Annotated in this window: 52 protein-coding genes (2 of these 52 cut by a window edge); 24 read left to right on the top strand and 28 right to left on the bottom strand. The window is 59.7% G+C overall.

Annotated features, from left to right (window positions below; translation table 11 throughout):
* A protein-coding gene (locus QO002_RS25070) for a phospholipase D family protein (protein WP_307234976.1) crosses the window boundary here: on the bottom strand, window positions 1-1,100 show its 5' portion. 346 nt of this gene lie to the left of the window's left edge; only the first 1,100 of its 1,446 coding nucleotides appear in the window; its start codon is at window positions 1,098-1,100; its stop codon lies off the left edge, out of view.
* Window positions 1,101-1,939: 839 nt separating this feature from the next.
* Here QO002_RS25070 and ppk2 point away from each other — a divergent pair.
* On the top strand, window positions 1,940-2,764 hold the full coding sequence (gene ppk2, locus QO002_RS25065; protein ID WP_307234974.1) for a polyphosphate kinase 2: 825 nt from the start codon (window positions 1,940-1,942) through the stop codon (window positions 2,762-2,764).
* Window positions 2,765-3,259: 495 nt separating this feature from the next.
* Complete coding sequence (locus tag QO002_RS25060; protein ID WP_307234972.1) at window positions 3,260-3,466, top strand: hypothetical protein; 207 nt, start codon at window positions 3,260-3,262, stop codon at window positions 3,464-3,466.
* Between the two features lie 134 nt (window positions 3,467-3,600).
* On the opposite strand, the gene QO002_RS25055 is transcribed toward QO002_RS25060, so the two are convergent.
* Window positions 3,601-4,101: a ribonuclease H family protein gene (locus tag QO002_RS25055; protein ID WP_307234970.1), complete on the bottom strand. Its 501-nt coding sequence runs from the start codon at window positions 4,099-4,101 to the stop codon at window positions 3,601-3,603.
* A gap of 168 nt (window positions 4,102-4,269) precedes the next feature.
* On the opposite strand from QO002_RS25055, the gene QO002_RS25050 reads away from it, so the two are divergent.
* A complete protein-coding gene (locus QO002_RS25050; RefSeq protein WP_307234968.1) occupies window positions 4,270-5,175 on the top strand; it encodes a S1C family serine protease in 906 nt (301 codons plus the stop codon).
* A 233-nt stretch (window positions 5,176-5,408) separates the two neighbouring features.
* Here the strand turns inward: QO002_RS25050 and QO002_RS25045 are convergent, their stop codons facing one another.
* On the bottom strand, window positions 5,409-6,008 hold the full coding sequence (locus tag QO002_RS25045; RefSeq protein WP_307234966.1) for a helix-turn-helix domain-containing protein: 600 nt from the start codon (window positions 6,006-6,008) through the stop codon (window positions 5,409-5,411).
* A gap of 291 nt (window positions 6,009-6,299) precedes the next feature.
* Here QO002_RS25045 and QO002_RS25040 point away from each other — a divergent pair, with 291 nt between their 5' ends.
* From QO002_RS25040 to QO002_RS25015, 6 genes are all read left to right on the top strand, one after another.
* Window positions 6,300-6,653 (top strand): EutQ-related cupin domain-containing protein, encoded by a 354-nt coding sequence (locus QO002_RS25040; protein ID WP_307234964.1) that lies wholly within the window; start codon window positions 6,300-6,302, stop codon window positions 6,651-6,653.
* 38 nt (window positions 6,654-6,691) lie between these two features.
* Window positions 6,692-8,650, top strand: a complete 1,959-nt coding sequence (locus QO002_RS25035) for an oxidoreductase (protein ID WP_307234962.1) — start codon at window positions 6,692-6,694, stop codon at window positions 8,648-8,650.
* Window positions 8,651-8,771: 121 nt separating this feature from the next.
* Entirely contained in the window at window positions 8,772-9,911 is a 1,140-nt protein-coding gene (locus QO002_RS25030; protein WP_307234960.1) for an ABC transporter substrate-binding protein, read from the top strand.
* Between the two features lie 72 nt (window positions 9,912-9,983).
* A complete protein-coding gene (locus QO002_RS25025) occupies window positions 9,984-11,018 on the top strand; it encodes an ABC transporter ATP-binding protein (protein ID WP_307235089.1) in 1,035 nt (344 codons plus the stop codon).
* Entirely contained in the window at window positions 11,015-11,911 is an 897-nt protein-coding gene (locus QO002_RS25020; protein ID WP_307234958.1) for an ABC transporter permease, read from the top strand. Before QO002_RS25025 ends, QO002_RS25020 begins: the two co-directional genes overlap by 4 nt.
* Window positions 11,904-12,773, top strand: coding sequence for an ABC transporter permease (locus tag QO002_RS25015; RefSeq protein ID WP_307234956.1), 870 nt, complete (start codon window positions 11,904-11,906; stop codon window positions 12,771-12,773). The genes QO002_RS25020 and QO002_RS25015 overlap by 8 nt, the downstream gene beginning before the upstream one ends.
* Before the next feature lie 92 nt (window positions 12,774-12,865).
* On the opposite strand, the gene QO002_RS25010 is transcribed toward QO002_RS25015, so the two are convergent.
* The 5 genes from QO002_RS25010 to QO002_RS24990 are packed head-to-tail and all read right to left on the bottom strand — an operon-like array spanning window position 12,866 to window position 17,757.
* A complete protein-coding gene (locus tag QO002_RS25010; protein ID WP_307234954.1) occupies window positions 12,866-14,326 on the bottom strand; it encodes an aldo/keto reductase in 1,461 nt (486 codons plus the stop codon).
* Between the two features lie 5 nt (window positions 14,327-14,331).
* Window positions 14,332-15,303, bottom strand: a complete 972-nt coding sequence (locus QO002_RS25005; RefSeq protein WP_307234952.1) for a branched-chain amino acid ABC transporter permease — start codon at window positions 15,301-15,303, stop codon at window positions 14,332-14,334.
* Window positions 15,300-16,211 carry a branched-chain amino acid ABC transporter permease gene (locus QO002_RS25000; protein ID WP_307234950.1) on the bottom strand — a complete coding sequence of 304 codons (912 nt, stop codon included), beginning with the start codon at window positions 16,209-16,211 and terminating at the stop codon, window positions 15,300-15,302. Before QO002_RS25000 ends, QO002_RS25005 begins: the two co-directional genes overlap by 4 nt.
* The gene (locus QO002_RS24995) at window positions 16,208-16,951 is read right to left on the bottom strand and encodes an ABC transporter ATP-binding protein (protein ID WP_307234948.1); all 744 of its coding nucleotides are present in this window, start codon (window positions 16,949-16,951) and stop codon (window positions 16,208-16,210) included. The genes QO002_RS25000 and QO002_RS24995 overlap by 4 nt, the downstream gene beginning before the upstream one ends.
* Window positions 16,948-17,757, bottom strand: coding sequence for an ABC transporter ATP-binding protein (locus tag QO002_RS24990; RefSeq protein WP_307234946.1), 810 nt, complete (start codon window positions 17,755-17,757; stop codon window positions 16,948-16,950). Before QO002_RS24990 ends, QO002_RS24995 begins: the two co-directional genes overlap by 4 nt.
* A gap of 100 nt (window positions 17,758-17,857) precedes the next feature.
* On the opposite strand from QO002_RS24990, the gene QO002_RS24985 reads away from it, so the two are divergent.
* Genes QO002_RS24985 through QO002_RS24970 form a run of 4 tightly spaced genes read left to right on the top strand, consistent with a single transcriptional unit; the run spans window position 17,858 to window position 21,275 of the window.
* Window positions 17,858-18,613: a GntR family transcriptional regulator gene (locus QO002_RS24985; RefSeq protein ID WP_307234943.1), complete on the top strand. Its 756-nt coding sequence runs from the start codon at window positions 17,858-17,860 to the stop codon at window positions 18,611-18,613.
* Entirely contained in the window at window positions 18,606-18,956 is a 351-nt protein-coding gene (locus QO002_RS24980) for a TIGR04076 family protein (protein WP_307234941.1), read from the top strand. The genes QO002_RS24985 and QO002_RS24980 overlap by 8 nt, the downstream gene beginning before the upstream one ends.
* A 10-nt stretch (window positions 18,957-18,966) precedes the next feature.
* On the top strand, window positions 18,967-20,013 hold the full coding sequence (locus tag QO002_RS24975; protein WP_307234939.1) for an aldo/keto reductase: 1,047 nt from the start codon (window positions 18,967-18,969) through the stop codon (window positions 20,011-20,013).
* A 29-nt stretch (window positions 20,014-20,042) separates the two neighbouring features.
* Window positions 20,043-21,275, top strand: coding sequence for an ABC transporter substrate-binding protein (locus QO002_RS24970; RefSeq protein WP_307235087.1), 1,233 nt, complete (start codon window positions 20,043-20,045; stop codon window positions 21,273-21,275).
* A gap of 204 nt (window positions 21,276-21,479) precedes the next feature.
* Here QO002_RS24970 and QO002_RS24965 read toward each other — a convergent pair whose 3' ends face one another.
* Both QO002_RS24965 and QO002_RS24960 read right to left on the bottom strand, forming a co-directional pair.
* Window positions 21,480-21,992 (bottom strand): hypothetical protein, encoded by a 513-nt coding sequence (locus QO002_RS24965; RefSeq protein ID WP_307234937.1) that lies wholly within the window; start codon window positions 21,990-21,992, stop codon window positions 21,480-21,482.
* A 170-nt stretch (window positions 21,993-22,162) separates the two neighbouring features.
* The gene (locus QO002_RS24960) at window positions 22,163-23,950 is read right to left on the bottom strand and encodes a trimethylamine N-oxide permease (RefSeq protein WP_307234936.1); all 1,788 of its coding nucleotides are present in this window, start codon (window positions 23,948-23,950) and stop codon (window positions 22,163-22,165) included.
* A gap of 327 nt (window positions 23,951-24,277) precedes the next feature.
* Between QO002_RS24960 and QO002_RS24955 the strand changes: the two genes are divergently transcribed.
* A complete protein-coding gene (locus tag QO002_RS24955; RefSeq protein WP_503128902.1) occupies window positions 24,278-26,614 on the top strand; it encodes a trimethylamine N-oxide demethylase in 2,337 nt (778 codons plus the stop codon).
* A gap of 24 nt (window positions 26,615-26,638) precedes the next feature.
* On the opposite strand, the gene QO002_RS24950 is transcribed toward QO002_RS24955, so the two are convergent.
* The 12 genes from QO002_RS24950 to QO002_RS24895 form a co-directional block, all read right to left on the bottom strand.
* Window positions 26,639-27,238, bottom strand: coding sequence for a methyl-accepting chemotaxis protein (locus QO002_RS24950; protein ID WP_307234932.1), 600 nt, complete (start codon window positions 27,236-27,238; stop codon window positions 26,639-26,641).
* A 129-nt stretch (window positions 27,239-27,367) separates the two neighbouring features.
* The gene (locus QO002_RS24945; RefSeq protein WP_307234929.1) at window positions 27,368-28,705 is read right to left on the bottom strand and encodes a trimethylamine monooxygenase; all 1,338 of its coding nucleotides are present in this window, start codon (window positions 28,703-28,705) and stop codon (window positions 27,368-27,370) included.
* Window positions 28,706-28,783: 78 nt separating this feature from the next.
* Window positions 28,784-29,824, bottom strand: coding sequence for a heme-dependent oxidative N-demethylase family protein (locus QO002_RS24940; RefSeq protein ID WP_307234927.1), 1,041 nt, complete (start codon window positions 29,822-29,824; stop codon window positions 28,784-28,786).
* 18 nt (window positions 29,825-29,842) lie between these two features.
* On the bottom strand, window positions 29,843-30,808 hold the full coding sequence (locus QO002_RS24935) for a PDR/VanB family oxidoreductase (protein WP_307234925.1): 966 nt from the start codon (window positions 30,806-30,808) through the stop codon (window positions 29,843-29,845).
* Window positions 30,805-31,410 carry a dimethylamine monooxygenase subunit DmmA family protein gene (locus tag QO002_RS24930; protein WP_307234923.1) on the bottom strand — a complete coding sequence of 202 codons (606 nt, stop codon included), beginning with the start codon at window positions 31,408-31,410 and terminating at the stop codon, window positions 30,805-30,807. Before QO002_RS24930 ends, QO002_RS24935 begins: the two co-directional genes overlap by 4 nt.
* Window positions 31,411-31,414: 4 nt before the next feature.
* Window positions 31,415-32,548 (bottom strand): aminomethyl transferase family protein, encoded by a 1,134-nt coding sequence (locus QO002_RS24925; RefSeq protein WP_307234921.1) that lies wholly within the window; start codon window positions 32,546-32,548, stop codon window positions 31,415-31,417.
* Window positions 32,549-32,676: 128 nt separating this feature from the next.
* Window positions 32,677-33,561 (bottom strand): formyltetrahydrofolate deformylase, encoded by an 885-nt coding sequence (gene purU / locus QO002_RS24920; protein WP_307234919.1) that lies wholly within the window; start codon window positions 33,559-33,561, stop codon window positions 32,677-32,679.
* 56 nt (window positions 33,562-33,617) lie between these two features.
* Window positions 33,618-34,925: a type III glutamate--ammonia ligase gene (gene glnT, locus QO002_RS24915; RefSeq protein ID WP_307234917.1), complete on the bottom strand. Its 1,308-nt coding sequence runs from the start codon at window positions 34,923-34,925 to the stop codon at window positions 33,618-33,620.
* A gap of 90 nt (window positions 34,926-35,015) precedes the next feature.
* On the bottom strand, window positions 35,016-36,344 hold the full coding sequence (locus tag QO002_RS24910; RefSeq protein WP_307234915.1) for an FMN-binding glutamate synthase family protein: 1,329 nt from the start codon (window positions 36,342-36,344) through the stop codon (window positions 35,016-35,018).
* Window positions 36,345-36,359: 15 nt separating this feature from the next.
* Window positions 36,360-37,046 (bottom strand): GltB/FmdC/FwdC-like GXGXG domain-containing protein, encoded by a 687-nt coding sequence (locus tag QO002_RS24905; protein WP_307234913.1) that lies wholly within the window; start codon window positions 37,044-37,046, stop codon window positions 36,360-36,362.
* Between the two features lie 38 nt (window positions 37,047-37,084).
* Window positions 37,085-37,990: a class II glutamine amidotransferase gene (locus tag QO002_RS24900; RefSeq protein WP_307234911.1), complete on the bottom strand. Its 906-nt coding sequence runs from the start codon at window positions 37,988-37,990 to the stop codon at window positions 37,085-37,087.
* Window positions 37,991-38,094: 104 nt separating this feature from the next.
* On the bottom strand, window positions 38,095-39,072 hold the full coding sequence (locus QO002_RS24895; RefSeq protein WP_307234909.1) for a GlxA family transcriptional regulator: 978 nt from the start codon (window positions 39,070-39,072) through the stop codon (window positions 38,095-38,097).
* Window positions 39,073-39,162: 90 nt separating this feature from the next.
* On the opposite strand from QO002_RS24895, the gene QO002_RS24890 reads away from it, so the two are divergent.
* The 4 genes from QO002_RS24890 to QO002_RS24875 are packed head-to-tail and all read left to right on the top strand — an operon-like array spanning window position 39,163 to window position 44,214.
* Complete coding sequence (locus QO002_RS24890; RefSeq protein ID WP_307234907.1) at window positions 39,163-40,413, top strand: sarcosine oxidase subunit beta family protein; 1,251 nt, start codon at window positions 39,163-39,165, stop codon at window positions 40,411-40,413.
* 9 nt (window positions 40,414-40,422) lie between these two features.
* The gene (locus QO002_RS24885; RefSeq protein WP_307234905.1) at window positions 40,423-40,695 is read left to right on the top strand and encodes a sarcosine oxidase subunit delta; all 273 of its coding nucleotides are present in this window, start codon (window positions 40,423-40,425) and stop codon (window positions 40,693-40,695) included.
* Window positions 40,692-43,649, top strand: coding sequence for a sarcosine oxidase subunit alpha (locus QO002_RS24880; RefSeq protein ID WP_307234902.1), 2,958 nt, complete (start codon window positions 40,692-40,694; stop codon window positions 43,647-43,649). Before QO002_RS24885 ends, QO002_RS24880 begins: the two co-directional genes overlap by 4 nt.
* Entirely contained in the window at window positions 43,642-44,214 is a 573-nt protein-coding gene (locus QO002_RS24875; protein WP_307234900.1) for a sarcosine oxidase subunit gamma family protein, read from the top strand. The genes QO002_RS24880 and QO002_RS24875 overlap by 8 nt, the downstream gene beginning before the upstream one ends.
* A 26-nt stretch (window positions 44,215-44,240) precedes the next feature.
* On the opposite strand, the gene QO002_RS24870 is transcribed toward QO002_RS24875, so the two are convergent.
* Complete coding sequence (locus QO002_RS24870) at window positions 44,241-44,909, bottom strand: helix-turn-helix domain-containing protein (RefSeq protein WP_307234898.1); 669 nt, start codon at window positions 44,907-44,909, stop codon at window positions 44,241-44,243.
* Between the two features lie 11 nt (window positions 44,910-44,920).
* Here QO002_RS24870 and QO002_RS30960 point away from each other — a divergent pair, with 11 nt between their 5' ends.
* Entirely contained in the window at window positions 44,921-45,331 is a 411-nt protein-coding gene (locus QO002_RS30960) for a GntR family transcriptional regulator (RefSeq protein WP_370878578.1), read from the top strand.
* A gap of 143 nt (window positions 45,332-45,474) precedes the next feature.
* Here the strand turns inward: QO002_RS30960 and QO002_RS24860 are convergent, their stop codons facing one another.
* Together QO002_RS24860 and QO002_RS24855 are read right to left on the bottom strand one after the other, a co-directional pair.
* Window positions 45,475-46,161 (bottom strand): glycosyltransferase family protein, encoded by a 687-nt coding sequence (locus QO002_RS24860; RefSeq protein WP_307234895.1) that lies wholly within the window; start codon window positions 46,159-46,161, stop codon window positions 45,475-45,477.
* Between the two features lie 460 nt (window positions 46,162-46,621).
* Window positions 46,622-48,670 (bottom strand): acyltransferase family protein, encoded by a 2,049-nt coding sequence (locus QO002_RS24855; RefSeq protein WP_307234893.1) that lies wholly within the window; start codon window positions 48,668-48,670, stop codon window positions 46,622-46,624.
* 165 nt (window positions 48,671-48,835) lie between these two features.
* Here QO002_RS24855 and QO002_RS24850 point away from each other — a divergent pair, with 165 nt between their 5' ends.
* Complete coding sequence (locus QO002_RS24850; RefSeq protein ID WP_307234891.1) at window positions 48,836-49,549, top strand: hypothetical protein; 714 nt, start codon at window positions 48,836-48,838, stop codon at window positions 49,547-49,549.
* A 53-nt stretch (window positions 49,550-49,602) separates the two neighbouring features.
* Here the strand turns inward: QO002_RS24850 and QO002_RS24845 are convergent, their stop codons facing one another.
* Together QO002_RS24845 and QO002_RS24840 are read right to left on the bottom strand one after the other, a co-directional pair.
* A complete protein-coding gene (locus QO002_RS24845; RefSeq protein WP_307235085.1) occupies window positions 49,603-50,331 on the bottom strand; it encodes a membrane-anchored protein in 729 nt (242 codons plus the stop codon).
* A 48-nt stretch (window positions 50,332-50,379) separates the two neighbouring features.
* Window positions 50,380-51,222: a 3-deoxy-manno-octulosonate cytidylyltransferase gene (locus QO002_RS24840; protein WP_307234889.1), complete on the bottom strand. Its 843-nt coding sequence runs from the start codon at window positions 51,220-51,222 to the stop codon at window positions 50,380-50,382.
* Between the two features lie 183 nt (window positions 51,223-51,405).
* On the opposite strand from QO002_RS24840, the gene QO002_RS24835 reads away from it, so the two are divergent.
* From QO002_RS24835 to QO002_RS24825, 3 genes are all read left to right on the top strand, one after another.
* A complete protein-coding gene (locus QO002_RS24835; RefSeq protein WP_307234887.1) occupies window positions 51,406-52,320 on the top strand; it encodes a glycosyltransferase family 92 protein in 915 nt (304 codons plus the stop codon).
* Window positions 52,321-52,366: 46 nt separating this feature from the next.
* Complete coding sequence (locus QO002_RS24830) at window positions 52,367-53,341, top strand: mitochondrial fission ELM1 family protein (RefSeq protein ID WP_307235082.1); 975 nt, start codon at window positions 52,367-52,369, stop codon at window positions 53,339-53,341.
* A 480-nt stretch (window positions 53,342-53,821) separates the two neighbouring features.
* Window positions 53,822-55,624: an ABC transporter ATP-binding protein gene (locus QO002_RS24825; RefSeq protein ID WP_307234885.1), complete on the top strand. Its 1,803-nt coding sequence runs from the start codon at window positions 53,822-53,824 to the stop codon at window positions 55,622-55,624.
* Between the two features lie 222 nt (window positions 55,625-55,846).
* Here QO002_RS24825 and QO002_RS24820 read toward each other — a convergent pair whose 3' ends face one another.
* Complete coding sequence (locus QO002_RS24820; RefSeq protein WP_307234883.1) at window positions 55,847-57,322, bottom strand: amidohydrolase family protein; 1,476 nt, start codon at window positions 57,320-57,322, stop codon at window positions 55,847-55,849.
* A gap of 169 nt (window positions 57,323-57,491) precedes the next feature.
* Between QO002_RS24820 and QO002_RS24815 the strand changes: the two genes are divergently transcribed.
* Window positions 57,492-57,671 carry the beginning of an ABC transporter substrate-binding protein gene (locus tag QO002_RS24815; RefSeq protein WP_307234881.1) on the top strand. It continues 1,386 nt past the right edge of the window, so the window shows 180 of its 1,566 coding nt (coding positions 1-180); it begins with the start codon at window positions 57,492-57,494; its stop codon lies beyond the right edge, outside the window.

The following is a 57,671-nucleotide window of genomic DNA, read 5'->3' as shown; positions in this document are numbered from 1 at the left end:
CGGAGCGACCAGCCCGGCCGGAAAGCGTCGGTGTCGGCGCGCAGCTCGTAGAGTTCCATGCCGTTCTCAAGCAGGCGCTTGCGGGTCTTGGCATAGCATGAATGCGCGGCGAGTTGGTTGTTCGACGCGAGCGAATTGGTCAGCACGCGCACCCGGACATTGCGCTCGTGCAGCGCCTTTACGATCGCGCGCGCTCGGGCTGGCAAGACGAAATAGGGCGCCTCGGCAAGCAGTTCTTCCTTAAGCCCGTCGACCCGTCCGCGAATGAAGTTGACCACGTCGTCCGCTGCCTTGCCGCGGGCGATCGCTTCCGGGTCGTCGGCGATGATCCGTCCAGGCGCCCACACGAGACTGTCGCACAGCTCGGCGCTTTGGGCCGCCAGCTCATCGAGATCCTGGTCGATCGGGTAGGGGTAGTCTGCGGCGGCGATCTCCTGGCGCAGGCGGGTCAGGATGGCATCGAGATCGGCGGTGCCGGAGGCGCGTGCGACGATGGTGGCGATCGGCACGGTCGAGGCGCTGTTCCAGTAACGGTCGAATACCGCTGACAGATCATCGACAACAGGCCCAACCGCCAGCACATCCAGATCACGAAAATTGGCGACAGTGTTCACGCCATAGTAGTCATCGCCGATATTGCGGCCGCCAACGATCGCGGCCGAATTGTCCGCCACCACCAGCTTATTGTGCATGCGGCGGTTGACCCGGCGGAAGTCGACAAGGAAGTCGAGCCTGGACCACCTCCGGTTCCTCGTCGGGTTGAACAGGCGAATCTCGACGTTGGGGTGGGCGTCGAGGGCAGCTTTGACCTGATCGCTGGCTTTGTAATAGGGATCGTCGACAAGGAGCCGCACTTTGACTCCGCGATCGGCTGCCCGCATCACCCGATCGACGATGATCCGGCCGGTCGTATCGCCGTCCCAGACATAGTACTGCATGTCGAGACTTCGCTCGGCCAGGTCGGCCAGCGCCAAACGGGTGATGAAGGCCTCGCGCGCCTCGCTCAAGAGGCTGAAGCCGGAGAGGCCAGGATGCGCTGCAGCAGCCGGGCCGAAGAACTGGCCCAGCCGAGTTAACGCGGTGTGCTCGAACCCCGTCATGCCGAACATCTCTGGTTAGCGGCGGCGGCGCCTCGTCCTCTTAGAAAAGTTTTCATAATCTCCGCCTTCATCGTCGCGTTATCGGCTTTGCAGGCGAGAAACTGGTTGAAGAAACCGGTTTTCGCTCGGATCCATTCGACCACCTTGCGGCGCATACGTTGACCGATTTCGGAATCGACACGTTTGCGGCCGGCTCATCGTCCCCCCTACGCTCAAGTTTGAGCGCTTGGGAAAAGGCGCCAAAGGACAGTGAGCGTCACATGATTTCCCCTTCATTTCGGGGAAACTCTAGCACGGGTCGCATGCGATGTCGTCACCGCTCAATGTAGGCGATCGAGGGAGGGGCTGCGCACGAAAATGATAGAGATTCGGGTCTGGCAATCCCCGGTCGGCGATAATGACGGGCCTCTGCGGCGAGATCAATGCCGCTGACGGATAGCGGCTCGGCGAGGATTTCCCAGTTGCCGATTTTACGCATAGCGTTCGGAGGGCAATGCGGAAGGAACGCTGACCCGCAGGATGAGTAATCTGCACGCGACCGTTCAATCCCAATCCAAAGCAGTTCTCGAATTGGCTCCGCGGATAGCGTTGCGCAAGTTTGAGTCGGGCACAGGATATCCACGATGAGCCGGTCTATACCGTGGTCAACAGGTGATCACGCGCCACTTGCTCGTGGCGGTATTGTTGGATCTGAGTTTGCCGGCAAACTATTTTCAGAACGTGATGGACACCACGCGTATCGCAATGGACTATATGCTGTGTCGAGAAGTCCGGGGGATACGAATTCGATGGTCTATCGTGTGTCAGGGACAATCGACCCCAACTTGGAGGGCTAAGGGATGAGCAAGAAACGGGACCAAGACAGCGCCACATTAGAAGCGCGCGAGGACAGGAAAAAGAACAAAAGCTACGAGAAGAAGATGGACGAACTCCAGATTGAGCTCGCTCATCTGCAGGCATGGGTCAAGGCATCCGGCGCGCGCGTGGTCATTATCTTCGAAGGGCGGGATGCTGCCGGCAAGGGCGGCGTGATCAAGAGGCTCACGGAGCGAGTAAGCCCGCGCGTGTTCCGCGTCGCCGCCCTGCCAGCGCCAAGCGACCGAGAAAAGTCCCAGATATTCATACAACGCTACATCGCCCACCTGCCGGCGGCCGGCGAGATCGTGATTTTCGATCGCAGTTGGTACAACCGCGCTGGTGTCGATCGGGTTATGGGCTTCACGAGTGAGAAAAAGGTCCGCCGTTTCCTGGAAATCGCGCCACGCTTCGAAGCAACGATCATCGAAAGCGGGATCATCTTGCTCAAGTATTTTCTGACCGTCAGCGAGGATGAGCAGGAGCGCCGCTTCCGTCGCCGGATCAACGATCCGTTAAGGCAGTGGAAGCTCAGCCCGATGGATGTGGAATCCTATGGCAAATGGTGGGATTATACGCGGGCCTATGATGAAATGCTGCGGGCAACGGACAGCCTGCACGCACCGTGGTGGATCGTCCCGTCAGATGACAAAAAACGGGCGCGGATCAACTGCATCTCGCATATCCTGAAATCGATCCCCTATGAGGAGATCAAGTTCGAAGAGCCCGACCTCGGGAAGCGTCAGAAGCGGCCGGATGACTACGTAGAGGATCACAGCGAGCGCAATATCGTGCCTGACATAATGTGAATGCTTGGACTGACGGGTTGACGATCGTCGGCACTTTCGAGTCGCTGTATAAGAAGGTTGCAGGTGACGCTTCGCCGGATGGCCAACATTGGCGACGGTGGGGGCGCCTTATCTTGTCGATAGGCTCGGGCGGAGCAAGAAAGAGTGGCTTTGACGGAGAAGACACCGTGTCATCTCCGTCAAAACCGAGATCAAGATCCACGTCATGTGTCATCATGCATCAGCACTCGAAAACGCGCGCCTGTTGAGAGACGAGGGTCTGGCAGCTGGCGCCTTTTGAGAAATTTCGTGCGCGGCCTGGGATACCGCAAGCGCCGCGCGAGGCACGCAGCTATTTTAATCTGGTTTAATCTTGGGCCTTCGCGCGGGCATAGAAAATAGGGTCCCACGTAGCCAATAGTTGGTTACCTCTTGATTTTGGACTCTTCTTGCGCTGTGTAGCTCGACTCCCATGAGAATGAGCATAGTCTAATATTGAAAATACAGGAGGGAGTGATGCATATCGTTTCGTCGCGCTTCCCGGCTGCACATCCAGATCGCGATCTTCAATGTCAGGAGGCGATCGGAGACGCCGTACGGGAAGTCATCAAGATGGCCAACATGCGGGGCTACGGCACTGTCGAGGTACTGGATGCCATGGACAAGGTGATTAAACAATTGCGTCAGGCAAATGGAGAGGATCCGTCTCCCCTACTTCGTTGAACGCGGTCTTGCGCCTCGCCCAGTGAGAAGGTTGCGCATCGTATCGTTTGTCGAGTGGAAGAGATGGCCGCTCATGGTCCAGGTGGGGTGAAACCAAACAAGGTCGCCTGTCTGCAGAATAGTTGATGACACGGTCACCTCGTCGCGGCTTTCGACCGTGCGGCTAACATGCTGCCGCAATCTGCAAGTTCGTCCGCCTTTTCATTGCCGGGAATTCCTACATGGCCCTTGCACCATGCAACCGATACCTTTGGATTTTGTAGGAGCTGAAAATCAAGTTCCTGCCAGAGCTTGACAAAGGGAACAGTTCGACCGCGCTTATTCTTGTTTGCAACGATCTTTTTCCAGCCGTTGTTTTTCCATATATGCCGCCATTGATTGCTGCCTGTAACCGCGTAGACGGAATCGGACCAGACCACGGCATCTTCTGCGCGCGCGTGAGTGTTGATCCATGAGACTGCCTTAAGCACGGCGGACACCTCCATCTCGTTGTTTGCGGAATTCGCGCCTCCGCCGAAAACTGAAGCGATCTCTTCACCATCGCGATATGCGGCGAACGCCCACCCGCCATATCCCGAATTCGGTTCGAAAGAACCGTCCGCAAAGACGTGAAGACCGTCATGTGTTGGCATCATTCGGCTATGCAACCGATGCACCTGACTTGCGCACGCATTTCTCCCATATAGGTCAATATCACTCAGCAGTGCTGGGCGCATCGGGTAGGGCGACCAGATCGTGCACTTGCGACAGCTCGCCTCCGTGCATACCTCTATACTTTAGGAGCCTGCGTCAGGAATGATAACATGGATAAAGCCAGAATTTTGAGGTCAGTCGTGGGGGTGCGTACGGCCATTCCCGATGGTGCATTCACAGCTCCGGCTCTCGGCACTCTTCGAGAAGGTAGCGGCATCGTGATCCGCGAGGACGGGCTCGTGCTGACGATTGGGTATCTGATAACAGAGGCTGAGGAAGTGTGGCTGACGGCCACAGGCGGGCGGGTCGTGCCGGGGCATGCTCTCGCATATGACCAGGAAACGGGGTTCGGCCTCATCCAGGCGCTTGGTCCGCTGGATTGCCCGGCACTGGTTCTTGGTGACAGTGCGAAGGTAAAGCTTGGTGATCCGGTTCTTGCTGCTGACGGCCATGGACAAACCACCGAGGCGATGATCGTCGCCAAGCAGGAATTCGCGGGATATTGGGAATACCTTCTCGATGAAGCACTCTTTACCGCGCCTGCGCATCCGTCGTGGGGCGGAGCAGCCTTCGTCGATCAGAACGGCATGCTCCTGGGCGTCGGTTCTCTGAAACTTGAGATGAGCCGAGGGGCGGATACGTCCGACATCAATATGGTGGTCCCCATCAACCTGCTGCGCCCAATCCTCGACGATTTGCTCACCCGTGGAAAAGTGGACAAGCCCCCGCGCCCTTGGCTGGGAGCGATTACCGCAGAAAGCAATGGCGACGTCGTTGTGGTGAGTGTGGCGCCTGACGGCCCTGCAGCGAAGGCAGGAATGAAGGGCGGGGACATCATTTCGGAAGTTCGTGACGAAGAGATTTCCGGGCTGGCCGATTTCTATCGGCATGTCTGGAAAAGCGGAGCGGCCGGTGCGGAGATACCATTACGAGTACTGCGCGAGGGCCGCGAGACCTGGCTCCGGGTCAAATCCGCCGATCGAGACAGCTTCCTGAAGAGGCCGCAGCTTCAGTAGAGCAAGGTATTCGCGCAGAGGATGTCTGGTTCGGATTGAACCAGACATCCTCTAGATTCTTTTGTTTTCGTTTGTCTTTTCGGGAAAATCGCTTCCCACTTTTCCCTGACAAACTCTAGGGCACAGCCTCTGCGTGGTACGGTTATCCGGCGCGGCGACAAGTATGAGCTGTTTCCGGATTCAGGATATTCGAAAACTATCGGAGGTCCACTGTTGCGGCGCCGGGCGTTTCGTTAAAAGCTCGGAGGACTTATCGCCCACATCACGATTGCTTCTCGCGCGCCGGAGTTGCGATACCGGTGCGGCTCGCCGGAGGAGTATGAGCAACTGTCTCCCTCATGGAGATGGAAATGGCGCTCGCCGACCCACATTTCGAGTTCGCCCGAGATGACGAAACCCACGCCGTCGGCTGCGTTTGCGTAGCTTTCGGCGCTTTCGGTGCCCGGTGGCAGGCGCGTGTAGATCATCTCCACCTGAAGGCTCATCTTCGGCGTAACCAGTTCGTCGATGATGCCGTGCTCGTACTGGATCTTCAGGCGATTGCCGCTGCGCACCACGTAGCCGTGTTCCTCCTGCGCAACCGGCGAGGCGCCGGCAAAGAACCATTGCACGGTGACACCAAGGCCTCGGGCGATCTTCACAAGGGCCGGGATCGACGGATATGCAAGGTTGCGCTCGATCTGGCTGATGTAGCCCGTTGAGAGTTCGCAAGTCTCCGCCAGTTGAGAAAGCGTCATCCCGCGCCGCTTGCGCAGGCCACGAATGCGCTCACCAAGGACTGGATCCTCGACCGCGCTGCCCGCTTCAGTTTCAAGATTGCCCTCAGACGCCATGCTTGCTCCTGGTTGGATGGGCCGCGTGGCGGCGAACACCCCGATTGGGCCAAATGTGCTTGTCGCTCTTGTTGCCGATCCGCGCCCGTGCCGCAAGATGCGAACATCCACTTGGGTGAACCATGCCCGACGCCAATCGCCATATTCTTCCGCGCCGGGTTGATGCCTCCTGATTTATACCTGATTGTCATTTATGGCGGAATATTTTGTCCATAGTAAAAAAATATGTAATTTTTTTACTATGGACAAAATATGAGATTTGCAGTTTGCTGATTGGAAGAGGAGAGGCAAATGGTTGAGGTTGTCCATTTCAAGCGGTCGGAACGGGTCTTCGAGCCCTATGGGGATGATCCCCGACGCGCGACCATTTCGCGGCTGGTCGGTCCGGAGCTGAGCACGACCATGGGTGCCGGTATCGCTCGCTTCGACGCCTGTTCCATCGCCTGGACCGTTCTCTACGACGAGCTGATTGTCACGCTCGAAGGCAGGTTCCGGCTGCGCGTCGGCGAAGAGGTGTTCGACACCGTGCCGGGCGATGTCCTCTGGGTGCCGAAGGGCACTGAACTTGCCTACGAAGGCGAGGGAGCGACCGTGTTCTATGCGCTCGATCCCGTCGATTGGCGCACCCGCACGATCAAGGCCTGATCTATTCGAACGTTAGACCAGAGGCGCTTTCAACTTCCATGACGACTTCCGCATTTCCGCACCTGTTTCAACCCCTGCAGATTCGTGGTGCGCGGCTCAAGAACCGCATCATGTCCACTGGCCACGATACGACCTTGCCGACGGATGGCCTGGTCAACGAGGCTTTGCTTGCCTACCACGAAGCCCGTGCGCGGGGTGGTGCCGGGCTGATCATCAGCCAGGTTGCGGGTGTCCACGAGACGGCGCGTTATACCTCGCACATGCTGATGGCGACGGAAGACGATTGCATCGAAGGCTACCGCAAGCTGGCGGATATCTGTCATGCGCATGACTGTCGGATCTTCTCGCAGCTCTTCCATCCCGGTCGCGAGATCATGGAAGGCGGCGATGGTCTGCTGACGGTGGCCTATGCCCCTTCGGTGTCGCCAAACGAACGTTTTCGCGTCATGCCGCGCCAGCTGGACAAGCGCATGATTGACGAGATCGTTGCCGGTTACGGCGAGGCGGCGCGACGGATGCACCGAGCCGGGCTGGATGGCGTGGAATTCGTTGCCAGCCACGGTTACCTTCCCGCGCAGTTCTTCAACCCGCGCGTCAACCGCCGCACCGACGAATACGGCGGCTCTCTGGAAAACCGGCTTCGCTTCGCTGTCGAAGCGCTTGAGGCGATGCGGGCGGCAACCTCGGACGATTTCGTCATCGGCATGCGCATCAGCAGCGGCGAGCGCGACGAGCATGGTCTCGCCGTGGACGAGGCGCTGGAAAGCTGTCGTCGGCTGGAACCCTTGCTGGACTACGTCAACGTCACGGCCGGCACGTCCGCGTCGCTCGGTGGTGCCGTGCATATCGTCCCGCCGATGGCCTATCGCAACGCCTATCTCGCCAGCGACGCGGCGCGGTTCCGCAAGGCGCTCGGTATCCCGGTCTTCGTGGCAGGCCGTATCAACCAGCCACAGGAGGCTGAAGCGGTGCTGGCCGAGGGTTCGGTCGATGTCTGCGGGATGACCCGCGCGCTGATCTGCGATCCCGAAATGCCCGCGAAAGCCGAGCAAGGCCGGACCGACGATATCCGCGCCTGTATTGCCTGCAACCAGGCCTGTATCGGCCATTTTCATCGCGGCGTGCCGATCTCATGCATCCAGCATCCCGAGACTGGCCGCGAATTGAAATTCGGTAAGCTCAACCCGGCAGCCCGCCCGAAGAAGGTCATGGTGGTCGGGGGTGGGCCGGCGGGCATGAAGGCTGCGGCGATCGCTGCCGCGCGCGGCCATCAGGTCACGCTCTATGAAGCCTCCGCCCAGCTTGGCGGGCAGGCGCTGCTCGCCCAGCAACTCCCCCGTCGTGCCGAGTTCGGTGGCATCGTCACCAATCTCTCCCGAGAGCTTGAGCTGGCGCAGGTGCGTGTCGTGAAGAATACCAGGGTGGATCAGGCGCTGGTTGCCGCGGAAAAGCCTGATGCCGTGATCCTGGCGACGGGCGCCAAACCCTATCTGCCGGAACTCACTGACGACGGCAGCGTACAGGTCGTCAATGCCTGGCAGGTTCTGAAGAACCAGGTGAAGACCGGCAGTCGCGTGGTCGTTGCCGACTGGCGCTGTGACTGGATCGGTCCGGGCATTGCCGAACGGCTGGTCAATGAGGGCTGCAGCGTCGATCTCGCCGTCAACGGCACGCATCCCGGCGAACTGCTGCCGCTCTATGTCCGCGATAATATTGCCGGCGAGCTGCACAAGATCGGCGTCCGCGTCACGCCCTATACCCGGCTCTACGGCTGCGATGGCGGCACGGTCTACATGCAGCACACCGTAAGCGAGCAGCCCGTGTTGTTTGAAAACATTGACACGCTGGTGCTCTGTCTCGGGCACGAGCCGGTGGACGAGTTGAGCACGATAATGGCAGGCAGCGTGCCGGAATTGCATGTCATCGGCGACAGCATGGCGCCCCGGACCGCGGAGGAGGCGGTCTACGAAGGATTGAAGGTCGGAGCAGCGCTGTAAGCCGACAGGAACGACCATTGCTCAGATACCGCAATGAGGAAATTCGAGAAAATACATGGGTGAACGAGGCCGGACCGGCAGAACGTCGGCAGCCTCTCTTGAACAAACTGGAGGGAATTTTATGGCATTCGACGACTTCCAAAACGGCATCAACCGCCGCGATGCAATGAAGCTGGCGCTCGGGGCGGCCGCGGTCATCGGTGCGCCGGCCATCCTCGGACGTGCCGGCATCGCCTCGGCCCAGACATCCTTTGCCGGCGAAGAGCTGATCGCGGTGTCCTGGTCGGGCAATCACGAACTCAGCTTCCGCGATACGGTGGTCAAATCGTTCAACGAAAAATACGGCACCAAGGTCGAGACCGTCGGTGGCTGGGACCAGATGATTGCGCAGATCGTCGCCGCACCCGCCGACAATCCGCCCTTCGACATCACCATTGCCGACGAATACACGACCACGACCGGCATGGCGCAGAACGTCTTCACCAAGATAGATCGATCGAAGTTTCCCGGAAATGCCAACATCTATCCCTGGTTCGACGAGAATCGCGGCGCAGCTAAGGACTACGGCGTACCATTCGGTACGGGTTCGCTTTGGATGCTGACGGCCAAGTCGAGTGGGCTCAAGCCCAACAGCTGGAAGGGTTTCTGGGACGAGAAGGCCATAGGCAAGACGACCCTCGACGCCTCCGCATTCTACTGGGATCTCTGCATTCCCGCATTGCTCTCGCAGGCCAAGCCCGGCATTGACGAAGTGTTCGGCACGCCGGCCGAAGCCGAGCTTCTGTTCAAGGAACTCGACAAGCTCAAGGTCGCCAAGTGGTACAAGGACGGCGCGGAGCTGACCAATCTCATGACGCAAGAAGAGGCGACGGTGGCGATGATGTATTCCGCCGACGCCTTTGGTTTCATCAAGGAATACGGCGACGATTTCGAGGCTGCGATCCCTGACGAAGGCACGGCTTCCTACACCAACTGGTTCATGAAGGTTCGCGGTACCAAGCATTCCGAACTGAGCGACCTGTTCATGAGCTACCTGCTCGAGAAGGAAACGCAGCAGAGCTTCCTCAATGCCTCGACGGATTTCATGTCGCTCCGGGGCCTTGAACCGCCGCCGCACTGGCAGAGCTATCCGCGCGACGAGCAGGCGCTGCGCAATACCTACAAGCTCTTCGGCATCGATGGCTGGGACAAGTTTGGCCCCAACTGGGATGCCTATAGCGTCCGCATGAAGGAAACTATCACCAGGACGACCGAGGGCTGATCCTGCCCTCTCGCGAAGCGCCCGCGGCGGCGCTTCGCGCTTTTCGATGCGGAGTTGATTGTCTTGGCAAGCATGAATGCACTGGAACTTGATGGCATCCGGCGCGCCTTTGGTGGCGTCGTGGCCGTCGATGATGTTTCCATTGATGTAAGGCGTGGCGAGTTCGTCACCCTCCTTGGGCCTTCGGGTTCGGGAAAAACCTCCACGCTCAGGCTGATCGGCGGTTTCGAGCAGCCCGATGCCGGTGCGATCCGCATCAATGGCAGCCGGGTTGATCACCTGCCGGCCTATCAGCGGGACACGACGACGATCTTTCAGACGGGTGCGCTTTTTCCGCACAAGACCGTGGCCGAAAACGTTGCCTACGGCCTGCGCATGCGGGGTGTCTCAAAGGCCGATATCTCTTCGCGCGTTAGGCAAGCGCTCGATGTGGTCCGCCTTTCCGGCTACGAGGAACGCTATCCGGCGCAATTGTCCGGCGGACAGAAACAGCGTGTCGCGCTCGCCCGCTCGATGGTGGTCCGTCCGGCTATCCTGCTGTTCGACGAGCCGCTGTCGGCGCTGGACCTGTCGCTTCGGCTGCAATTGCGGGCCGAAATCAAAAGACTGCATGACGAGATCGGCTTCAGCGCGATTTACGTTACCCACGACCAGGGCGAGGCAATGGCGATGTCGAGCCGGGTTGCCGTGATGCGCAGCGGTCGTATCGAGCAAATCGACCGTCCGGAAAAGGTGTTCGGCGAGCCCTCCAGCGAATTCGTCTACACCTTCATCGGCGAGAGTTGCTGCCTTCGGGCGCAGGTTTCGGCGGGCACTGCCGCCGACAGCGATGGCACGCCGCTTGACCTGCGCCTTTCAACGCCCCTCAGCGAAGGTTCATGGCGCCTCTATGTCAGGCCGAGCCGCTTGTATCTTGGCCGCACCGACATGCAGAACGGCCTCAGGGCGCGGCTCGACTTCACAGAGTTCCTTGGCGACGTTCATCGTTACCATTTCAAGGCCGGCAAGCTGGAGCTGTTTGCCGATCATCCCGGTGCGATCGCGCATCGACCGGGCGATTTCGTCGACATCGGCTGGCAGACTGTAGACATGATGGTCTATCAATGAGCGCCGCAGCCGATAACATCGCCATGCGGCGAAAACCGAACTGGCGCGTGCGGTTGACACCGTGGCTTTTGATGTCGCCGGCTCTGCTGATCGCCATCGCCTTCTTCGGCCTGCCGATCGCCTTCATGGGACGGATGAGCTTCAACGAGCATATCGACCAGCGTTTCTTTGTGCCGGGGTTCACTCTGGACAACTACGCGGCCATGCTGACCGACCCGACCTTCAGCGCCGCGCTCTGGACGACGATGCGGCTGGCGCTGATCTCATCTATCGTCACCGTCATTATCGGCTATGTCTTCGCCATGCTGGTCTGGCTGAAACCGAAACGCTGGCGGCTGGCCTTTATCGCACTCGCGCTTTGCCCGCTGCTGATTTCGGAGATCTCGATCATCTTCGGCTGGTGGATGTTTTTCCCGAAGAACGGCCTGCTGAGCTACGCACTCGTCTCTTCTGGCCTGATCACGGACAAGATCAGCCTGATGTACACCGAGTTCGCCGCGTTTGTCGGCCTCACCTATGTCACCTTGCCATTCTGCTTCTTCATCCTGCTGTCAATCTTCGACGGGGTCGACAAAAAGGTTCTTGAGGCGAGCGCCGATCTGGGCGCGGCGCCTGTGCGAACCTTCTACGAAGTGCTGTTGCCGTTGACCAAGGGCGGTATCGCAGCCTCCTTCGCCCAATCCTTCATCTGGGCGGTCGGCACCTATGCGACGCCGTCTGCACTCGGTCCCGACACGCTCTGGACCATCGGCTACTTGATCCAGGAACAGATGCTGGGCAAGCACAACTGGCCTCGCGCTGCCGCATTCTCGATGGTGCTGACGCTGGGGGTAGCCGTGGTCATGATGATCATCCGCCTGCTGTCGTCGAAACGGACGGTGCTCAATGGCTGACACCTCGATTGTTCCGACCCGAGATATCCACGTTGCTCCGATCGCACGAGCGAGGATGGATGCCGTCGTGTTGCGCATCCTGACGCTCACCTTCACCCTTTTCATCATCGCCTATATCGCGATCCCGGTGGTCGTGACGCTGGTCATGTCCTTCAACGATGCTGCGGTGATCCGGTTTCCGATCAAGGCATGGTCGCTCCGTTGGTACGCGGATTTCTTCAACAGTCCCCAATGGGTCGATGCACTGAAGAGCAGCGTCATAATCGCGCTCGGCACCACGCTCATCTCGACCGTATCCGGCGTACTCGCCGCGTGGGCCTTCGAACGCTTCACCTTCGCCTTCAAGCCGCTCGTCTACCTGCTGATCATGCTGCCGCTCTTCATGCCGGGCGTCGTGCTCGGGCTCGGCGTCGCGATGGCCTTCGGAGACGTATCGATGTTCGGTGTCGATATCTATGGCTCACGTATGCTGGTCATCCTTGCGCATTCGCTCTGGGCGATGCCGCTGGTCTTCATGCTGATGGAAGCCACGTTCCGCACCGTTGACCATCGCATTGTCGAAGCGTCGTATGATCTGGGAGGGCGGCCCTTTCAGACGTTCTTCGAAATCGTCCTGCCGTCCGTCTCGACCGGCATCATCTCCTCGGCGCTGTTTGCCTTCGTGATCTCGCTCAACGAATTCGTCATGGCTCTGTTCCTGACGACGCGCGACACGCAAACGTTGCCGGTATTGATGTGGCTAAGCCTTCGCTCGGCCGGCACGCCCAGACTTGCGGTGGCCTCGGTTATCCTCGCCGCGGCCCTCTTCGTGAGCCTCTCGCTGATCATTGTGTGGTACACAAGGCAGTTGAGAAAGACTTGATTCCGTAAGCGCGGATATAGTGTAACTGACGCGGGCCTGAGAACGTCGCCACACCTGTTGGTGTTCTGGGGTTGCGGCAGCGATGTTCCCGCTCAATCGCAGAGTGCTTCCGCCTCGATCTCGACCTCGTAGTCCCCAATCAGGTTTCCGGCCTCGATCAGCGTATTGGCCGGCAGCACGGACGAGAAGGCGCGGCCGTGGGCGCGTGAAACAGGCTCCCACCGGTTGGCGTCGCGCAGATAGATGCGAGTGCGGATAACATCTTCCATGCTGCCGCCGAGCGCGGAGATGGACGCGGCAATCTTGTCGAGGATGTAGGTTGCCTGTGCCCCGGCATCACTGGGAGCGACGCAACGGTCCGTGCCATGGGTCGCGGTGGTGCCGGAAACGAGGATGCGGTTGCCGATCCTGACCGCACGGCTGTAACCGGCGATGGGCTCCCAGATGCTGCCGGATGAAACGCGTGAACGGCCCGGTCTGCCGGGCACAGCGACAGCGGTATAGATCGACGGAATTGCGTCCAGATGGTGGCTGAGATCACCTGAGGCCGTCAGGAAAGGCGGCTTGCGGTATTCGTCGCCGCAATCGCCCGGAATGGGTTGTGTCGCTGAAAAGGCGGCGTCGAGCGCCGCGTGGTCATCGCTATCAAGGGTGAAGGAAAACACCTTGAGATTGTCGTTGCGATGTTCGTTTTCGCCGATGCGCGCACCAACGATGGTTGCGGCAACGGAGGGGTGCTCGAGAACCCAGCGGCTGGCGACGTTCGAGATCGAGACCTGATGCTTTGCCGCAATGTTGCCGGCCGCACGCAGAATGTCCTGAAACGCCTCCCAGCCGCCCGCGGTATCGATGAAGCGCTTGTATTTCGAGCGGCTCCAATCGGCGATTTCAGCGGGCTCCGGTTGGCCGAGCCATTTTTCCGAGAGAAAGCCACCACAGAGCGTGCCATAGGCCAGCAGCTTGACGCCACTTTTGGCACAAAGATCCGACAAGCCTCCGGCTGCCCGGCGATCGACCAGCGAGAACGAAACCTGATTGGTGGTGATTTCGATGCCATCTGCCAGCGCCAGTGCCAGATGCCCGGCGTCGAAATTGGTAAGCCCGAGCGCACCAATCAGGCCTTCCTCGCGCAGGCGCTGCATCTGGTGCAGGGCGTCGAGCCAGCCGGGATGCTCGAAGCTCCACCAATGGAACTGAAGCAGATCGACCTTGTTCACGCCAAGCCGTTTAAGACGTTCCTCGACGCCGCGACGTACCACATCCGTGGTCATCGGACCGGGCTCGGGGCACCATTTGGTGAAGGCGACCGGTCGATTGCCGCCTTCATAACGCGCCAGCAACCGGCCGGTGATCAGCTCGGCCGAGCCGTAGTGATCGGCCATGTCGAATGTATCGAAGCCGTCGCGGGCATAGGCCTGCAGCGCATCGGCGCCCTTTTCGGGATCGATGGTCGTGCCGCCCTTCTCGATGTCTGCGACTTGCCACAGGCCGCAGACAATCCGGCTGATCGAGAGGTCTTCTGTGAGCGCGATGCGATCCGGAACTTGCGACATGGTTTTTATTCCTTGGATTTCTGTGTGCGCTTGCGCGTGAGCGATGCCAGCGCATTCGAAGCGCCGAGAATGCCGCGGGGGCGCAGGAGGAGGATCAGGCACAGGCCGACCCCGATCATAACAATCTGCAGGGATGCAGCGCGTGCCTGCTGCTCCGGCGGCACGAAAGCAGAGACGGCGGCGGCCGACAGCGCCCAGAGGCCCCAGACGAGCACTGCGCCGAGGATCGCACCGCGATTGTTGCCGGACCCACCGACGATCAGCATGGCCCAGACCTGGAAGGTCAGGATCGGCAGATAGTTATCAGGTGCGATGAAGCCGATGAAATGGCCTTGCGCGGCACCGGCAAGCCCCATGACAGCGCCGCCAATGGTAAAGGCTTGCAGCCGGAAACGGATCGGTCGCTTGCCGAGCGCCTGCGCCGCCGTCTCGTCCTCGCGGATCGCCCGGAGCACGCGGCCCCACGGGCTTTTGGCCAGATGCTGGAGCGCGAGGTAAAGTGCCAGCACGACGGCGGACATCAGCGCGAGATTGGAAAGGCCGAAGGCGAGCGGGTCACCCGCCAGACTGCCGAACGGCCGCGGAATGAAGCCGATGCCGAAGGCGCCGCCTGTCAGCGGTTGCAGGTTAAGCACGCAAAGCTGCACCGTGACAGCAACGCCGAACGTGGCGATGGCGAGATAGTCTGATCGAAGCCGTATGGTGAGTGCGCCAACCAGCCAGGCGGCGATGCCCGCGGCAAGCGCGCCTCCGATCCAACCCACGGCAATCGGCAGGCCGAAGCCGCCGACCCTGTCGATAGCGTCGGGTGTCGTCAGTAAGGCCGAGACGTATGCGCCGATCGCGACGAACGCGGCGATGCCGACGTTGAAAAGGCCAGTCTGGCCCCATTGCACGTTAAGGCCGAGGCACATGATGGCATAGGTCAGCGCCATCGTCAGGAAGAAGGCGGCGTAGGCGATCAAGTCCAGGCTCATGCCGCCCTCCCGAACAGGCCGCGCGGGCGCAGAAGCAGAACCGCAACGAGGATGACGAAGGAGACGGCGGCGCGCCATTCCGCACCGACCAGTTGCACGGCGGCTGCCTCGGACAGGCCGACGATCAGCCCGGCGATCATTGCACCAGGCACGCTGCCGATGCCGCCGAGGATCGCTGCGGCAAACAGCGGCAGCAACAGGTCGTGGCCGAGATAGGGGCGGATCTGCACAAGGAGCCCGGTCATGACGCCGGCGATACAGGCGAGTGCCGCACCAACGAACCAGACGACGCGGATCACCCGGCGTACATCGACACCGGCAATGCCCGCAAGCGCCGGATTTTCGCTGACGGCCCGCATCGAGCGACCGATGTCGGTGCGGGTCATCAGCAGGTGAATGGCGATGACGGCGACCAGCGCGACGCCGAGCGACAGAAGCTGATCCGGCGTCGCGCGCAGGCCGCCGCCGATCTGAACTGCGATCTGCAGCGCCTTGGTGTAGTAAGCCGGCTTCGAGGTGAAGATGAATTCGAGCAGGCTGCGCAGCGCCAGTGAAGCGCCGAAGCTCGCCATCACCAGAATGATCACGGCGCTACCACGCGCCCGCAACCGGCCGAACAGCACGGCGTCCACGGCGAGCGCGAGCATGCCCGTCAGAATGATCGCGACAATCGCTGCGAGCGGCAAGGACCAGCCGAAGGAGAACGGGCCGATGGGCTTCGTCAGCGTGGTTGAAAGCAGGCCGAGACCACCGCTCACCGCAAGCGCCAGATAAGCGCCCCAGGAGAGCAGTTCGCCATGGGCGAAATTGGCAAAGCGCAGGATCGAATAGGTCAATGTTACGCCGATGGCACCGAGGCCAATCATCGCGCCGGCAATCAGGCCATCCATCAGAAATTGCAGGTTCATGGCTGCTCTGCCTTTTGCGGCTGTGATGCGCCGAGATAGAGCTTGGCGATGATGGGATCACCTAGCAGCGATGACGCTTCGCCCTCGTGGCGGATCTTGCCCTCGACCAGAATGACGGCGCGGCTGGCAATCGCCAGCGCCGCCTTCACGTTCTGCTCGACCAGAATGACCGTGACGCCGCCGGCATTGATCTTCTTCAGCATCGCAAAGACCTCCGCCACGATTTTCGGCGATAGACCGGCGGAAGGTTCATCGAGAATGAGCACTGGTGGATCGACAATCAGCGCGCGCGCGACCGCCAGCATCTGGCGCTGTCCGCCAGAGAGCGCGCCGGCCAGCCGCGAAGGCTTTGTCGCGAGATCGGGAAAACGCCGGTAGAGCGCTGCGATCTTTTCCGCGCGCTGGGGTTTCGGCAGCACGGCGGCAGCAAGCTGAAGGTTTTCGTGGATGGTGAGCGTCGCGAAGATGTTTTCCGTCTGCGGCACGAAGGCGAGGCCTTCGCCGATCTTGCGGTGGGCGGCAACGCGGGTGATCTCGCGGCTGCCGAGCGAGATGCTACCGGAATGCACGGGCACGACACCGGCGATCGCCTTGACCAGCGTTGATTTGCCGGCGCCGTTCGGCCCCAGAAGCACCAATAGCTCCCCCGGCGCGACAGAGAGATCGACACCGCGCACGATCGGCAGGTCGGGCTCGTATCCGGCGACCAACGCCTTGGTCTGAAGAGCGGGAACCGTCATGCCACGGCCCCGAGATAGGCCTCGATCACAGCGGCATTGGAGGCGACATCCGCAGGCGTGCCTTCGGCCAGCGGCTTGCCGAGAGCCATAGCGACGACGCGTGAGCAGAGCCGCGAGACCATGTCCATGTTGTGCTCGATCAGCAGGATCGACTTGCCCTCGGCGTTGAGCGAGAGAACGCGCTCAATGATGATCTCCAGCAGCGCAGGATTGACGCCGGCTGCCGGCTCATCGAGCAGGATCGCCTGCGGATCGGCCATCAGGATGCGCGCCAGTTCCAAGAGCTTGCGCTGGCCGCCGGAAAGCACCCTGGCGGGTTGGGCTTCAAGGCCGGATAGCGTTACGAATTCCAGGAGCGTGCGCGCCTTGTCGATCGCCAGCTTTTCCTGCCGCCGGACATGGCCGGGGCGCAGGAAGTTTGCGAGCAGGGTTTCCCCATCCTGCGCCTGCGCGCCAGCCAAAACGTTTTCGAGCACGGTCATGTCGAGAAAGGGTTTGGGGATCTGGAAAGTCCGCCCGACGCCGCGGCCGATGCGCCGTTCCGGGCTCTCCTGCGAAACGTCCAGGCCACCAATCCAGATTTCGCCCGATGTCGGCTTGAGACTGCCGGCGATCAAATTGAACAGCGTCGTCTTGCCCGCTCCGTTCGGCCCGATCAACCCGAGCATCTCTCCAGCCGCGAGCCTGAGCGACATGCCGGCAACGGCAGTGTTGCCGTCAAACGTCTTCACCAGATCGCGCGCATCGATGACCGCTCTGGCAGCGGGCGCAGCGTTCGATGTGGCTTCGGGCACGGGAGAGGGCATGGCTGAAAGAAGTCTCTTGATTTGATCGATGATGTTTGATCAAACTTTACTGCATGGAGAAATGCAACCCAAAAAAGCGGTGTGGGGCGGAGCAGGTGAGATGTCTGTCCAGATGAGGAAAGCCTTCGAGACCGGCCCTGATCGTGACGACGCCCTGTCGCCGGTCGGCCGCGAGACCCTGCAGGATCGCGTCTATGCACAGCTGCGCAATTCGCTGATCAATGGCATGTTCGATGCCGGCGACGTTCTGCGCATCGTCGATCTCGCCGATCGGCTGCAAACCAGCACCATGCCGGTGCGCGAGGCGCTGGGACGGCTTGTCTCCGAGCAGGCGCTGGAATCCCTGCCTAACCGGTCGGTACGCGTGCCGCTGATTACTCGCGATCGTCTCGACGATCTCGCCCGCGCCCGCATCCTGATCGAGGGACAAATGGTGGCGCTGGCGTTGCCGAACCTCACGGCCGCCGACTTTGCGGTGCTGAAGCAGATCAATGTCGATTGCGATCTGGCGTTCGACCAGCATGGCAAGGACATCGGCCATGTCACCTCGGCGCTGAACCAGCGCTTTCATTTCCACATTTATCACGCCGCGCGCTCGCAGGTGCTGATCCCGATCGTCGAGAGCCTGTGGCTGCAGTCGGGCGCGATCATTCGCAAGGCGGCGCATATCCATGACGAGCAGGGAGGACTGGCGGCGACAAATCACCATTGGGCGCTGATTGACGCCCTGGAGCGACGCGATGCGGAAGGCGCGATGCAGTCGCTGTCCAACGATATCAGCCGGTCTTTCGATCTCATCCGCGGGCGGCTGGATGCGGCGCCCGATGTCACTGCGGAGGGCGCGAACCATGGCTGATCCCGTGGACGATGGTTTCGACCTGTTCGACCTGCGCGTCGATGTGATCATTCCCGAAGGCGGTGCCGTCTATTGCGGCGCAAAGCCCGGCGATCATTTCGAGCTGCAGGGCGAGATGCTGCATCTGCCGCCGGGGCAGGGCATTTCGATTTATTCGCTGTCATCCGTCCTGCCGCTTTTGGCTGCCAAGCAGCGCCCGACTGATAGCAACGACTGGATGACGACGGATGCCGATATAGCCTGCCCGGACCCGAATTGTTCCACTCGGCTCAGGATCACCCGCACGGGTCTCCGCCGTTTCAGCCATGCCGCGACGACAGCGGTTCCCTTGATTGACGAATAGGCCAGACATCATGCAACGCATCACCATCGCGCCCGGCTACGACATCTCCCGCGTCATCCGCGGTGGCTGGCAGTTGGCAGGCGGGCATGGCGCTATCGATGCCGACATCGCCATCGAGGACATGATCGCCTTTGCCGATGCCGGTATCACCACATTCGACTGCGCCGACATCTACACCGGGGTCGAGGAGCTGATCGGCCGCTTCCGTTTGGCCTACAAGAACCTGCGTGGAGCTGAGGCGCTGTCGCGCATCCGCGTGCACACCAAATTCGTGCCGGATCTGGCGGTGCTGCCCGTTATCAGCAAGGCCTATGTCGAGGGTGTCATCGACACCTCGCGCAAGCGCCTCAATCTCGATTGCCTCGATCTCGTCCAGTTCCACTGGTGGGCCTATGACATCCCGGGTTGGCTGGAAACGGGGGGCTGGCTGAAGGAGCTGCATCAGGCCGGCAAGATCGGCAAGATCAGCGGCACCAATTTCGACACCGACCATATCGAGGCGATCGTTGGTGCTGGCGTGCCGTTCACTTCGTTGCAGCTGCAATATTCGCTGCTCGATCGGCGCCCGGAAAAGCGCATGGTGCAGCTTGCGGCCGAGAAGAATTTTGCGCTGTTCTGCTATGGCACGGTTGCCGGCGGCTTCCTTGGAGATCGCTGGCTCGACCAGCCGGAGCCGGAGCATCCGCTCGAAAACCGGTCGCTGACCAAATACAAGCTGATCATCGACGATTTTGGCGGCTGGGACCTGTTCCAGGCACTGCTGTCGACGCTGAGAAAGATTGCCGATCGCCATCAGGTGGATATTGCCACTGTCGCGAGCGCTGCGATGCTGACCAAGCGGGGCGTGGCCGCTGTTATCGTCGGCGCCCGCAACCGTGACCATTTGCCGTCCAATCTCGCGATTGCGGATATCGAGCTTTCGGTAACCGATCTGGCGGAGATCGAGGCGATCCTACGCCAGGCAAATCCGCTGGATGGTGACGTCTATACGCTGGAGCGGGACCGGGAGGGCCGCCACGGCAGCATCATGAAATACAATCTCAACAAAGGGGAATAACAATGAGAACCACATTTCTGCTTTCCGCCATGGTCGCTGCGCTCGCGGCATCCACGGCACCAACGTTCGCAGCCGATTGCGACATCACCGTCGGTCTCGTCATGGAGCTGACCGGCCCTGCCGGCGAATACGGCCAGGCGGGCGCAAAGTCCGTCGAAATGGCTTTCCGTGATTTCAACGATGCCGGTGGTGTCGATGGCTGCAAGGTGGTGGCCGATACGCGCGACAGCCAGAGCCAGGGCAACGTTGCCGTCGATCAGGCGACCCAGCTCGTCAACATCAAGAAGGTGCCCGTCATTATCGGCGGCATCATCTCGTCGGTCTCTATCCCGATCCTGACCTCCGTCACCGCGCCGGCCGGCGTCGTGCAGGTCTCGCCGGCCTCGTCGTCGCCGACGCTCACCGAGCTGGGCCGCGAGGGCAAGACCAATGGCGTGTTCTTCCGCACCATCACGTCGGATGCCTTGCAGGGCACCGCCGCCGCCAAATACGCTGTTGATCAGGGCCTGAAGAAGATCGCCATCATCAACGTCAACAATGACTTCGGCGTCAACATGGTGAAAGAATTCGCCACCGCCTACACGAAGCTCGGCGGCACCATCACCTCGACCACGCCTTATAACGAGAAGCAGTCGAGCTATTCCTCCGAGGCAAGTGCCGCAATGGCGGGCGAGCCGGATGCACTTTATCTCGTCAGCACGCCGGTTGACGGCGCAACGATCGCGCGTGCCTGGATCTCCGGCGGCGGCAAGCAGACTTTCCTCTTGAACGACGGCATGAATTCGAAGGACTTCATCGAAAGCGTCGGCGCGCAATATCTCGAAAATGCCTATGGCACGTCGTCCGGCACCAGCCCGACGGCATCGACCGAGTATTTCAACAGCAACTACGAAGCGTTCTCGGGCGGCATTTCTCCGTCCGCTCCGGCTGCGGATCGCTCCTACGATGCCGGCGCGATCGTCGCTCTCGCCATTGCTAAGGCCGGCAAGCCGGATGCGGCGGCCATCAAGGCCGCCATGCCTGAGGTCGTAGCCGAAGGCGGCACGCCAATCCATGCCGGCAAGGAAGAGTTTGCCAAGGCTCTGCAGCTTATCAAGGATGGCAAGCCCGTGAAATACGAAGGCGTTATCGGTCCCGTGAGCTTCGACCAGTACGGCGATATCACCGGCCCGTTCCGCCTCTGGAAGATCACCAATGGCGAGGTGACGACGGTTGGCGAATTGAGCGCAGAAGAAGTCACGAAGATCAAGGCTGCGAAATAAGCGAAAACAAGGGCTTGGGGCAGTGCTCCAAGCCCGCGGCATCATCCGGAAACACGCGATGGATGGCGACTGCGGGCGGTTGTTTCGCGACGGAAGGACCTTTCCTCTCGCAACGGATCACCTCAGGCGTACCACTTCGACCGCAAAAGGTGCCGTTTCGTTGGCCGAATGTCCTCCGCTACTCGGCGCGGTTTGGATGCTGGCTTACAGCTTCCCGAACGCCACGCCCCTCCAACCCCAGCCAGCTCGATGCGCGGCGTCAATTAGGGGTGTCTTTATTTCGGCGGTATCGAAGCGATATTCGTAAACCTTGCCGTAGGACAAATCTTCCTTGAAGGCGAAGGTCATGTCGAAGCTTTTTTCCCACCTTCGACCGCGAAACGCACTAGCGCTCAACGCAAGGGTGGGTATGCCGGCGCGCCATTCGACAGACCATTCCTGATCGACCGCGCGGACTTCACAATTGGAAGCATCCAATTTCATCAGCACCTTGAACACCCTTTGCAGCCCGGCCTTGGCAAATAGTTCGTACCAGCGAGCATCAACGATCTTCCATTCGGCGACGAGATCGACGCCTTCCGGCTTGCCATCACGTATGGTGAATGGCGCAGTCTTTCTATTAATGGCGATGAAATTCTTGCGAAGCGCTGTCGTCGATTGGCGGTTCACGCCCTTCGGCGCCGGTTTATATCCTGTCAGCCAGTCCAACAGTTTCACGGCAGGTTTCCTCAATCACGGGCATGGGGGGTAGTCTTTACAGTGATGCATATTAAAAAATCGAGATCAGCGGTGCTACTGAGTGGCGCAAAGAATTGTGCTCAAAGAGAAACAGAAGGGGCCGCGCAATCTTTCGATGCGCGGCCCGTTCTTGTTTGGCTGCTATCAGGTCAGGCCGGGAGCTGGAAATAAGCGTTTGCGGCGAGAACGACGGCAAGGCCGGCCGCAAGCGCTACATAGGGGAGGATGCCGGCTTTCTTGACACCGAGATCCTGGCCGACGAGGCCGAGGTCTTCCATGGCGCCCGCCGGGAATTTCCCGCCGTCGCGCACGTAGTGGCGATAGGCAAAGACCGGCAGGATCAGGGCGGCGAAGATGAAGCCGACCCAGAGCGCGTTGGAATAACCCCAGACCTTGGCGCCGGCGCCGAGGAACAGCGCGTTGACGAAGGCGAGAACGGTATTGAGGCCGATGAGCCAGGTCGGTGCCTTCCAGGGACGTTGGATATGGCCCGAATCCATGCGGTGGATCCAGCCGGCGTTGAGGTTGAGGAAGTTGAAGATGATGTAGCCGACATTGGAGACGGCCAGAACGAAGAAGTAGCCGGCCACGTCCGATGCAATGGCGAGCAGGATGAGGTTGAAGGCGAAATCGGTCCACATAGCGCGGGTAGGAGCGCCGTGTTCATTGACGTGATCGAGGTACTTCGGCAGCCAGCCGTCCTTCGCGCCCTGGTAGAGCGTACGCGAGGAACCCGCCATGGCCGTCATGATGGCCAGAAACAGTGCCATGATCATGAGCAGGACGAGGATCTGCGTGACGATCCGGCCACCATGAACGAGGCTTCCCAGCGCTTCTGCAATGCCGGTGCCATCGACGACGCCCGTTGCCAGCATGCCGGATTGGCCAATGACGCCCTGGAAGGTGAAGGGGATCAGGAAGAAGAACAGGCAGCACAGCAGGCCCGAATAGAAGATAGCCTTGAAGGTGTCGGTCTTCGGGTTCTTCAGTTCGCGGGTGTAGCAGACGGCCGTTTCAAACCCGTAGGTCGACCACGCCGCGATATAGAGCCCGCCGAGGAACAGCGTCCAGCCGCCATTGTTCCACAGTCCGTCCAAGCCGGAATAGGCTGCGGTCGGGGGCACGAGGCCGGTGACATTTGCGCTGTCAATCTGGCCGGAGAAGATCGGATAGAGGCCGATGATCAGGAGCGGCAGCAGGACGATGATGGCGAGCCATTTCTGGACGCTTGCCGTTCCCTGAATGCCGCGATGCTGGATCGCGAAGATGATCAGCATCAGGAAGCCGCCGATGAAGAAGGTGGCGTTGAGATTGGCGTTGGCGAGGAACGGAATGTCGAAACTGACAAGCGACCAGCTGCGGATTGCAGGCGTCAACGCCGCGACGCCGTCGGTCGATAGCAGGGCCGAGATGGCTTCGGCCTGGGTCTTTCCGGCATTGGCAGCGATCCATTCGGCGACGCGCGGGCTGTCGGCCGTCAGCGTTGCCATATTGGCATTGATCCATTCCATGACGGCCGGCGAGTCGGCGCCGGGAATGGGGAACAGGGCGTTGAGGATATAACCCGCCGCGATGGCGCAGCCGAGAGACAGAACCGGAGACCACGCGAACCAGTTGCACCACACCGACAGCGGCGCGATGAATTTGGAATAGCGCAGCCAGGCTGTGGCGCCATAGATCGAGGCGCCACCCGATTTGTTGCCGAACATGCCGGCGATTTCGGCGTAGGTGAAGGACTGCAGGAAGCCCATCACCATGGAAATGATCCAGACCACGAAGGCGAGCTTGCCCGTCGTGCCTGCGATGCCGCCGATGGAAAACAGCACCAGTGGCGGTACGCCGGCCGCGACCCAGAATGCCCCTTTCCAGTCCAGCGCGCGTATCAACCCGGTGCCCGGGACAGCGGCCGATCCCTCGGCCTCAACGATAGATGCCATAAACAGTCTCCTCGACCAGTTTTGTCTTGAAGCGCGTTTCCGCGCGTCCCCTTTATTGATGGTTCCCGCTGCGGTTTTTTCGCTGGATGGCGCCTGCGTTTTCGCAGTGTCACCACCTGTTCCCGTTTTCAATTTCGCGACCGCAACTTATTCTCATAGTGAATTTTTTTTCCTCTCGGTCAAGTCTCTCTTTGCTTTTCGTGACCTCCCGTAGGATAGTTTTGCCATATTGCCGGTGCACAAAGCGGCGCCTTCAGGCCATCGGAACGCCTGTGCAGCAGGGTGGGAGCTAGGATGGACAATTCCGGACGATTTGCAGGTAGCCTGATGCCGCCGAGACCCAGCATGATTCTCCGGCCGGGCATGCCCGCGCTGCCAGCCGGCGTCGAGCGTTACCGGGTCAAGGGGCGTGGCACGACGGTGATAAAGGTCGCTGCCGGCGACCGGGTTACCGTCAAGGATGTCGAAGGCGGGCAGCTTTGCGAAGTGAGCTTTGTCGATGCGGCCGGCCGGTTCAATGCGGCTGGGCTTGGCGTCCCTTTTTCAAGATCAGCCGATGGTCTTCTGGAGATTCTCGGGCGCGATGAGGACAGTGTTCGGCGCACGCTTGCCGCCTTGAAACGGCGCAATGTCGATCCCGCAGGCGCGCAGGCGCTGGTACTGTTCGGCGAAAGTTCCTCGCCGGGGGCATCTGCGGATTTGACGATGGCGCTCGATGGCCTGCTGATCGTCGCTGCTCCCGCGCCGCCGATGAACGTGGAGGCACAGAATACCGCGACCGCGCTTGAACTGCGGGTCATCCGCTTAACGATCGAACGTTCTTACGAGGAGATGCTGCCGGAGCCGATGGCTGATCCGATACAGGACCTGCGCATCCAGGCGGCAAGGGCTTCGGCCTATTTCGTACGGGCCGGAGAGTTCATTCAGGTCATCGATGTCTCGGGCCGGCAGTGTACCGATTTCCAGGCTTTTTCGGCCCGCAAGGTCGACAAGGGGCTGGACCGGGCGCTCGATGCGACGGTGACGCGCACGCTTCTCGGGCGCAGCTACCCGATGCCGGGCCTGCCGTCAAAGGCATTCGACCGGGATTTCGAGCCGCTGGTGGAGATCGTGCAGGATACGGTCGGGCGCCATGATGCGTTCGCCACCGCCTGCAATTCGCGCTACTACGACGACATGGGTTATCCGGGGCATGTCAACTGCACCGACAACTTCAACCATGCGCTGGCGCCCTATGGCGTTGCACCGCGCAAGGGCTGGGAAGCGCTCAACTATTTCTACAACACCAATGTCGATCACCATAATCAGCTCTATCTCGACGAGCCGTGGTCGCGGCCAGGCGATTATGTGCTGATGCGGGCGTTGACCGATCTCGTCTGCGTTTCCTCATCCTGCCCGGACGATATTGATGCGGCCAACGGCTGGGATCCGACCGATATCCACGTCCGCACCTATTCGGACAAGGAAAAATTCTCGCGCGCCGTTGCCATCCGAATGACCCCTGATGCAGAGCCCGAAATGACCCAGGAAACTGCCTTCCACCCGCGCTTCTCGGCGCTCACGCGCAATCAGACGGAATATCGTGGCTATTGGTTGCCCAACCGCTTCAACAATGACGGACCGATCGAGGAATACTGGGCCTGCCGTGAAAAGGCCGTGGTGATGGACCTTTCGCCGCTGCGCAAGTTCGAGGTGACAGGCCCGGATGCGGAGGCGCTCCTGCAATATTGCGTCACCCGCGATATCCGCAAACTGTCCCAGGGGCAGGTGGTCTATACGGCGATGTGCTACGAAAACGGCGGCATGATCGACGACGGCACGGTGTTCCGACTGGGGGACAACAATTTCCGCTGGATCGGCGGCGATGACGTCAGCGGCATCTGGCTGCGCGAGCAGGCGGAGAAGATGGGCTACAAGGCCTGGGTCCGCTCCTCCACCGACCAGATGCACAATCTCGCCGTCCAGGGGCCAAAAAGCCGCGAGATCATCAAGGAAATTATCTGGACCGCGCCGTCGCAGCCGTCGATCGGCGAACTCGAATGGTTCCGTTTCGCCGTCGGCCGCATCGGCCATTTCGAGGGCGCACCGGTGGTCGTGTCGCGCACCGGCTATACCGGCGAACTTGGCTACGAGATCTTCTGTCATCCGAAGGATGCGCTTGCCGTGTTCGATGCGGTCTGGGAAGCAGGCCAGAAGCATGGGCTGAAGCCGATGGGACTGGAAGCGCTCGACGTGGTGCGCATCGAGGCCGGTCTGGTGTTTGCGCACTACGACTTCTCCGACCAGACCGACCCGTTCGAGGCCGGCATCGGCTTTACCGTGCCGCTGAAGTCAAAGACCGAGGATTTTATCGGTCGTGAGGCTTTGATCAAGCGTAAGGAGAACCCCCGCTACAAACTCGTCGGTCTCGATATCGATGCCAACGAAAGTGTCGGCCATGGCGATACCGTGCATATCGGCCGGGCGCAGGTCGGCATCGTCACCAGTTCGACGCGCTCGCCGATCCTGAAGAAGACGATCGCGCTGGCGCGGATGGACGTGCTGCATTCGGAGATCGGTACGGACGTCGAGGTCGGCAAACTGGACGGCCAGCAGAAGCGTCTGCCGGCGAAGATCGTGTCCTTTGCGCATTATGATCCGCAGAAGCTGAAGCCGCGGTCTTGAGTTCTCGACTCTGGTCGCGGATCATCAGCCCGACTTGCCCTGCGCCGTTGCAATCTGCCGTGCGACCGCTTCGGAATCATTGGCGAGGGCGCGCATTTCCGATGCAAGGACGGCAAAGCCGGCGCCGGCTGTTCCGGCCCGCGCCGCCTCAATGCCGGCGTTGACGGCGAGCAGTTTCAGGTAGCGCAACGAATGCAGGATTTCAGCGGTGCGCGCGGCCGTCGCGCGCATGTCGGCGGTCTGTTCGTCGATGCGCTGGTAGAGAGACTCGATGTTGACGATGCTGCCTTCGAGATAGAGCAGTTCGCCGTCAGCGTCCCAGACCCCGCCACCGGTTTCCGTTACCCAGAGATAGTGACCCTTGCTGTGACGGATGCGGTATTCGAGCGTCCAGTCGGTATGGCTTTCCAGCGCCTTGCCGACCACCGCGTCCATGGCGGGCACGTCCTCCTCGCACATGATGGAGGTGAAGGTGCGCACGCGATTGCCGACGATCTCGTCGGTCGGATAGCCGAAGATCCGCTGGATGCCGTCGGTCATCTCCAGCATCGTATAATGCTCGTCCGCCCGACACCTATAAAGAAAACCATTCATGCGACCGAGAACGCTGCTCAGAAAGTCCATGGGAACCCGATGAGTGCTGGAGGGTGAACAGGAAGAGGAATGATCCTCCCGGATGATATTCCGTTGTTCCGAATCATGAGCCGAAGGCCACTGAAATGGCCTTCGGCTTTGGCGCCATCGAACCGAAGATCAGTTCTTCAGATAAACTTCCAGCGTATCGTCCATGGCCTCCAGCCAAGGAGTATGGTGTTTGGGTGCCATGGTGCCGGTCATCAACGATTTGTAGGCGTTGTCACGGAAGCCCATGATGTTTTCGGCCTTGTGATGTTCCCACTCCATGAAGGTCTGGTTAGTGCCCTCGACGTCAAACTTCGGATAATCGGTATCCTCCAGAAGCTCGAGGACGTAGTCGCCCTGGAACCAGATCATCTGTTCGGCGTCTTCGAGCGTTTCCTCGCGGACACGCCACGTGTCGAAGTGCGTCTTCATCTCTTCCTTCGACGGCAGTTCGATGCGGCCCATGATCACATCGCGGGCGTACCATGCCTGGGCGTCGAACATGTTGAAAGTGTAGAACTGGTCCTGCATGCCGATATACATCAGCTGCGGATTGCCCTCGTAGACGACGCCCTTGTAGAGGTTGTCGGACCACAGACGGTTGGCAGTCTTCAGGCGCAGGTCGTCCGGCAGGAACGGGAAGTGGTGGAGATAGCCGGTGCAGAGGATCAGGGCGTCGACGTCCTTGGTCGATCCATCGGCGAAATGGGCCGTCTTGTTGACGAGCTTCTGCAAGAGAGGCCGTTCCTCGAAGCGCTCCGGCCATTTGAAGCCCATCGGCTTGGAACGGTAGCTCGTGGTCACCGATTTCGCGCCGTATTTCCAGCATTGCGAGCCGATGTCTTCGGCCGAATAGCTACGGCCGACGATCAGCACGTCCTTGTCCTTGAACTCCAGCGCATCGCGGAAATCATGGGCGTGCAGGACGCGACCGCCGAAGGTTTTCACGCCCTCGAAATAGGGGACGTTCGGGGTCGAGAAGTGGCCGGAGGCGACGACGACATAATCAAATTCCTCGTCATACATCCGGTCCTCTATGCGGTTGTGGGCGGTGACCGTGAATTTCTTGGTCGCCTCATCGAATGTCACCATACGAACCGGGGTCGAGAAGCGGACCCATTTGCGCAAGTCGGCCTTTTCGACACGTCCCTTGATGTAGTCCCAGAGCACAGCGCGGGGCGGGTAGGAGCCGATCGGCTTACCGAAATGTTCCTCGAAGGAATAATCGGCGAATTCTAGGCATTCCTTGGGGCCGTTCGACCAGAGATAGCGGTACATGCTGCCATGCACCGGCTCGCCATATTCATCGAGGCCGGTGCGCCAGGTGTAGTTCCAAAGACCGCCCCAGTCGGCCTGCTTTTCGAAGCAGATCACTTCGGGGATTTCGGCGCCCTTCTGGGCGGCGGACTGGAAGGCTCTCAACTGAGCAAGGCCCGATGGCCCTGCGCCGATCACGGCTACTCTGGTCATGTACGTTTGTTCCCTTTTTACATCGTTATCAGTGTCTCGGTCGTTGCCGATTTTTGCTTGATGAGGGGCAGCCACGTTTCAATCCGGATAGATCCCCGGGCTCGTCGGTGCCCCGTCGTCGTATTTTGCCAGCCAGTCGATCATGATCGGGCGGTTGCGGGTCAGGCCCTTGTAGTCGACGATCTCGGGCGGCAGGCTTTGCAGCACACGCGGCAGGCGGCGAGCCCATTTCGGCACGGTCACCAGTTCATCGAGACTGATCAGGTAGCAGCGGATGACGAAGAGGATGGCGTTGGAGCGCGGCAGGCGCCAGAGGCTCTGCAACTCGACGCGCAGATGCATCTTGTTCCCAACGTTCTCCGGCGTCACCGTCGTGCGGTCCGGTCCCCATTTGTGGTAGTTTTCCGGCGAGGTATCGAGCCGTGGATTGACGGTCATCGTCCAGTTGAGGCGGCGGGTCGGCTTGCCCTGTTGCAGGTTGAGCAGGAATTTCAGCGCCCGCTCGAACACGCCGATCTGATGGGCGAGGGGTACCGGCCCATGCCATTCCATGAAGTTCATGCCGATGTCGAAATCCAGCGACCAGTCGGCCTGGGTGGTGACCATGCCGGCGTCCATCCAGAGATTGTTGTCGCGCTGGTCGACGATGCAGAAATCGCCCTGGGCCTGCCGGGTGATGTATTCCATCGGCGGATAGGGAAGCGTGGATGGGTCGCCGAAGGTGAAGGTGTCGTCGATGCCCATCGGGCGGTTGATCCAGCGCCAGCGGTCGCCGTTCTTTTCCAGCGTGAAGTGCTCGGGATAGTCCTGCGCCTGATGCTCCATCAGAAGCTCCAGCGTGTCCCATTGCGCCGCCATCATGTGTGGCAGGGCCTGGCAGCGGAGCGGATCCTCCTTCAGCACCATCGCCCGGTCCTGCATCTCCGCGACATAGTGCTCGTCGACATCGATCAGGTTTTCGAAAACGCTGTCCGCCTTGCCGCGCACATGCGGCTCCATGTTGACCGAATACATGTATTCGTCGCGATCGAAGGGGAAGGGGAAGCGCCTGATATTGTAGAGGCTGTTGCGGAAGCTGAAGTCGTCGCGGAACGTCTCGCTCCTGAACGTGATGGTCATCTGTCCGGTCCCCTTAAGCTAGAGTTGAAGAACGAGTTGCTGGCCTTTGAACCGCGAGACGCAGATCATGACCTTCTTGCCGGACGCCTTTTCCTCGTCCGACAGGTAGATATCGTTGTGTTCCAGCGTGCCGTCACAGGACGAGACCGCGGTTTCGCACTGGCCACAGGCGCCGCCGCGACACATGTAAGGCGCGTCGCAGCCGTGGGCCTCGGCGGCCTCCAGAATGCTCTGATGCTCGCCGACGGTCATGTGGATATCGGATTTTTCGAGGAAGACCTGGAACGGCAGGCCGGCGGGAGGTGCCAGAAAACGTTCCGAATGCAGGTTTTCCTTGGGCCACCCGGCTTTCAGCGCTGTCATCAGCACGCCGTCGATCATCCCGGCCGGGCCGCAAACATAGAGATGCGTTCCGAGCGGCTGGTTGTCGGCAATCTCGGCAACGGGAATATAGGTCTTTTCCTCGTCGACATAGATCTTGATCCGGCGCGGGCCGTAACGGTCCAGCAACTGCTGCCAGTAGGCCCCGTGCGAACGGGAGCGGATGGCGTAGTGCAGTTCAAAGGCGATATTGTCGCGGCTGAACTGTTCCATCATGGCGATGAACGGAGTGATGCCGATGCCGCCGGCAAACAGGATGTGCTTTCGACCGCGATGGTCAGGCGCGAAGAGATTGACCGGCTGGCTGACGGTCAGCTGGTCACCAGGCTTCACCTGTTCGTGCATGAAGACCGAGCCACCGCGGGAATTGGGAACCCGGAGCACGCTGATTTCGTAGGCGCTGTTGTCGTCGGGGTTGGACATCAGCGAATAGGGATTGCGGCGCAGAAGGCCGTTGTCGTTCATCGAGACGACGACATGGGCGCCGCCGGAGAAGAACGGCATGGGATGGCCGTCCAGCCGCTCGAAGCGGAAGCGTTTGACCAGATCGGTCACCTCGGTCACATCGGCGACCCGCACAGGCATATCGGTATTGAGGCTCACGGGAACATCTCCTCGGGGGCAGGCGCAGTCCCCGGTTCTTCCGCATCGATGTTGACGCCCTGGAAGGCGCCGAGGCGGCGGGAATAGTGGTCGCGCACCAGCAAGAGAAGTCCGCAATGGGTGCAGGCAAAGGGGCTGGTGGTCACGCTGTCGGTGATGCCCTTGCAGTGCACGCACTGCACCCGGCGTGCGGTGGAGCCGCGATGTTCGGTGCGGATCGAGTTGAAATCGATGCCAAATTCGAGCGCCACCTGCATGATCTGGCCGATGAAGCCTTCGGTGCCGGCGATATAGAGCCGCGTTCCCATCCGGGCCTGCTCAAGACAGGCCCGCAGGCGAAACAACAGCGGTTGAAGCGTCGGCGCCTGCCAGAAGATATCGGGTGAGAGGGCCGAGAGCGTGAGGTCGTAGGTCTTTGGCGCAGCACCCGCGGCCAGATAGAGGATTTCCGATTTTGCGAGGAAATCCCTGCCCTTCAGCTCCACCTGATCGGTGAAGGCTGCCGCCCCTTCGCCCTCGAGGACGAAGAGGTGGCGTTTCGCGTGGGGATCAATGTCGAGCCCCTTATATTCCGGCCTGCTTTTGATCCCTTGTACGAGCATGCCGTCAGCCCTGCGCCGTCCGTTTCGTCTTCTTCGGATCGTCGAAGGTGATCGTGTGGGCGATGGCCGGTGCGTTGACGTTCTTGCCCTTCACCTGCAGTTTCGTGCCTTGAACGGCGTAAGGCACCTCGACGCGCATGATCGCCATCGAGCGGTTGGTGAGCTTGGAATAGGACGGGCAGGTGATGACACCCACCTTCTTGTCGCCATCCCAGACCTCGTCGCCGAGATCTGTCGGACCATCCGCCTCGACCAAAAGGCCGAAGATCTTGAAACGTTCCTTGCCCTTGAGACGCGCATGTTCCTCCGCGCCGCGGAACCCGGTCTTGCCGGGGCTGACCGTGAAGTCGAGGCCGAGCTCCCACAGGCTGTCGCCGGGCTGCTCGTTGGCAAACGGATACATCTGCGAGTTATCGTAGGGGTAGAACAGGAGGTAGCTTTCGACGCGCAGCATGTCGAGAACGCTGAAACAGACGGGGATGATGCCCATCTCCTTGCCTTCATCCACGATGCGGTCCCAGACCATGCCGGCATCCTGCCCGCGCACGAAAATCTCGTAGCCGCGCTCGCCGGTATAGCCGGTGCGCGAGATCATCACCGGCGCGCCGAACAGCGTCGTCTGCATGTGATGGAAATATTTGAGGTCGCGGATACCGGGCACGTATTTTTCGAGATAATCGACAGCGAGCGGGCCTTGCAGCGACAGGTCGTGCAGGTCGTCATCGAACAGCACGGCGCAATTGCGGCCCTGTGCCTGCTTGACGATTTCCTCGAAGCCGGAGCCGGAACCATGCACCAGCATCCAGGAATTCGGGCCTGTGCGATAGACGATGCAGTCGTCGGTGAAATGGCCGCGATCGTTGAGCATGCAGGCATAGACCGACTTGCCGGGATAAATCTTCGTCATGTCGCGGGTGGTGATGTATTCCAGAATGGCGATCGCATGGGGACCGACGAGATGGACCTTCTTCAGGCCGGAGACATCCATGATGCCGGCCTTGGTGCGCACGGCGATATGTTCTTCATAGATGTCCTTGTCGTAGGTCCAGGCGGTTCCCATGCCGCTCCAGTCCTCAAGGTTCGATCCCAATGCCCGATGCCGGTCTGCAAGGGCGGAAAAACGCCAGCTTAGTGCCATATTCTCGTTCCCATTTTCTTTTGTGGAATATTTATTTCCTGAGTATAGCTTCGCTGTTTAAACTCGCAAGAGCGTTCAACTCAGTATCGGCATTGTGGCCCGACAACGCTCGTCGGGATATTTGTGGCTCACCCCATTCGTTCCGAAGCATAGGAGCCGGGGCTCGGCGGGAATATGACCGTGCGGTTGCCGTTGATGAAGGTGCGGTGGTGGATGTGCGCATGGATGGCGCGGGCCAGCACCTGGCTTTCCACGTCCCGACCGATCGAGACATAGTCCTCTCCCGACTGCGCATGAGTGATGCGCGCCACGTCCTGCTCGATGATCGGACCTTCGTCGAGATCTTCGGTCACGTAGTGCGCAGTCGCGCCGATCAGCTTCACGCCGCGCTCGAACGCCTGTTTGTAGGGGTTGGCACCCTTGAAAGACGGCAGGAACGAGTGGTGGATGTTGATGATGCGGCCCGACATCTTCTTGCAGACGGCATCCGACAGAACCTGCATGTAGCGGGCGAGAACGATCAACTCGGTGCCGGATTGCTCGACCACCTCCATCAGCCGAGCCTCGGCCTGCGGCTTGTTCTCCTTGGTCACCTTGATGTGGTGGAAGGGGATGTCGTGATTGACCACCACCTTCTGGTACTCGAAGTGGTTGGAGACGACGCCGACGATCTCGATCGGCAGCGCGCCGATCTTCCATCGATAGAGCAGGTCGTTGAGACAATGACCGAAGCGCGAGACCATGAGCAGCACCTTCATGCGCTCGTCGTTGTCATTGAAGCGGTACTTCATGTCGAAAGGCTTGGCGATTTCGGCGAAGCCTTCGGCAATCTCCGCCATCGTTTTCTGCTCTTCGGATGCGAAGCCGACGCGCATGAAGAATTTTCCGGATTCCATGTCGTCGAACTGCGAACTGTCGTTAATGTTGCAGCCCTTGGCCGCCAGATAGCCGGATATAGCAGCCACGATCCCGCGGGTCGCCTTGCAGGCGACGGTGAGCACGAAGTGTTTCATATGTCTTTCCCGATCAAACGATTGCCGAAGCGGCGTCTCTTCTCGAAACGTAATCTTCAGATATCGAGTGTCGTCTGGCGTTCCCATTCCGTGAAATGCGACGTATAGGCATTCCATTCCTGGTGCTTGAGCTTCAGGTAGGCGCTGGAGAACTCAAGTCCGAGCGTCGCCTTCAGGTCCTCGTCCTTGTCGTATTCGCGCAGTGCATCGAGCAGGTTCAGGGGCAGGCGCGGCGCGTCGGTGACGGTGTGGCCTTCCTTGTACATGTCGATATCGTAGTGGCGGCCGGGATCAGCGTTTTTCCGGATGCCGTTGAGGCCTGCCGCGACGATGATCGCCTGGAGCAGGTATGGGTTGACGGCACCATCCGGCAGCCGCAGCTCGAACCGTCCCGGACCCGGAACGCGAACCATGTGGGTTCGGTTGTTGCCCGTCCATGTCACGGTGTTTGGTGCCCAGGTCGCGCCGGAGATGGTGCGGGGCGCGTTGATGCGCTTGTAGGAATTGACCGTCGGGTTGGTCACCGCGGCGAGCGCCGAAGCATGCCTCATGATGCCGCCGAGGAAGGTCTTGCCCTTGGCGGACAGACCAAATGGCATGTCCTTGTCGGCAAACGCATTGGTCTTGCCTTCCACATCCCAGACGGAGATATGGGCGTGGCAGCCGTTGCCGGTCAGGCCCTTGAAGGGCTTGGGCATGAAGGTGGCGCGAAGGCCGTGCTTTTCGGCAACCGTCTTCACCATGAACTTGAAGAAGGAATGCTTGTCGGCCGTCTGCAGCGCGTCGTCATATTCCCAATTCATCTCGAACTGGCCGTTCGCATCCTCGTGGTCGTTCTGGTACGGCTTCCAGCCAAGTTCCAGCATGTAATCGCAGATTTCGGCGATCACGTCGTAACGGCGCATCACCGCCTGCTGGTCGTAGCAGGGCTTTTCGGCCGTATCGTATTCGTCGGAGATTTTACCGCCATCCGGCGAGATCAGGAAAAATTCCGGCTCGACGCCGGTCTTGACGCGAAGGCCTTCCTTGGCGGCTTCGGAGACCAGCCGTTTCAGCATGACGCGCGGCGCCTGCTCCACCGGCTGGTCGTCCATGACGCAATCGGCGGCGACCCAGGCAACGTCCTTTTTCCACGGAAGCTGGATGACGGAGGATGCATCCGGAAGCGCGAAGAGATCGGGATGGGCGGGTGTCAGGTCGAGCCATGTGGCAAAGCCTGCAAAGCCTGCGCCGTCCTTCTGCATGTCGGCGATCGCCTCGGCCGGAACGAGCTTTGCCCGCTGGCCACCGAACAGGTCGGTATAGCTGATCATGAAATATTTGATGCCACGGTCCTTGGCAAAGGTAGCAAGATCGAGTGTCACTGTGTTCCCCTTTGGATTATTCAGACACTTTTTCATGGAAATGGCCGCCACTACCTTGGGAGATCAGCGACGACCGAAGTTTTATCGAGGTCAGAAGCCTCCCTTGCCGGGGATCCAGCTGGTGCCTGCAAGCGGCACCTGCGCCATGGCGGAAGCTTCGATCGTCAGGGCGACGAGGTCTTCCGGCTCCAGATTGTGGAGATGGTTCTTGCCGCAGGCACGGGCGATGGTCTGGGCTTCGAGCGTCATAACCTTGAGGTAGTTGGCGAGACGACGCCCGGCAGCGACCGGATCGAGGCGCTTGGCAAGTTCCGGGTCCTGCGTGGTGATGCCGGCCGGATCCTTGCCTTCATGCCAGTCGTCATAGGCGCCGGCCGTCGTTCCGAGCTTCTGGTATTCCTCTTCCCAGTGCGGATCGTTATCGCCGATGGCAACCAGCGCTGCCGTACCGATGGCAACTGCGTCAGCACCCAATGCCAAGGCCTTGGCCACATCGGCGCCCGAACGGATGCCGCCCGAGATGATCAGCTGCACCTTGCGGTGCATGCCGAGATCCTGCAGCGCCTGGACGGCGGGACGGATGCAGGCGAGCGTCGGCATGCCGACATTCTCGATGAAGACGTCCTGCGTGGCCGCCGTTCCTCCCTGCATGCCGTCGAGCACGACGACGTCGGCGCCGGCTTTCACAGCAAGCGCCGTGTCGTAATAGGGGCGTGCGCCGCCGACCTTCACGTAGATGGGCTTTTCCCAATCGGTGATTTCGCGCAGTTCCATGATCTTGATTTCGAGATCGTCAGGGCCGGTCCAGTCGGGATGACGGCAGGCCGAACGCTGGTCGATGCCCTTTGGCAGGTTGCGCATGTTGGCGACGCGGTCGGAAATCTTCTGGCCGAGCAGCATGCCGCCACCGCCGGGCTTGGCGCCCTGGCCGACAACGATCTCGATGGCATCGGCGCGGCGCAGGTCCTTCGGGTTCATGCCGTAACGCGACGGCAGATACTGATAGACGAGTGTCTGACTGTGGCCGCGCTCCTCGTCGGTCATGCCGCCGTCACCGGTAGTGGTCGATGTCCCGGCGATCGTGGCGCCGCGTCCGAGCGCTTCCTTGGCATTGCCGGAGAGAGCACCGAAGCTCATGCCGGCGATGGTGATCGGCGTCTTCAGGACGATCGGCTTTTTCGCATGGCGCGCACCGAGCACGACTGACGTGTCGCATTTCTCGCGGTAGCCTTCGAGCGGATACCGCGAGATCGAGGCACCGAGGAACAGGAGGTCGTCGAAATGCGGAACCTTGCGCTTGGTGCCCGCGCCGCGGATATCGTAGATGCCGGTTGCCGCCGCGCGGCGGATTTCTGCAAGCGTATAATCGTCGAAGGTCGCTGACTTGCGTGGCGGGGTATAGGGGTTGTGATAGCTCATGTACGGGTCCCTGCCTTAGTACGCATCAGCGTTATCGATGTTGAAATTGTAGAGCGTGCGGGCCGAGCCGTAGCGCTTGAATTCTTCCGGCGAGACATCCGTGACGCCGGCTTTTTCCAGAAGCTCGGCAAGCAGCTTCAAATGCTTTGGCTTCATTTCCTTCTGGATGCAGTCGGCGCCGAGGCTCTTAACTTCGCCGCGCACGAACAGCTTCGCCTCATAGAGAGAATCTCCCAGCGCATCGCCGGCATTGCCAAGCACCACCAGATGGCCCGACTGGCCCATGAAGGCTGACATGTGGCCGATATTGCCGTGAACGACGATATTGATGCCCTTCATCGAAATGCCGCAGCGCGAGGCGGCGTTGCCCTTGATGACCAGCAGGCCGCCGCGGCCCGTCGCCCCGGCGTACTGGCTGGCGTCACCCTCGATGACGACCGTTCCCGACATCATGTTTTCCGCGACACCCGGGCCTGCCGAGCCATGGACGGTGACGGCGCCGCCATCGTTCATGCCGGCACAATAGTAGCCGACGCTGCCGCGCACTTCGACGGTGACCGGTTGGTCAATGCCGACGGCGACGGAATGGCTGCCGCGCGGATTGACGACCTCGAAATTCGTGTCATTGGCGCCGGGGGCGATGGTGTGCAGGGCGCTGTTCAGTTCGCGCAGCGGCGTTGTGGCAAGGTCGAATACGCGCATTGCTTCCAGACTTTCTCGTTTAACGCTGACATCCACGGTTAGGCCGCCTTCTCATGATCCCAGAAATAGACGGTGGCCGGCTCCGGCTCCCAGACGCGCGCATTTTCGATCCCCGGCAGGTTGACGAGCGCTCGGTACTCGGAGCCGAAGGCGATGTACTGATCGGTTTCGGCCATCACGGCCGGCTTGCAGGCGATCGGATCGCGCACCACGCCGAAGCCGGACTTGGTGCCGACAACGAAGGTGAAGAAACCGTCGAGATCATCGAGCGCGCTGGTCAGCGCCTGTCCCAGATCCTTGCCCTTGGCCATCTCGGCTGTCAGATAAGCGGCGGCGACTTCGCTATCGTTCTGGGTCTCGAAGGTCATGCCTTCGCGCACCAGCTCGCGGCGCAGGTTGTTGTGGTTGGAGAGGGAGCCGTTATGCACCAGGCACTGGTCAGCGCCGGTCGAGAACGGATGGGCGCCAAGCGTGGTGACGGCTGATTCCGTTGCCATGCGGGTATGGCCGATGCCATGGGTGCCCGCCATCTTGCGAATGCCGAAACGGGAGACGACATCTTTCGGCAGCCCGACTTCCTTATAGATCTCGACGCTGTCGCCCGAGCCCATGACCCGGATTTCCGGTCGCTCCTGGGCGAGTAGCTCGCGCACTGCTTGAGACTTGTCCGCATTGGTTTCGATAACGGCATGGGTGCTTTTCAGCTCGACGGCGACGCTTGGATCGACCGGCTTCAGCAGCGCTTCGAGCCCGGCAAAATCCTGTTTGGGGTCGGCCGATTGAACGGTGATTTTGGCGCGGCCATCCGAGGGCGCGCCGTAGATGGCGATGCCGGCGCTATCCGGCCCGCGGTCGGTCATGATGACCAGCATATCGGACAGCATGGCACCCAGTTGCGGTTCCAGGCTCTTGTCCTTCAAAAACAATCCGACAATTCCGCACATGGGGACAATCCTTCGTTTCGTTGATGAAAGATGGATAGCAGCTGCCTTTTTTGATTTCAACTGCGAAGAAAGTTATTTTCCTTTCAGGCAATGAATCGGATCGTTCAGGATCGCTCGGAACTGCCCGATTGCCGGTGCGCACGCGGGGGTTCTCCAAAAGCCCCGCGGTAGCTCCGCGAAAAATGTCCGGCGCTGGAAAATCCGGTAGCAAAGGCAATTTCCGAGATGGAAAGCGGGCTTTGCTGCAGCAGCCGCCGGGCATGATCGAGCCGCAGTTTGCGATACTCGAGTAGGAAGGACGAGCCCATCTGGCCGGAAAAGAGGCGATCGAGATGGCGTGGCGAAACGCCGGCCAGTTTGGCCATGGCCTGTCGATCGATCGGCGCTTCGATCGTCGCCTCCATTTTCTCAAGCACCGTCAGCAGGCCTGGATGGTTGACCCCGTAGCGTTCCGCCAGCGAGGCCCGCTGGGGCGCGCCGGAGCTTTCGACATGGGTATGAAGATACCAGTCGCTGACCCTGCGGGCGAAGTCCGAGCCCATGCGGTCGGCGATCAGCGCGTGCATCATGTCGAGCGGCGCCACGCCGCCGCCGCAGGTGATGCGATTGCCATCAAGGACGTACCGCGCCTGACGGGGCGCAAGGCCGGGAAAGGCTTCCACCAGCGCCGAAGCGTGCTCCCAGTGGATGGTGAAGTCGCGATCCTCCAGCAAGCCCGCCGCCGCCATCAGATAAGGACCGCCGGAAATGCCACCGATGCGCACGCCGTCGCGGGCAAGTTGGCGCAGGCAGGTCAGGACGGCCGGAACGTTCCAGTCGACCGGCGTGCCGCCGGCGCAGACGAAGATGGTATGGAAACCGGACCCGCGGCCGGGTAGCGGCGCGGCGGGGACGGGAATACCGGAAGACGTCATGCTGGCATTGCCCTCGATGACATGCGCCGAAAGCGCATAAATATTGCGGCCGGCAAGAAGATTCGCGGCGCGCAGCGGCTCCACCGCCGAGGCATAGGACATCAGTGCAAATCCCGGGATGAGGATAAAGCCGATCTTCTGGAGGTTTTTCAGATCATCTGAGGTCATGTCCCAATTATGGCGTACAATGTCTCTTTCCTGCAAGTCTCGAAATGCAATCCTGTCATGATCGGCGCGGTTCACCGGGGTTCCCTTGCCATGCGCTACTCTGCCTTTTCCGTTTTTCTGAATGCCCTGCGCGGCAACAAGGGTTGGGCGCCCGCGTGGCGCAGTCCGGTTCCGAAGAACCACTATGACGTGATTATCATCGGTGGTGGCGGGCATGGTCTGGCGACAGCCTATTACCTCGTCAAGGAATTCGGCGTTACCAACGTGGCCGTGCTGGAAAAGGGCTATATCGGCTCCGGAAATGTTGGCCGCAACACCACGATCATTCGCTCCAACTACCTGCTTGAGGGCAACAACCCGTTCTACGAGCTGTCGATGAAGCTTTGGGAGGGGCTGGAGCAGGATTTCAATTTCAACGCCATGGTTTCCCAGCGCGGGGTGCTCAACCTCTACCATTCCGATGCCCAGCGCGACGCCTACACCCGGCGCGGCAATGCGATGCGCCTTCACGGCGTCGATGCCGACCTGCTCGACCGCAACGCCGTGCGACAGATGCTGCCCTTCCTCGATTTCGACAATGCCCGCTTCCCCATCCAGGGCGCGCTGATGCAGAGGCGCGGCGGCACCGTGCGTCATGACGCCGTGGCCTGGGGCTATGCCCGCGGCGCTGACAGTCGCGGCGTCGATATCATCCAGAATTGCGAGGTCACCGGCATCCGCCGCGAAAACGGCCGTGTCGTCGGCGTCGAGACCAGCCAGGGTTTTATCGGCTGCGGAAAACTGGCGCTGGCGGCGGCCGGCAATTCCACTACCGTCGCAGACATGGTCGATATGAAACTGCCGATCGAAAGCCACGTGCTGCAGGCCTTTGTCTCGGAAGGGCTGAAACCCTTCATCGACAATGTCGTCACCTTCGGCGCCGGGCATTTCTACGTCTCGCAGTCCGACAAGGGCGGCCTTGTCTTCGGCGGCGATATCGACGGCTATAATTCCTATGCCCAGCGCGGCAATCTGGCGACGGTCGAGCATGTAGCCGAGGCCGGCGTCGCGATGATCCCGGCGCTGTCTCGGGTGCGTGTGCTGCGCTCCTGGGGCGGGGTGATGGATATGAGCATGGATGGCTCGCCGATCATCGACCGCACTCCTATCGACAATCTCTACCTGAACGCCGGCTGGTGTTACGGCGGCTTCAAGGCCACGCCCGCTTCCGGCTTCTGCTACGCCCATCTGATCGCCCGGAACGAGCCGCATGAAACAGGACGAGCCTTCCGGCTCGACCGCTTCGCACGCGGCCGGATGATCGATGAAAAGGGTGTCGGCTCGCAACCCAATCTGCATTGAGGACCTCACATGGCCAGCCTGATCGCCTGCCCCCATTGCGGGCCGCGTCCCAAGGAAGAATTCACCGTTCGCGGCGATGCCGGAATAACCCGCCCGGCGCCCGACGCTGGTGAGGATGCCTGGTATGCCTATGTCTACCTGCGCGACAATCCACGCGGACGTCATAAGGAACACTGGCATCACACATCCGGCTGCCGCCGGTGGCTGGTGGTCGAGCGCGATACCATGACCCACGCAATTTATGCGGTATCGGATGCCAGCACCGGGGGAGCGCGCGCATGACATCCTACCGTCTTTCCAACGGCGGCCGCATCAACCGCGCCACGCCGCTGGATTTCACCTTCGACGGCAAGCCGATGCAGGGTTTTGCCGGCGACACGCTGGCTTCTGCGCTTCTGGCAAACGGTCGCCAACTTGTCGGCCGCAGCTTCAAGTACCATCGCCCGCGCGGCATCCTGACGGCGGGTGCCGCCGAACCCAATGCACTTGTCACCATCGGCGAAGGGGGACGCACCGAAGCCAACACCCGCGCCACGCTGGTCGAGCTCTACAGCGGCCTCGTCGCGAAAAGCCAGAACCGCTGGCCTTCGGTCGATTTCGACCTCGGCGCCGTCAATAGCCTGCTCTCGCCCTTCCTCGGTGCCGGCTTCTACTACAAAACCTTCATGTGGCCCGCGGCCTTCTGGGAGAAGGTCTACGAGCCGATCATCCGCAAGGCGGCAGGCCTTGGCCGTGCGACGTATGAACCCGATCCGGATAGCTACGAAAAATGCTGGGCGCATTGCGACCTGCTGGTGATCGGCGCTGGCCCCACAGGTCTCGCCGCCGCTTTGACCGCCGGCCGCGCCGGTGCCCGTGTCATTCTGGCCGACGAGGGCTTTGAACCCGGCGGCTCGCTGCTATCGGAAACGGCGCCCATCGGGGATAAATCCGCAAGCGACTTGCTGGCGCAGACGCTGGCTGAGCTGGCGGATATGCCGAACGTCCGTCTTTTCCCCCGCACGACTGTCTTCGGCTGGTATGACGGCAATGTCTTCGGCGCTGTCGAAAGTGTGCAAAAGAACACGGCGACGGTGGACCCGAACCGGCCGGTCGAGCGCATCTGGCGTATCGCCGCCAAACAGGCAATCCTCGCCACTGGCGCCGAAGAGCGCCCGCTGGTGTTCGGCGGCAACGATATTCCCGGCGTGATGATGGCGGGCGCCATGCGCTCCTATCTCAACCGGCAGGCGATCGCGCCTGGAAAAAGCACGGTCATATTCACCAACGACGCCTCCGGTTACGCGACCGCGGCCGATCTGGAAGGGGCTGGCGTTGACGTTGCAGCCATCGTCGACAGCCGCCCGGATGCGGCCCGCACATGGTCCGGCAAGGCACGCATCCTTCCCGGTGCCGTAGTTGTCGATACCATCGGCGGCAAGAGCCTCAAGGGTGTGACCGTCCTGAACAGTGGTCGCTCGGAAACCATCCCGGCGGATGCACTCGGCATGTCCGGCGGCTGGAGCCCGATCATTCATCTCGCCTGCCATCGCGGCGCAAAACCGGTCTGGTCGGATGCCAAGGCTGCATTCCTTGCCCCGGCGCTTCAGGAAGGCTTGACCGTCGCTGGTGCCGCCGCGGGTATTGGCAGCATCGAGGCCTGCCTTGCAGACGGCGCCGGAAAAGCCGCGTCAGCTCTGCAAACTCTCGGCTTCTCGAATGCCAGCGCCGCGTTCGCTGCAAAAGCCGACACGGCAATCGTCTCAAAACCGCTCTGGCGCGTCCACGGCTCCAAGGGCAAGGCCTTCGTCGATTACCAGAACGATGTGCACCTGAAGGATCTCGGCCTCGCCGTCAGTGAAGGCTATGGCCATGTCGAGCTTGCCAAGCGCTACACCACCAACGGCATGGCGACCGATCAGGGCAAGCTGTCGAACATCAACGCCATCGGCATTCTTGCCGAAGCACGCAAAGTCTCGCCGGCCGATGTCGGCACCACGACCTTCCGCCCGTTCTACACGCCGCTCACCTTCGGTGCGCTGACCGGCGCTTCGAAGGGCAAGCACTTCCAGCCGGTGCGCAAGTCGCCGCTGCATGACTGGGCCAAGAAGAACGGTGCGGTCTTTGTCGAAACCGGCCTCTGGTACCGCTCCTCCTGGTTTCCGAAGGCGGGCGAAACGACGTGGCGCGAGAGCGTCGATCGCGAAGTGCTCAACGTCCGTGAGAATGCCGGTATCTGCGACGTCTCCACCCTCGGCAAGATCGAGATCTTCGGCAAGGATGCGGCCGAATTCCTCAACCGGATTTACTGCAACGCCTTCCTGAAGCTACCGGTCGGCAAGGCGCGTTACGGCCTGATGCTGCGCGAAGACGGGATGATTTACGACGACGGCACGACGAGCCGGCTTGGCGAAACCCACTTCTTCATGACGACCACGACGGCTTATGCGGCAGGCGTCATGAACCATCTGGAATTCTGCGCCCAAGCTCTGTGGCCCGATCTCGATGTGCATTTCGCCTCCTCGACTGATCAATGGGCGCAGATTGCCGTTGCCGGGCCGAAATCGCGCACGATCCTGCAGACGCTGGTGGATGAGGACATCTCCGACGCGGCCTTTCCGTTCCTCGGTGCCAGGGAAGTCTCGCTCTGCGGCGGCAAGCTCACCGGCCGGCTGTTCCGCATCTCGTTCTCCGGCGAGCTGGCTTACGAACTGGCGATTCCTGCCGGCTACGGCGAGGCGATCGCCGACGCGATCATGGAAGAGGGCAAGCCGCATGGCATCTGCCCGTACGGCGTCGAGGCGCTGGGCGTCATGCGCATCGAGAAAGGCCATGTCACCCATTCCGAGATCAACGGCACGGTCATCCCGTCAGACCTCGGCTTTGCCAAAATGGTCTCCGCGACCAAGCCGGACTTTATCGGCAAGGCGATGCTGTCGCGCGAGGGCTTGACGGCGGATGACCGGCCTGCGCTTGTCGGCGTCAAGCCGCTCGATCCGGCGACCACCTTCAAGACAGGCTCCCACATCCTCTCGGATGGTGCCGTACCCTCGCTTGCGAATGACCAGGGCTACGTTTCCTCCAGCTGCTATTCGCCCAACCTCGGCTCGACCATTGGCCTGGCCCTCGTCAAGCACGGCGCCAAGCGCCATGGCGAACATGTCACCGTCTGGAACGACCTGAAAAACGAATACACCAAGGCCGTGCTTTGCAGCCCGGTCTTCTTCGATCCGGAAAACGGAAGGCTCCATGGTTGATTTTGCGCTCCTCCACCGTCCTGCCCTTGCCGATGCCAAGTCCGGTTCGTTCGGCGCAGAGTCACCCGATAAGCGGATTACCCTTGCGGCCCTGCCGGAAGGCCACGTGCTGCAGGTTCTGGCCGCGCTTGGAAACGGCAACCTGCGGAGCCTGATCCCAACGGTCAGCGATGGCACCCCTCATGCGGTGCGTCCTTATGGCCCCGGCCAATGGTTTGTCGTTGGTGATGCGCCTCTTTCCGCTGCAGAAATTTTCGGCAAGACACCGCTGCTGGATGGCAAGGCTTCGATTTCTGATCAAGGCCACGGCCGCATCCGGATCGGCATCAGTGGCGCGTCCGTCGAAGCGGTCCTCGCCAAGGGCACAGCCGTCGATCTTGCTTTGTCGAATTTCCCGGTCGGCCATTCGGCAATGACGCTGATCGGCCATATCTCGGCGCTGATCGCCCGAACTGGGCCGGAAAGCTTCGAACTCCTGGTGCTGCGCGGTTTTGCTGAGAGCCTGTGGGACGAACTCATCCAGATGAGTCTGGAGTTCGGCGTGGATGCGAAAACGCTGAGGTAAAGCGGCTGCTTGGTCTCAAAAATAAATCAACCGGCCTGGTTCCGCTTTCGCGGGTAGCTGATGATAGATAGGTAACGAGCCGGCAGATGAACCAGTTCCTGCGGTCCGTGCGGTGAATCGGCATCGAAGAACAGGCTGTCACCCGGTTGCATGGTGTAGAGTTGATCGCCGTGGCGGTATACCACTTCGCCTTCCAGCATGTGCAGGAACTCCATGCCCTCATGCTGGAACGTCGGGAACACATCGGACTCGGTCGTCAGCGTTATGAGATAAGGTTCGACAGTGACGCCGCTGGTATTGTTGGCGATGTGCCCGAGCAGGCTGTACTGATGCCCGGCGCGTGTCCCGCGCCGCTCGATGTTCACGCCCTCTCCGGCTTTGACGAAGGTTGCGTTATGGGGTTCCTCGAATCGGCGAAAGAAGGCCGTGAGCGGCACGCCGAGGGCTCGGGTCAATGCCTGCAGCGTGGTCAGAGAGGGCGAAATATTGCCGTTCTCGATCTTTGACAGCATGCCTACCGAAATGCCGGTCGCGGTTGCGAGGTCGGTAACGGTGATGCCGAGCGCCTTGCGATAGGTCCTGACCTCGTGGCCGATCGCCATTTCCAGGTTATTTTCCCGGGGCTCGCGAACCCGGTGTGGGTCCTGGGACAGGATGGCCTGCTTCTGTCCATTCTTCTCGTTCTTATCGGTCATCGCTATCTCCTATGAGATATGTTCTCTACAGGAAACAACTCGTTATTCGGAAGAAATTTATCCTGCTGTGGGAAATCGACGCCGCGGCGAAGGAATCATCACCCTTTGGAAAATTTTTGGCATTTCGCGGCATGATCGTCCATGGTGCTGGCCGCGACATTGATGAGCTCGAGGATGTCGGCAGGCTGATCTGGACACGGGAGATCACCGTGTGCGGCACCCGGACGATGTTTTCGGGCGCTAGGAAGAGCTTTTCATCAACGTGCCGAACGGCGGCGGCCCAGCTCAGAGAACTTGTCGTCGCCGGTGAACTGCCGCTCGGCGAGCAATTGTCCGAGCGCAAACTTGCCGCGGCCTTCGGCGTTGCAGGCCAAGATCGCGGGGCTCAGGACCCATTTGTCGGTCAAGCCGCCTCACACTGACCGCCCCTATCACGAAGATATCGAATCATCGAGAAATTGCGGGCAGGTGATTTGGAGGCCGCTATCGCCCGTCTTGCAGCATGTATCGACCGCTCGCGCACAACATTAGCGCTGGTAAAGGAGACCACGAGCGGTCGGAGTCGTCATTTCCGTTGGGTTACATGAAGAACGCGATCGCGGGCTGCGAACCATTCCTGCGCGTAATCATCATTTTTATACTCTTCGAAATAGGGGCCACCATCTGTGAAATGGACGAGGTTAGCGTCTTCACTATGTTCGTATTCGTTCACCAGCCAGTTCCAGCTCGGAGGCAGTTCGCCAATCAAATCCTCTGATTCAAGCCATTTGAATTGGTGTAATTCAAGACCGGTAGCAGTATTAACATAGTCAAGATTCAGTTTTTTGCATTTGGCGTTGTTGAAAAGGATGACGCTTGACCAATTTTTCTTCTCGTATTTTGTTTGAACTTGGCCAAGAAATTTCGTCTCGACTTTTGGAACATAGCTATGCTTAACGCACATCGCCGCGTAACGGTCATCGCGCAACTCCCAAAGCTTTGCAATGTCGGTGCGCATCAGCATGTCGCAGTCGGCGAACAGTGACCAGCCTTCATAGTTACTCAAGTGAGGGACAAGGAAACGCGAAAACGAAAATTCCGTTGACTGCAATGGATTGCGTTCACGCGTGAAGATTTTTCCGAGATTGTCTAAGACGATTGGCGTGAACGAAACCGGGATGGAGCTTTTTTCTAAGATGCTCTGGCAAAGTACGTGATAAGCGACAACTTCTTTGCTGTCGAAACCGATATATATATGAGCAGTTTCCGTCATAATCTTTCCGTTTCTGAAGTTTCCGTTGCGCCAACAGCGGTGAGGCAAATGGTGAGTACCCCGGGTTTATACCCTCATGGGTTACTGCCTACAATTCGTCGCTGTAATCCTTCTGTCTCTCGTGAGAAAGAAGTTTCGAGGGCTCCTACAAGATATACCTTTGCCCCGGGCTGCAAGTACCCAATAACGCGTCGGCGCAAAAAAGGAGCTCCTTCCCCAACATTTGGAACCGTGCCCCACGCCTGCGGCTGGATTTGATTCGACCGATACTGGCACTCGCAACAGACCACTGTATTGGCCGGAGAGATTATATTATTGACCCCCTCTAACGGCGCAAAATTAGTTTCCAGCAACTGACTTTCCGTTCCGCCCCCGGAATACCATCTGCCGCGACTTGCAAAGATGCACGTGTTTCGGATGGGATATTGTCCCCCAAGAGTTGGTCGACGACGACGTGATATCAGCGCAGAATAACTTTAAACGCTGAATCGAAAATAGGTGAAAGTATTTCTGCTCCTTGACGTGATAGATGATCTTCATCCTGGTACATTACTTTTCCATCAATAATGACTCTGCACTTCTGTATGTCACATAAATACGTCATAGGATCTACAAGTATAGATCCGGTATCTTTAGAGATTGTATTTAAGATCTGTCTGGCAAGCGCTTGTCGTCTCACCGTATATCCAATGGGCGGGGCTATTTCCAATGTCGTACCCGTCATTTTAGCCTGCGCAAGCGCCTCAGGGGCCATGAGGCCGGTTTCAGGAACATCCATGACAAGAATCGCCCGGGTCCGTTGATCAGAAAACTCCTGAATGGTTTTGCGCAGGCTTGCCTCCACGGGCGCTGACCAGTCGGAGAAGTCCGGCTTGATCTTGGCATCAAAATAAACTCCTTCTCCCGGCAATTCTGTCCGGTGAACGTATTTCGGCCAATATCCCGCCAGGAAGACAAAAGGAAATTTTCGCCGCCGGATCAGGTCCACGACCGCATTGTTGTACTCTTTGCATCGGTCGAGCACTGCTTGCGGTCCGAAAGCCGCGTCCGGAAGCGGAGGGCAGGAAGCTCGCCCGACGAAAAGGCCTGACGTTCCACTCTGGCGCGCCGCCTTGTCGATGGCGGGCGCGATCGCCGCAGCATGGGAATCGCCCCAGACGAGAAACTGGATCTTTTCCTTGTCGCCTGTGCCCATTGTGCAGAGCTTTCCCGCACGGATGGCATCAGGCGAGAGACCCTTTCCATCGGAGTCCGCGAAGCACGCCTCGGAGAAGAACGGGCTTTTGTCATAGGTTGCTGCATAGAGCTGATAGACGTCTTGCGGCAGCCTTTGCGGAATTCCCTCGAGATTTTTGACCGTGATCCCAAAGACGACGGATGCTAATACTGCGCTGCTGCTTAAGCCGAAAATCACAGTACGGGACGACGCCCAAACGCCGTAGCGCGCTGGCTGTTCGATGAACCGCCACGACAGATAGGCGAGCCCGAAAGAGACGGCGATGACTTGCAGGCTGTTCACGATCGTCAGATCGTGGCCAACCGCAAATCGAACAAAAACAATCAACGGCCAATGCCAAAGATAGAGCGAGTAGGAGATACGACCGATGGCAATTGAGGCACGATTGTTGAGAATGACAGCCGGCAGCCCGTCGCTACAGCGCGCGTGGATGACCAGCGCCGTGCTGAAGCAGGGAAGGGCGGCATATAAACCTGGGAATGGAATATCTGAAGAGTACAAGAATACCGCAAGCAGAATGCCGCCTATCCCTAGGAGACTAAGATATTTCGACAGGGCTGCAGGATAGTTCGGGCGCGGAACCAAGGCGACCAGCGACCCGGTCAACAACTCCCATATACGGAACTGGAGAAGATAGAAGGCTTTCTCAGGCGAGCGGAAAACCTCCCAGCTGCTCGCGGCAAGCGAAACCAGAAGCACCGCCAACAGAATTGCAGCCATGTGCTTTCGCGCAAATCTATGGGCTGCGAAAAGCGAGATCGGGAAGAGGATGTAGAATTGTTCCTCGATCGACAGCGACCACGTGTGAAGCAACGGCTTCATTTCAGCCGCGATGTCGAAATATCCGCTTTCGCGCCGGAAAAGGATGTTGGACGTGAAAATCGCGGCGGCTTTGACGCTCTCTGCGAAGTACACAAATTCCTTCGGCATGAGTAGAAACCATGCGACGGCAGCGGTGGTAGCAATCATGGTGAACAATGCCGGCAGGATGCGGCGGATGCGCCGCAGATAGAATTGCCAGAAACTGAAGTCGCCACGCTCAAGATCGGCTAGAATGATTCGCGCCATGAAGAAACCGGAGAGCACAAAGAAGACATCGACGCCGACGAACCCGCCCTGAAACCAGGCCAGGTCGGCATGGAAGAATAGCACCGGCAGAATTGCGATCGCTCTCAGCCCGTCGAGATCGGGCCTGTACTCTAGATGCCTGGTGGCCAATGTTTTATCCGATTTCGAGTTCTGCGCCCCGCCAGGGGCGGTCTTGCCATGCATTGCAACAAAACCGGTGTTCCCGTCCAGTCTCGAACGTAGATTCCTGCGCGATGCGTTGGAATTGGCGGGAAGACCCGGTGCACAGGCGAAAAAACCTCTAGCACTTTCGGGAAAAACTTGGTCTAAATTTTCCTGCTGTATAAAAGCTTTCTCTGCAGGCCGTTATTGATCACGCAACCCGATCATCTTCAGTCTTTTCGCACGGAACACCGCAGGTGGCTCGTCAATCTTGGGATTTTGGACAAGCCGTGGCTTCTGTTTGGCTCCGCTCCTGATCCGACACTCCCCGAGGATATCCTCCGGCACTGTGCCCGCGTAGATATCAACAATTCCGGGAAAATGGCAAATATGCTGGGATTGCCACCGGCGGACCTGACATTTCGTAAGAAAAAGAAATCCTGGGAAGAGCATCCCTTTGTGAGAACGCGCGGGCTTTTGTGGCTGCATACACGCCCGTTGTGGATCATGCGCGTCAAGCTCCTTTTCAAGCCAAGCGTTCAATACAAGAGCCTGATGCGTGCCACGAAGAGCGACCGCGAAGCGATTGTTCAGCTTGTCAGCGGCGGGCTGCCGGCAGATGTCGGTGACGTCGGCAAGGTGACTAACGGTGTCGCGGCACTCTGCTATGCACTTTATATGGGTGTACCGTCCGTGACCTTGTCCGGCTTTTCCCTGACTAAGATGGGTCATTCCTACAATGACAAGGGAAGTGTGCGACGTCAGATCGAGGAGGATACCTTCGTACTCACTCAACTGCGAAACCGGGGAAATGTGTTTACGACCGAACGCGAACTGTCCGAGCACGTCGGCATTCCGCTCGCCCGGACTTACACCGACATCTCCGGTTCAAGTCCGCCGATCCTAACGAGATCACCGTAGAATACCGACACGCTCGCTGATCGTCGCGGCTTGCGCGAGAAAGGGAACGATAGTCATATCATGCCGGTCCATAGGGGGATCCCCATGTCTTCGGAAACCGCCGGATCCGCAGTGTACAAAGGACGCCCATCCGCCAATAACTTCGCGACGATCTGCTTGTCCATCTGCACATGCGCGCGCACCAGTCCCTCCCGATTGTAGGCGTGACCCGCCAAATTGGGATTGATGCCGGTGATGATGACGGCGGGCGCACCATTGTGAAGCGCAAACAACACCGCATTCATTCCGTTCGAGCATTTCGATTCCGTGTCGAGTTCGAGCGACTTGACGCCGGCAACGCGGTCCATCAGCGCCATTCGTTCATAACGGTCAACGATCTGCAGGCTGTCATACCTGAAATCGAAGTTGCGCAACCCTTTTTCAAGCCGCGGCCGATCGTCCTTGCGCCAGAGAAAGACGTACAATGCGCCTGTGCGCTTCCCGGACAGGACCCGTCGAACCTCCACCGCGTTCGTGTTTGTCCCTTCTATCTGGTTGAATTGCAGGAAGGTGATATCCGGCGCCGCTATGCCCCAGGACTTGATAACCGATTGTGAACCGTTAATGGTCATGACGGCAAACTCCGGCTCCCACCCCGCCGGCTTGTGCGAGACGGGTGCGGAACCAACGACCACTACCGGCCGCGTGAAGGGCGCCGGGGCTGTAGGGGGTGCTGGGCGGGTCAGCCGGTACTTGATATTCCGGTACATCCGCTTGCGCGTATCCGCCATCCACGACGCCATATGATTATCTCTCGTCACGCTTCGTGCCGCCTTTCGATCGAAGGCTTATCAGTCCTGCTTTTCACTCTTGCGCTTCTTTAAAAAGCCGGGCTTCAACCGCCGAAGAAACAGGTCCGCCGAGCGCAGTACATTTGTCAGCGAGATAAGTTTGTCAACCTGCGCATCCGTCTCGCCCAGCCGACGGGAGACAACTTCGGCGAACGTCGACGAAATCTCTGCACCGGAAAATTCCGGGAACCGCGAAGCCAGTTGTGCATAGCTGTTGATGGCAAGCCCATCATGCATCGATACCTTGCCGGCCCGTGCACAAAGCCGCAGAAAGACTTGTTCGAACGTCCAGTCGTGGACGGAAACGACCCGCCATTTAACGCTGCGCTTGGCGGAAAAGCCCGCGAGGACGATCTCAGCCGGGATTTTCTGATCGACCAGCCAAAAACTTATTGCAAAGCCTGTCGTCGGCACTTTTTCGGAAGGATAGAAATCGGCGCAGAAATCGGTCAGGTCCAGGTGACCTGTCGGCGTATTCAGATAGTCCTCCTGGGTGTTCAGCTTCTCCGCCCTTTGTAGGCGCACGTTCATGATTCCCAGGAAACGCTCCGGCGCCAATAGTTTCACAACGTCAGCGACTTCCCCGCGGTAGACGATGTTGGCACCGTTAGGCTGTGCCCGCGAAATCAGCAGAGAGTGCCCTTCAAAAGGCTGCTCCAGGACCTTGTACACCTTGTTGAAGAAGACGAAGAGCGCCGTATCCGGATAAACTTTCTTCAGCGCCGCAATATCGGTCGCCTCACTGTTGGCAATCAGGACGATATGGGAAAAGGCGGAAAATAATGTCCGCCAGTCTTCATTCGTCTTCAAGCTCGCCGTCGTCATGGGATTGGGCAGGTTCATGCGTCTTCATTCCTGAACTCGGCCGTGTTTTACGGCCTCTCGTTCCAACCTCTATAAGCTTTGGTCTTGCCAAAGCAAAGCAATGGGCGCCGCTGAAATGGTGAGTAGGTGGCAACGCGCTGCTGGACTGGTTTACGGACGTGCATTATATGCGAACGGAATGATAGGGAGCCGTTGGGCGATATGTTTGGGTGGAAGGCGAACCGACATCTTACAAGGGAACTAGAGATTGAGCCGCCCGCGCCGGAGAAGAACCGCCAAGGCATCGCCATCGTCGCCTGCGTCAAGAACGAAGAGACCTACATCGAGGAATGGGTGCGCTTTCACCGGGCGGTCGGTGTCCGGCATTTTCATATCTACAATGACGGATCGACGGACGCGACACTCGATGTGCTTCGCAATATCCTGTCTCCCGCGGAACTGACGGTCGTTCCCTGGAAAATGCGCATGCAGGACAGCCGCAGTGGCGAAATCCTGAATGGCCAGAACATTGCCTACGCCCATGCTATATTGAACTTCGGCGGTCGCTATCGGTGGATGGCTTTCATCGATGTCGATGAGTTCCTTCTTCCGCGCAAGGGCCAGACGCTTGATAGTGCCTTGCAGGGCGCGAGCGGTTTTCCGAATGTCTCATTACCATGGCATATGTTCGGCCACAGTGGCCACGTCTCCCGGCCATCACAGCCCGTATCGCTCAGCTACACCATGCGGGTGCCCGATCCGATGAGACAAAATCTCGACGCCAGCAACTTCAAATGTATCGTTGATCCCGTCGAAGTCACGGGAGTTAGTGTCCATCACTTCAAGACGAGGGACCATGGCGACGTCACCGTCAACGATGCGGGCAAGAAATTTTCGAGGCGCGGGCGAAAGATGAGCGAATTCTATTCTTCGGAATTCATCCAGCTGAATCACTACTATGCGCGCTCGAAGGAGGAACTGCAGGAAAAGCTCGATCGTGGCTGGTCCTTCGACAGCTCGTCGCAAAAATACCAGCAGAAGGTTCTGGCGACGATCCGGTATATCGAGGACAACGTCATCGAAGATCGGCGGATGGTGGATTTCATCAACGAAAATGCTATTGCCTTACGTGGCTAGATGCCGGGACGGCAGATGTATCATCAGGCGAGGTAATTTCTTGAGTGTGGATCAGGGCACGCACACCGGCAAAGGCAAGCCCGACGTCGATTGCATCTGGGCTGTTACGGAAAGCAAGGCGGGAACGCTGACGCAGTGCCTCGGCGTGGCAAAGGAGCTTAATCCCGCTCCCCAGGTAAAGACGATCAGCCGATCGCGTGGGATCAGGAAATGGTTCGAACCCCCCCTGTTCCGGCGCAAGGAACAGGAGCCCGTCGTGCTCGTGTCCTGCGGTTTCCGGTCCGAACCGCCGGTACTCGAAATCAAGGCAACCTATGGCGGTCGGCCCATAGCGGTTCATCTTCAAAAGCCTCGTATCGAGGGATACGACATGGTGTTCGTGTCCCGCCACGACTGGGTTACCGAGCTGGACAGTCTGCCAAACTATTATCCGATGGTTGGCGTTCCCCACCAGATCACGCCCGTGCGTTTGAAAGCACTGAGGGACGATGCCAGGGCGCGTTTTGCCGGCGACGGGCGACGAGTTGTGGCGGTGTTTGTCGGCGGGTCGAACGGTGCGTATCTTTACGACGACAAGACGCATAAACACATCGGCGATGCCATCAAACATCTGGAAGCCGAAGGCTGGCGTGTCCTGGTTTCCGTTTCACGCAGATCGGAAGAGGAGACGTTGCATTCGCTTCTGAAGCTTCGCTCGGCAAATATTAATGTTTGGGACCGGAACGGTGAAAACCCGTATCTCTATTATATGGCCGCCGCCGACGGATTCCTGATCGCAAAGGACTCTATCACGATGCCCTGCGAGGCGCTGGCGACCGGTAAGCCAGTTTATTCGCTTGATTTGACGCAAATTCCAGGCCCGCGGCTTGAGAAATTCGAGTTCTACCATCGGGATTTGGCAGAAACGCTTCAACTGACCAAACCATTCCGCGGCAAGATCGAATCCTACGACTATCAGCCGCTGAACGAAACGCGGCGGATCGGATCGATCATTCGATCTGCGCTGAAGGCAGCAGTCTGATTCCAGCCTTCATCGCGTGCGGCGGCATGTCCGCTCTGACATATCTCTTCTCGATTGCATCCGGGAAGAAAACTGCGCGCGAAAATCACGGCTCAAGCACCCTTCGACAGGTGCGGCACCAGAAGATAGTTCAATGGAAACGACCAGCGTCAAATTTCGGAAAAAGGAGGAGCCAACGTCGGGAGAAATGGTAATGCCACGGGGCGCGTTGCCGTCGATGAAGCACTGCTCGCCGCAATACCAGTCCACGATGCTCGGGTCAGCGCAGAATTCTCCTGCAACGTCACGAGATTTCCGATGGGGAATCCAGAAGGGGTATTGCTATTGAGAGAAGGTTTAGTGTTGCAACTGAGCGACGGCTGAGCTTGAGCGGAGCGATTGGGGTGGCGCGAGGGCTCGCTAAGACTGTTGCGAAGCTCTATACAGTCGGTTGCGTGTCTCTTTTGCCCGGCGCGTTGATCTGTAACAGGAGCCGGCTTTTTGAAGTTGAACAATCGAAGGGTGGGCACAGCCGAGTCCGAAACGCTTGCGATCCTCAGGCGCGTCATCGCCGAAAACGGCCGGGAACACATTCGTGGTTATGCCTTCGCCATCGTGTGTCTTGTCGTGGTGGCGGCAACAACAGGCTTCACCGCCTGGATAATGGAAACCGTCGTCAATGAGCTGTTCGCCAATAGGCGCGGTGACATCGTTCTGCTGGTCTGTGGTGCCCTTTTTGCTGCCTTTGTCTTGAGAGGTTTAGCGACATACGGACAAGCTATGGCCTTCTCGAAGATCGGCAACAATATTGTAGCGAGCTACAAGCGCCGACTTCACTCCCACCTGATGGCGCTTAGTATAGGCTATTTTCAGGAGCAGCGTTCCGCGCGCCTCCTTGCAAAAATAAACCAGAACGTTTCGGGCATCCGCGACGTCCTGAACATGACGGTCACCTCGATCGCCCGCGACCTCCTGACACTCGTCGCGCTGATCGGCGTGATGATTGGCAAGGACTGGTTGTTGACTTTGATTGTTTTCTCCGCCGCGCCGCCGATGCTCCTTGGCCTGCGCTACATCTCCAAGCGCCTCCGTCTGGCGACGCGTGAATCGGTGGAAGTCAACAGCCTTGTTTTCGGAGCGATGCAGGAAGCAATACAAGGCATTACCATCGTCAAAGCCTTTACAATGGAAGACGAGTTGCGGCGTAAGGTCGAAGCGATCATCGACCGCGCCGAGAACCGCGCCAACCGTATCGCGCGCTTGAGCGAACGTACCGCGCCGATGACCGAGACCTTCGCCGGCTTGGCGATCTCCAGCGTGTTCGCATACGCCGCGTTCCGCACGATCTACGGCAATATTCCTCCCGGCGCCTTCTTAGCCTTCGTCACCGCGCTTCTCATGGCTTACGACCCGGCTCGGCGGCTGGCGCGCCTGCAGGTGTCGCTGGAGCGCGCCGCCGTTAATGCCCGCATGCTTTACGAGATTCTCGACACTGTGCCGCATCAGCGCGACCGGGCGGATGCGACCGAGCTGAAGCTTGGGCAGGCGCAGATCGAGTTCCGCAACGTTCATTTTGGCTATGCGACCGGCGGCGATATCCTGAAGGGCGTGAGCTTTGTCGCAGAAGGCGGCAAAACCACGGCCCTCGTCGGCCCGTCGGGCGCTGGCAAGTCGACGGTGATCAGCCTCATCCCGCGCTTCTACGATCCCGGCTCGGGCGAAATCCTCGTCGATGGGCAAGACATCGCCCACGTCACCAAACAATCGCTGCGCAACGGCCTCGCCTATGTTTCGCAGCAACCTTATCTCTTCGAAGGATCCATCCGCGACAACATCCGCTACGGCCGCCCCGGTGCGACCGATGATGAAATCGAGGAAGCAGCAAGGCTGGCATACGCCCACGACTTCATCCTTGCGCAGCCGCAGGGTTACGACACGCCCGTCGGCGAAAACGGCGTGACGCTATCGGGGGGCCAGCGTCAGCGGCTCTCGATTGCCCGCGCCCTGGTGCGCAAGGCGCCAATCCTGCTTCTCGATGAGGCCACCTCGGCGCTCGACACCGAATCGGAAGCAGCCGTGCAGAAGGCGCTCGACCACGCGATGTCGGGACGTACGGTCGTCGTCATCGCTCACCGCCTGTCGACGATCGCCAATGCCGACAAGATCATCGTGATGCGCGATGGGCTGGTCGTCGAGGAAGGTACGCATAAGGAGCTTGCGCGGAGGCCAGACGGTCTTTACGCCCGCCTGCACAATCTTCCTGGCGATATTGCGGAAATAGCCGCGGGTGCAGACGCCCTCTAACTCCCGCTATCCGCACGGGTGCGGAGAGAACTCGCCGTGGATCGATATCTTCAAAGGAGAAAATTCGATTTGGCATTGCCTTTGGCAGGCCCGCCCGCCGTAAGTCACGATAATATGTGCAGTTTTGTCTACAATATATTTCTGAAATTGATAGCATCGAGGTATTTGTGGGGCATATCCCGCAACGCGCCGGACATGCGGTCTGGACGCCCTTTCCGCCGATCAGCAGGTCGGCGGCTGAGGTGGAATGACCGGTTCGTCGAAGGTGCGCAGCAGCTTGCCCCAGCCGGGGTCATGCATATGCGGTTGCAGGCCGGCGCGTGCGGCGAGCGCCAGCGCTTCCTGCTGGCCGAAGGTGATGGCCGCATCAACATCGGTGGTCAGAACCTTGCCGCCTTCCATCAGGATTTTGCCGTCGACGATGACCGTATCGACATCGCTTCCAAGCACCTGATGGATAAGCCGGTGAAGGGGCATCCACATGGGCATGAGATGGGGCTTGCGCATGTCGATGATGGCGATATCAGCCTTCTTGCCGATTTCGAGCGAGCCGATCTCGTGTTCCATGCCGATAGCGCGGGCGGCATCGATAGTGATCATTTCGAAGACCTTGCCGGGCGGCAGAAGGTAGCGGTCATGATTGTGGAGCAGGTGCTGGGTGAACTGCGCGAGCCTTGCTGTCTGCAGCATGTCGAAGTGCCGGCTCGGCGCTGCGCCGTCGGTGGTGATTGCAACGCGGATACCCTTGGACATCATCTCCATGATTGGTGTCGAGCGGCCAGGAGGGGCGTGAGTGACGTGGGTACCGGTCTCGGCGAGGATGTCTATCTCCTCGTGTGAGATGCCCCAGCAGTGCTGGAGGTGGATATCCGGCCCCAACAGCGCATTTTCCTTGTCCTGGTAGGCCATGCGAATTTGGCCGGCAAAGGCGTCGGAATGCATCCGGACGCCCCATTTCCGGGCGGTTTCGCGCACACGGCGGGCCTGCATTCGATCGTTTTCGGTGAGTTTCACCGCCTGATCCGGCGTCGATGCATTCGACGGCTCAACTGATGGGACGATCGTGAACGGCGTCACGAACACCTTGATACGACCGCCTGCACTTCCATTCAGGGCCTCGATGACCGCTTCCGTGCCCTCCATCATCTCTTCGAAAGAGACGTTGCGCCGCTTAGGCTTGCCGCTCTCCCAGCGGGTCACGGGATGCGGCCAGGGCTGGCCCGACGGGCCGACGCAGATGATCTCGCGCAGACCGATCTCGCTATAGGCGCGGGCGTGATTGATGGCGAAGACCGGGTCGTCCGCGCGCGGCATGGAGGTGATGATGCTGGCGCCGGTCGTGACCCCGGCACGAAGCCGTTCAATGCCGGAGACGAGGCCGTCGGCATACCAGTAGTCGCGCGTCACATAGTGGTAGTAGGTCGGGGTGACGACACGCATCCACATCGAATTGGTGTCCGCGGCGATGCTGCGGATCAGCGCATGGCCGGCATGGCCGTGGGCATCGATCAGGCCCGGGATGATCAGCTTGCCACGGCAATCGATGACCTGTTTGTCCGCGTGTCGCGGTACCAGATCCTCGGCTGTGCCGATGTCGATAATCCTGTCATCGGTGATGGCCAGCGCGCCGTCTTCGATGATGCGCCGCTCGCGGTCCACTGTTACGATTGTGCCGTGAAGCAGCAGGAAATTTCCCATCCCGTTTTTCTCCTCTTTTCGCAACCACCGCCGCTGGCGATCTTCGTGCCGATTTTTGGTTACGATAATTGTCAACAATATAATTGACAATAGAGATGGACGAAACAATACTCCCCTTCGCTGAGGGCTTCGCAGCCCGGACTCAACAACGATCAATAAGGGGGGAAACATGTCCCGCGTAAAAAGCTTCATTCTTGCCGCGCTCGCTGCGGCTGCCATTGCTGTGCCGGCCCGTGCGGAGACACTTCGCTGGGGCGGGCGGGCCGATCTCTACTCGCTCGATCCCTATTCGGTGCCATCGACCTCGAACCTCGCTTTTCTCAACCATATCTATGAGGGCCTGGTGCGC

The sequence above is a fragment of the Pararhizobium capsulatum DSM 1112 genome, assembly GCF_030814475.1.
In the GTDB taxonomy this organism is placed as follows: Bacteria; Pseudomonadota; Alphaproteobacteria; order Rhizobiales; family Rhizobiaceae; genus Pararhizobium; species Pararhizobium capsulatum.
Note: the sequence above shows the minus strand (reverse complement) of the source record. Positions and strands in the feature narration are given on the sequence as shown.

Coding starts and splice junctions, on each gene's coding strand:
- ppk2 (WP_307234974.1), top strand. CDS start 1,940: ATGAGCAAGAAACGGGACCAAGACAGCGCCACATTAGAAGCGCGCGAG.
- QO002_RS25060 (WP_307234972.1), top strand. CDS start 3,260: ATGCATATCGTTTCGTCGCGCTTCCCGGCTGCACATCCAGATCGCGAT.
- QO002_RS25055 (WP_307234970.1), bottom strand. CDS start 4,101: ATGATGCCAACACATGACGGTCTTCACGTCTTTGCGGACGGTTCTTTC.
- QO002_RS25050 (WP_307234968.1), top strand. CDS start 4,270: ATGGATAAAGCCAGAATTTTGAGGTCAGTCGTGGGGGTGCGTACGGCC.
- QO002_RS25045 (WP_307234966.1), bottom strand. CDS start 6,008: ATGGCGTCTGAGGGCAATCTTGAAACTGAAGCGGGCAGCGCGGTCGAG.
- QO002_RS25040 (WP_307234964.1), top strand. CDS start 6,300: ATGGTTGAGGTTGTCCATTTCAAGCGGTCGGAACGGGTCTTCGAGCCC.
- QO002_RS25035 (WP_307234962.1), top strand. CDS start 6,692: ATGACGACTTCCGCATTTCCGCACCTGTTTCAACCCCTGCAGATTCGT.
- QO002_RS25030 (WP_307234960.1), top strand. CDS start 8,772: ATGGCATTCGACGACTTCCAAAACGGCATCAACCGCCGCGATGCAATG.
- QO002_RS25025 (WP_307235089.1), top strand. CDS start 9,984: ATGAATGCACTGGAACTTGATGGCATCCGGCGCGCCTTTGGTGGCGTC.
- QO002_RS25020 (WP_307234958.1), top strand. CDS start 11,015: ATGAGCGCCGCAGCCGATAACATCGCCATGCGGCGAAAACCGAACTGG.
- QO002_RS25015 (WP_307234956.1), top strand. CDS start 11,904: ATGGCTGACACCTCGATTGTTCCGACCCGAGATATCCACGTTGCTCCG.
- QO002_RS25010 (WP_307234954.1), bottom strand. CDS start 14,326: ATGTCGCAAGTTCCGGATCGCATCGCGCTCACAGAAGACCTCTCGATC.
- QO002_RS25005 (WP_307234952.1), bottom strand. CDS start 15,303: ATGAGCCTGGACTTGATCGCCTACGCCGCCTTCTTCCTGACGATGGCG.
- QO002_RS25000 (WP_307234950.1), bottom strand. CDS start 16,211: ATGAACCTGCAATTTCTGATGGATGGCCTGATTGCCGGCGCGATGATT.
- QO002_RS24995 (WP_307234948.1), bottom strand. CDS start 16,951: ATGACGGTTCCCGCTCTTCAGACCAAGGCGTTGGTCGCCGGATACGAG.
- QO002_RS24990 (WP_307234946.1), bottom strand. CDS start 17,757: ATGCCCTCTCCCGTGCCCGAAGCCACATCGAACGCTGCGCCCGCTGCC.
- QO002_RS24985 (WP_307234943.1), top strand. CDS start 17,858: ATGTCTGTCCAGATGAGGAAAGCCTTCGAGACCGGCCCTGATCGTGAC.
- QO002_RS24980 (WP_307234941.1), top strand. CDS start 18,606: ATGGCTGATCCCGTGGACGATGGTTTCGACCTGTTCGACCTGCGCGTC.
- QO002_RS24975 (WP_307234939.1), top strand. CDS start 18,967: ATGCAACGCATCACCATCGCGCCCGGCTACGACATCTCCCGCGTCATC.
- QO002_RS24970 (WP_307235087.1), top strand. CDS start 20,043: ATGGTCGCTGCGCTCGCGGCATCCACGGCACCAACGTTCGCAGCCGAT.
- QO002_RS24960 (WP_307234936.1), bottom strand. CDS start 23,950: ATGGCATCTATCGTTGAGGCCGAGGGATCGGCCGCTGTCCCGGGCACC.
- QO002_RS24955 (WP_503128902.1), top strand. CDS start 24,278: ATGCCGCCGAGACCCAGCATGATTCTCCGGCCGGGCATGCCCGCGCTG.
- QO002_RS24950 (WP_307234932.1), bottom strand. CDS start 27,238: ATGGACTTTCTGAGCAGCGTTCTCGGTCGCATGAATGGTTTTCTTTAT.
- QO002_RS24945 (WP_307234929.1), bottom strand. CDS start 28,705: ATGACCAGAGTAGCCGTGATCGGCGCAGGGCCATCGGGCCTTGCTCAG.
- QO002_RS24940 (WP_307234927.1), bottom strand. CDS start 29,824: ATGACCATCACGTTCAGGAGCGAGACGTTCCGCGACGACTTCAGCTTC.
- QO002_RS24930 (WP_307234923.1), bottom strand. CDS start 31,410: ATGCTCGTACAAGGGATCAAAAGCAGGCCGGAATATAAGGGGCTCGAC.
- QO002_RS24925 (WP_307234921.1), bottom strand. CDS start 32,548: ATGGCACTAAGCTGGCGTTTTTCCGCCCTTGCAGACCGGCATCGGGCA.
- purU (WP_307234919.1), bottom strand. CDS start 33,561: ATGAAACACTTCGTGCTCACCGTCGCCTGCAAGGCGACCCGCGGGATC.
- QO002_RS24910 (WP_307234915.1), bottom strand. CDS start 36,344: ATGAGCTATCACAACCCCTATACCCCGCCACGCAAGTCAGCGACCTTC.
- QO002_RS24905 (WP_307234913.1), bottom strand. CDS start 37,046: ATGCGCGTATTCGACCTTGCCACAACGCCGCTGCGCGAACTGAACAGC.
- QO002_RS24900 (WP_307234911.1), bottom strand. CDS start 37,990: ATGTGCGGAATTGTCGGATTGTTTTTGAAGGACAAGAGCCTGGAACCG.
- QO002_RS24895 (WP_307234909.1), bottom strand. CDS start 39,072: ATGACCTCAGATGATCTGAAAAACCTCCAGAAGATCGGCTTTATCCTC.
- QO002_RS24890 (WP_307234907.1), top strand. CDS start 39,163: ATGCGCTACTCTGCCTTTTCCGTTTTTCTGAATGCCCTGCGCGGCAAC.
- QO002_RS24885 (WP_307234905.1), top strand. CDS start 40,423: ATGGCCAGCCTGATCGCCTGCCCCCATTGCGGGCCGCGTCCCAAGGAA.
- QO002_RS24880 (WP_307234902.1), top strand. CDS start 40,692: ATGACATCCTACCGTCTTTCCAACGGCGGCCGCATCAACCGCGCCACG.
- QO002_RS24875 (WP_307234900.1), top strand. CDS start 43,642: ATGGTTGATTTTGCGCTCCTCCACCGTCCTGCCCTTGCCGATGCCAAG.
- QO002_RS24870 (WP_307234898.1), bottom strand. CDS start 44,909: ATGACCGATAAGAACGAGAAGAATGGACAGAAGCAGGCCATCCTGTCC.
- QO002_RS30960 (WP_370878578.1), top strand. CDS start 44,921: ATGAGATATGTTCTCTACAGGAAACAACTCGTTATTCGGAAGAAATTT.
- QO002_RS24860 (WP_307234895.1), bottom strand. CDS start 46,161: ATGACGGAAACTGCTCATATATATATCGGTTTCGACAGCAAAGAAGTT.
- QO002_RS24855 (WP_307234893.1), bottom strand. CDS start 48,670: ATGCATGGCAAGACCGCCCCTGGCGGGGCGCAGAACTCGAAATCGGAT.
- QO002_RS24845 (WP_307235085.1), bottom strand. CDS start 50,331: ATGGCGTCGTGGATGGCGGATACGCGCAAGCGGATGTACCGGAATATC.
- QO002_RS24840 (WP_307234889.1), bottom strand. CDS start 51,222: ATGAACCTGCCCAATCCCATGACGACGGCGAGCTTGAAGACGAATGAA.
- QO002_RS24835 (WP_307234887.1), top strand. CDS start 51,406: ATGTTTGGGTGGAAGGCGAACCGACATCTTACAAGGGAACTAGAGATT.
- QO002_RS24820 (WP_307234883.1), bottom strand. CDS start 57,322: ATGGGAAATTTCCTGCTGCTTCACGGCACAATCGTAACAGTGGACCGC.